The organism is Burkholderia sp. AU32262 (genome assembly GCF_020419985.1).
Lineage (GTDB): Bacteria > Pseudomonadota > Gammaproteobacteria > Burkholderiales > Burkholderiaceae > Burkholderia > Burkholderia semiarida.
This window is the reverse complement of sequence record NZ_JAIZRS010000010.1, coordinates 113,564-170,324: the sequence shown is the minus strand read 5'-3', so window position 1 is coordinate 170,324 and position 56,761 is coordinate 113,564. Positions and strand designations below refer to the sequence as shown.

The 56,761-nt window shown below is 64.9% G+C and carries 52 protein-coding genes (2 of these 52 cut by a window edge); 21 read left to right on the top strand and 31 right to left on the bottom strand.

What is annotated here, in order from left to right; genetic code table 11:
- Positions 1-216, top strand: the final stretch of a protein-coding gene (locus LGN10_RS14750) for a ParB/RepB/Spo0J family partition protein (RefSeq protein WP_226224078.1). The gene continues 846 nt to the left of window position 1, outside the view; only the last 216 of its 1,062 coding nucleotides appear in the window; the start codon falls outside the window, past its left edge; it ends in the stop codon at positions 214-216.
- A 92-nt stretch (positions 217-308) separates the two neighbouring features.
- Here the strand turns inward: LGN10_RS14750 and LGN10_RS14745 are convergent, their stop codons facing one another.
- Positions 309-1,676 (bottom strand): replication initiation protein, encoded by a 1,368-nt coding sequence (locus LGN10_RS14745; RefSeq protein WP_059581471.1) that lies wholly within the window; start codon positions 1,674-1,676, stop codon positions 309-311.
- Between the two features lie 1,822 nt (positions 1,677-3,498).
- Here LGN10_RS14745 and LGN10_RS14740 point away from each other — a divergent pair.
- Entirely contained in the window at positions 3,499-4,680 is a 1,182-nt protein-coding gene (locus LGN10_RS14740) for a DNA-binding protein (protein WP_226224099.1), read from the top strand.
- A gap of 136 nt (positions 4,681-4,816) precedes the next feature.
- On the opposite strand, the gene LGN10_RS14735 is transcribed toward LGN10_RS14740, so the two are convergent.
- From LGN10_RS14735 to LGN10_RS14725, 3 genes are all read right to left on the bottom strand, one after another.
- A complete protein-coding gene (locus LGN10_RS14735) occupies positions 4,817-5,836 on the bottom strand; it encodes a tyrosine-type recombinase/integrase (RefSeq protein WP_060317664.1) in 1,020 nt (339 codons plus the stop codon).
- 102 nt (positions 5,837-5,938) lie between these two features.
- On the bottom strand, positions 5,939-6,316 hold the full coding sequence (locus LGN10_RS14730; RefSeq protein WP_059581462.1) for a DUF2471 family protein: 378 nt from the start codon (positions 6,314-6,316) through the stop codon (positions 5,939-5,941).
- A 141-nt stretch (positions 6,317-6,457) separates the two neighbouring features.
- Complete coding sequence (locus tag LGN10_RS14725) at positions 6,458-7,069, bottom strand: helix-turn-helix domain-containing protein (RefSeq protein ID WP_124860083.1); 612 nt, start codon at positions 7,067-7,069, stop codon at positions 6,458-6,460.
- Positions 7,070-7,227: 158 nt separating this feature from the next.
- On the opposite strand from LGN10_RS14725, the gene LGN10_RS14720 reads away from it, so the two are divergent.
- The 4 genes from LGN10_RS14720 to LGN10_RS14705 all read left to right on the top strand — a co-directional run bounded on the left by LGN10_RS14720 (position 7,228) and on the right by LGN10_RS14705 (position 11,166).
- Positions 7,228-8,427 (top strand): glycine C-acetyltransferase, encoded by a 1,200-nt coding sequence (locus LGN10_RS14720; protein ID WP_104013287.1) that lies wholly within the window; start codon positions 7,228-7,230, stop codon positions 8,425-8,427.
- 13 nt (positions 8,428-8,440) lie between these two features.
- On the top strand, positions 8,441-9,469 hold the full coding sequence (gene tdh / locus LGN10_RS14715; RefSeq protein WP_006480187.1) for an L-threonine 3-dehydrogenase: 1,029 nt from the start codon (positions 8,441-8,443) through the stop codon (positions 9,467-9,469).
- Between the two features lie 547 nt (positions 9,470-10,016).
- Positions 10,017-10,622, top strand: coding sequence for a TetR/AcrR family transcriptional regulator (locus tag LGN10_RS14710; protein WP_226224097.1), 606 nt, complete (start codon positions 10,017-10,019; stop codon positions 10,620-10,622).
- 64 nt (positions 10,623-10,686) lie between these two features.
- Entirely contained in the window at positions 10,687-11,166 is a 480-nt protein-coding gene (locus LGN10_RS14705) for a DUF1348 family protein (protein WP_059581450.1), read from the top strand.
- 465 nt (positions 11,167-11,631) lie between these two features.
- On the opposite strand, the gene LGN10_RS14700 is transcribed toward LGN10_RS14705, so the two are convergent.
- Entirely contained in the window at positions 11,632-12,717 is a 1,086-nt protein-coding gene (locus LGN10_RS14700) for a tartrate dehydrogenase (RefSeq protein WP_059581446.1), read from the bottom strand.
- Positions 12,718-12,832: 115 nt separating this feature from the next.
- On the opposite strand from LGN10_RS14700, the gene LGN10_RS14695 reads away from it, so the two are divergent.
- On the top strand, positions 12,833-13,756 hold the full coding sequence (locus LGN10_RS14695) for a LysR substrate-binding domain-containing protein (RefSeq protein WP_226224077.1): 924 nt from the start codon (positions 12,833-12,835) through the stop codon (positions 13,754-13,756).
- 66 nt (positions 13,757-13,822) lie between these two features.
- Here the strand turns inward: LGN10_RS14695 and argC are convergent, their stop codons facing one another.
- On the bottom strand, positions 13,823-14,764 hold the full coding sequence (argC, locus tag LGN10_RS14690; protein WP_059644577.1) for an N-acetyl-gamma-glutamyl-phosphate reductase: 942 nt from the start codon (positions 14,762-14,764) through the stop codon (positions 13,823-13,825).
- Positions 14,765-14,885: 121 nt separating this feature from the next.
- Here argC and LGN10_RS14685 point away from each other — a divergent pair, with 121 nt between their 5' ends.
- Complete coding sequence (locus tag LGN10_RS14685; RefSeq protein ID WP_059581438.1) at positions 14,886-15,770, top strand: LysR family transcriptional regulator; 885 nt, start codon at positions 14,886-14,888, stop codon at positions 15,768-15,770.
- 48 nt (positions 15,771-15,818) lie between these two features.
- Here LGN10_RS14685 and LGN10_RS14680 read toward each other — a convergent pair whose 3' ends face one another.
- The 4 genes from LGN10_RS14680 to LGN10_RS14665 form a co-directional block, all read right to left on the bottom strand.
- On the bottom strand, positions 15,819-16,283 hold the full coding sequence (locus tag LGN10_RS14680) for a hypothetical protein (protein WP_226224075.1): 465 nt from the start codon (positions 16,281-16,283) through the stop codon (positions 15,819-15,821).
- Positions 16,284-16,343: 60 nt separating this feature from the next.
- On the bottom strand, positions 16,344-17,561 hold the full coding sequence (locus LGN10_RS14675) for a patatin-like phospholipase family protein (RefSeq protein WP_226224074.1): 1,218 nt from the start codon (positions 17,559-17,561) through the stop codon (positions 16,344-16,346).
- A 120-nt stretch (positions 17,562-17,681) separates the two neighbouring features.
- On the bottom strand, positions 17,682-18,467 hold the full coding sequence (locus LGN10_RS14670; protein WP_099318111.1) for a 3-hydroxybutyrate dehydrogenase: 786 nt from the start codon (positions 18,465-18,467) through the stop codon (positions 17,682-17,684).
- Between the two features lie 52 nt (positions 18,468-18,519).
- On the bottom strand, positions 18,520-19,260 hold the full coding sequence (locus LGN10_RS14665) for an acetoacetate decarboxylase (RefSeq protein WP_059581426.1): 741 nt from the start codon (positions 19,258-19,260) through the stop codon (positions 18,520-18,522).
- Positions 19,261-19,695: 435 nt separating this feature from the next.
- On the opposite strand from LGN10_RS14665, the gene LGN10_RS14660 reads away from it, so the two are divergent.
- Positions 19,696-20,277, top strand: a complete 582-nt coding sequence (locus LGN10_RS14660) for a phosphatase PAP2 family protein (RefSeq protein ID WP_060968157.1) — start codon at positions 19,696-19,698, stop codon at positions 20,275-20,277.
- Between the two features lie 25 nt (positions 20,278-20,302).
- Here LGN10_RS14660 and LGN10_RS14655 read toward each other — a convergent pair whose 3' ends face one another.
- The 3 genes from LGN10_RS14655 to LGN10_RS14645 all read right to left on the bottom strand — a co-directional run bounded on the left by LGN10_RS14655 (position 20,303) and on the right by LGN10_RS14645 (position 22,255).
- Complete coding sequence (locus tag LGN10_RS14655) at positions 20,303-20,536, bottom strand: hypothetical protein (RefSeq protein WP_060317637.1); 234 nt, start codon at positions 20,534-20,536, stop codon at positions 20,303-20,305.
- A gap of 148 nt (positions 20,537-20,684) precedes the next feature.
- Positions 20,685-21,506: a siderophore-interacting protein gene (locus LGN10_RS14650; protein ID WP_099318115.1), complete on the bottom strand. Its 822-nt coding sequence runs from the start codon at positions 21,504-21,506 to the stop codon at positions 20,685-20,687.
- 38 nt (positions 21,507-21,544) lie between these two features.
- The gene (locus tag LGN10_RS14645; protein WP_059581415.1) at positions 21,545-22,255 is read right to left on the bottom strand and encodes a PadR family transcriptional regulator; all 711 of its coding nucleotides are present in this window, start codon (positions 22,253-22,255) and stop codon (positions 21,545-21,547) included.
- Between the two features lie 654 nt (positions 22,256-22,909).
- On the opposite strand from LGN10_RS14645, the gene LGN10_RS14640 reads away from it, so the two are divergent.
- The 4 genes from LGN10_RS14640 (at position 22,910) to LGN10_RS14625 (ending at position 27,055) form a co-directional block, all read left to right on the top strand.
- Positions 22,910-23,944, top strand: coding sequence for a LysR family transcriptional regulator (locus tag LGN10_RS14640; RefSeq protein WP_226224073.1), 1,035 nt, complete (start codon positions 22,910-22,912; stop codon positions 23,942-23,944).
- A gap of 160 nt (positions 23,945-24,104) precedes the next feature.
- Positions 24,105-24,485 carry a response regulator transcription factor gene (locus LGN10_RS14635; RefSeq protein ID WP_059581410.1) on the top strand — a complete coding sequence of 127 codons (381 nt, stop codon included), beginning with the start codon at positions 24,105-24,107 and terminating at the stop codon, positions 24,483-24,485.
- 30 nt (positions 24,486-24,515) lie between these two features.
- Entirely contained in the window at positions 24,516-26,414 is a 1,899-nt protein-coding gene (locus tag LGN10_RS14630) for a PAS domain-containing sensor histidine kinase (RefSeq protein WP_060317628.1), read from the top strand.
- Positions 26,411-27,055 (top strand): response regulator transcription factor, encoded by a 645-nt coding sequence (locus LGN10_RS14625; protein ID WP_059581405.1) that lies wholly within the window; start codon positions 26,411-26,413, stop codon positions 27,053-27,055. Before LGN10_RS14630 ends, LGN10_RS14625 begins: the two co-directional genes overlap by 4 nt.
- 120 nt (positions 27,056-27,175) lie before the next feature.
- Here the strand turns inward: LGN10_RS14625 and LGN10_RS14620 are convergent, their stop codons facing one another.
- The 10 genes from LGN10_RS14620 to LGN10_RS14575 all read right to left on the bottom strand — a co-directional run bounded on the left by LGN10_RS14620 (position 27,176) and on the right by LGN10_RS14575 (position 38,689).
- Positions 27,176-28,504, bottom strand: coding sequence for an MFS transporter (locus LGN10_RS14620; RefSeq protein WP_089465886.1), 1,329 nt, complete (start codon positions 28,502-28,504; stop codon positions 27,176-27,178).
- Between the two features lie 499 nt (positions 28,505-29,003).
- The gene (locus LGN10_RS14615) at positions 29,004-30,368 is read right to left on the bottom strand and encodes an FAD-dependent oxidoreductase (protein WP_226224072.1); all 1,365 of its coding nucleotides are present in this window, start codon (positions 30,366-30,368) and stop codon (positions 29,004-29,006) included.
- 79 nt (positions 30,369-30,447) lie between these two features.
- Positions 30,448-31,881 carry a catalase gene (locus tag LGN10_RS14610; RefSeq protein ID WP_226224071.1) on the bottom strand — a complete coding sequence of 478 codons (1,434 nt, stop codon included), beginning with the start codon at positions 31,879-31,881 and terminating at the stop codon, positions 30,448-30,450.
- Between the two features lie 106 nt (positions 31,882-31,987).
- Positions 31,988-32,749 (bottom strand): SDR family oxidoreductase, encoded by a 762-nt coding sequence (locus LGN10_RS14605; RefSeq protein ID WP_124659506.1) that lies wholly within the window; start codon positions 32,747-32,749, stop codon positions 31,988-31,990.
- A 56-nt stretch (positions 32,750-32,805) separates the two neighbouring features.
- Complete coding sequence (locus LGN10_RS14600; RefSeq protein WP_060317615.1) at positions 32,806-33,606, bottom strand: SDR family NAD(P)-dependent oxidoreductase; 801 nt, start codon at positions 33,604-33,606, stop codon at positions 32,806-32,808.
- Positions 33,607-33,901: 295 nt separating this feature from the next.
- On the bottom strand, positions 33,902-34,663 hold the full coding sequence (locus tag LGN10_RS14595; protein ID WP_059581390.1) for a glycine betaine ABC transporter substrate-binding protein: 762 nt from the start codon (positions 34,661-34,663) through the stop codon (positions 33,902-33,904).
- Positions 34,664-34,691: 28 nt separating this feature from the next.
- Positions 34,692-35,615 (bottom strand): DMT family transporter, encoded by a 924-nt coding sequence (locus LGN10_RS14590; RefSeq protein WP_226224070.1) that lies wholly within the window; start codon positions 35,613-35,615, stop codon positions 34,692-34,694.
- Between the two features lie 90 nt (positions 35,616-35,705).
- The gene (nfsB, locus tag LGN10_RS14585; protein ID WP_226224069.1) at positions 35,706-36,359 is read right to left on the bottom strand and encodes an oxygen-insensitive NAD(P)H nitroreductase; all 654 of its coding nucleotides are present in this window, start codon (positions 36,357-36,359) and stop codon (positions 35,706-35,708) included.
- Between the two features lie 36 nt (positions 36,360-36,395).
- Positions 36,396-37,619: a major royal jelly family protein gene (locus LGN10_RS14580; protein ID WP_226224068.1), complete on the bottom strand. Its 1,224-nt coding sequence runs from the start codon at positions 37,617-37,619 to the stop codon at positions 36,396-36,398.
- A 62-nt stretch (positions 37,620-37,681) separates the two neighbouring features.
- Entirely contained in the window at positions 37,682-38,689 is a 1,008-nt protein-coding gene (locus LGN10_RS14575; RefSeq protein WP_226224067.1) for a zinc-binding alcohol dehydrogenase family protein, read from the bottom strand.
- Between the two features lie 140 nt (positions 38,690-38,829).
- Between LGN10_RS14575 and LGN10_RS14570 the strand changes: the two genes are divergently transcribed.
- From LGN10_RS14570 to LGN10_RS14555, 4 genes are all read left to right on the top strand, one after another.
- Positions 38,830-39,762, top strand: a complete 933-nt coding sequence (locus tag LGN10_RS14570) for a LysR family transcriptional regulator (RefSeq protein WP_059581376.1) — start codon at positions 38,830-38,832, stop codon at positions 39,760-39,762.
- Positions 39,763-40,231: 469 nt separating this feature from the next.
- Positions 40,232-40,600, top strand: a complete 369-nt coding sequence (locus LGN10_RS14565; protein ID WP_059581373.1) for a BON domain-containing protein — start codon at positions 40,232-40,234, stop codon at positions 40,598-40,600.
- Between the two features lie 505 nt (positions 40,601-41,105).
- A complete protein-coding gene (locus LGN10_RS14560) occupies positions 41,106-41,642 on the top strand; it encodes a carboxymuconolactone decarboxylase family protein (protein WP_059581370.1) in 537 nt (178 codons plus the stop codon).
- 225 nt (positions 41,643-41,867) lie between these two features.
- Positions 41,868-42,155 (top strand): putative quinol monooxygenase, encoded by a 288-nt coding sequence (locus tag LGN10_RS14555; protein ID WP_060317923.1) that lies wholly within the window; start codon positions 41,868-41,870, stop codon positions 42,153-42,155.
- 212 nt (positions 42,156-42,367) lie between these two features.
- Here LGN10_RS14555 and LGN10_RS14550 read toward each other — a convergent pair whose 3' ends face one another.
- The 3 genes from LGN10_RS14550 to LGN10_RS14540 all read right to left on the bottom strand — a co-directional run bounded on the left by LGN10_RS14550 (position 42,368) and on the right by LGN10_RS14540 (position 45,298).
- Positions 42,368-43,603 carry an MFS transporter gene (locus LGN10_RS14550; protein WP_226224065.1) on the bottom strand — a complete coding sequence of 412 codons (1,236 nt, stop codon included), beginning with the start codon at positions 43,601-43,603 and terminating at the stop codon, positions 42,368-42,370.
- Positions 43,604-43,748: 145 nt separating this feature from the next.
- On the bottom strand, positions 43,749-44,609 hold the full coding sequence (locus LGN10_RS14545; RefSeq protein WP_226224064.1) for an N-acyl homoserine lactonase family protein: 861 nt from the start codon (positions 44,607-44,609) through the stop codon (positions 43,749-43,751).
- A 140-nt stretch (positions 44,610-44,749) separates the two neighbouring features.
- A complete protein-coding gene (locus LGN10_RS14540) occupies positions 44,750-45,298 on the bottom strand; it encodes a TetR/AcrR family transcriptional regulator (protein ID WP_124659247.1) in 549 nt (182 codons plus the stop codon).
- 729 nt (positions 45,299-46,027) lie between these two features.
- On the opposite strand from LGN10_RS14540, the gene LGN10_RS14535 reads away from it, so the two are divergent.
- Positions 46,028-47,029 carry an FHA domain-containing protein gene (locus tag LGN10_RS14535; protein ID WP_226224062.1) on the top strand — a complete coding sequence of 334 codons (1,002 nt, stop codon included), beginning with the start codon at positions 46,028-46,030 and terminating at the stop codon, positions 47,027-47,029.
- Positions 47,026-51,072 (top strand): TOMM system kinase/cyclase fusion protein, encoded by a 4,047-nt coding sequence (locus LGN10_RS14530; protein ID WP_226224060.1) that lies wholly within the window; start codon positions 47,026-47,028, stop codon positions 51,070-51,072. The genes LGN10_RS14535 and LGN10_RS14530 overlap by 4 nt, the downstream gene beginning before the upstream one ends.
- Positions 51,073-51,258: 186 nt before the next feature.
- On the opposite strand, the gene LGN10_RS14525 is transcribed toward LGN10_RS14530, so the two are convergent.
- Positions 51,259-52,206: an aldo/keto reductase gene (locus LGN10_RS14525; protein WP_226224059.1), complete on the bottom strand. Its 948-nt coding sequence runs from the start codon at positions 52,204-52,206 to the stop codon at positions 51,259-51,261.
- Between the two features lie 348 nt (positions 52,207-52,554).
- Positions 52,555-53,175, bottom strand: coding sequence for a LysE/ArgO family amino acid transporter (locus tag LGN10_RS14520; RefSeq protein ID WP_059581314.1), 621 nt, complete (start codon positions 53,173-53,175; stop codon positions 52,555-52,557).
- A 111-nt stretch (positions 53,176-53,286) separates the two neighbouring features.
- Between LGN10_RS14520 and LGN10_RS14515 the strand changes: the two genes are divergently transcribed.
- On the top strand, positions 53,287-54,180 hold the full coding sequence (locus LGN10_RS14515) for a LysR family transcriptional regulator ArgP (protein WP_059581311.1): 894 nt from the start codon (positions 53,287-53,289) through the stop codon (positions 54,178-54,180).
- A 9-nt stretch (positions 54,181-54,189) separates the two neighbouring features.
- On the opposite strand, the gene fnr is transcribed toward LGN10_RS14515, so the two are convergent.
- The 3 genes from fnr to LGN10_RS14500 all read right to left on the bottom strand — a co-directional run bounded on the left by fnr (position 54,190) and on the right by LGN10_RS14500 (position 56,389).
- Positions 54,190-54,936, bottom strand: coding sequence for a fumarate/nitrate reduction transcriptional regulator Fnr (fnr, locus tag LGN10_RS14510; RefSeq protein ID WP_059581308.1), 747 nt, complete (start codon positions 54,934-54,936; stop codon positions 54,190-54,192).
- Positions 54,937-55,039: 103 nt separating this feature from the next.
- A complete protein-coding gene (locus LGN10_RS14505) occupies positions 55,040-55,507 on the bottom strand; it encodes a universal stress protein (RefSeq protein ID WP_059581304.1) in 468 nt (155 codons plus the stop codon).
- Between the two features lie 474 nt (positions 55,508-55,981).
- Positions 55,982-56,389 (bottom strand): DUF3005 domain-containing protein, encoded by a 408-nt coding sequence (locus LGN10_RS14500; RefSeq protein ID WP_059581302.1) that lies wholly within the window; start codon positions 56,387-56,389, stop codon positions 55,982-55,984.
- A 277-nt stretch (positions 56,390-56,666) separates the two neighbouring features.
- On the opposite strand from LGN10_RS14500, the gene LGN10_RS14495 reads away from it, so the two are divergent.
- A protein-coding gene (locus LGN10_RS14495; protein ID WP_006480138.1) for a hypothetical protein crosses the window boundary here: on the top strand, positions 56,667-56,761 show its 5' portion. 139 nt of this gene lie beyond the right edge of the window; the window shows 95 of its 234 coding nt (coding positions 1-95); its start codon is at positions 56,667-56,669; the stop codon falls past the right edge of the window.

Below are 56,761 nucleotides of genomic sequence, written 5' to 3'. Positions count from 1 at the left end.
GACATCGTCAAGGGCCGCGTCGCGGCACAGGAGACGCCGAAGGTCGCGGGCCGTCAGCGCTACGCGCAGCGTCTCGAGATCAAGCTCGGCGGCAAGTCTGTCGGCGATCTGAAATCGTATGGCGAAGACCGCATCGAACTGCGCCTGCGCGGCCTCCCGAAGGACAAGCGCGACGCAATCCTCGAGCAACTCGAGCGGATGCTGTTGTCGGAGTAATGGAAGCGGCCGGCAGAGCCTGACACGGGCGCCGGCCCCGCCCGACCAACGGATGGGACCGGCGGCGGCCCGTCAGCGGGCCTGAGCGGGCCTCAAGCGGCCCGCGACTGGTTCAGCGTGAACGACAGCAGGTCGCCGTCCGTCGGCTCGCCCCAGGTCTTCTGGGCCAGCCAGTCGAAAAAGGCCGTCTCGGCCAGCTTGGAATCGAGGCCGCGCTTGCGCCAGTCGTCGCGCAGATGCGAGCCCATCGTCGGCAATGCCTCGGATTCGAACGACTCACGCGCCACTTCGCGCTCCGCGTCGCCCTGCTCCTCGTACAGCACCTTCGCTTCCTTGCGGCGGAACGCCGCGAACTCGCTCAGCAGGCGAGCCTTCAGATCGTCCGGCTGCGCAGCCGCAGCCTTCGCGGACGGCGTGCCGGCAGGCAGCGCGTCGACCGACTCGACCGGCGGCGCATAACCCTTCTTCAGCGCGTCCTTGAACAGCGCCGGCGCGCTGCGCACCGGCGGCAGCGTCGTGCTGCGCATCCGCTGCTCGGTCATCTGCAATGCGGCGCGAATCCGGTTTTCCTCGCTGTCCGCATAGAGTGTTTGTGCTTCCTTCAGCGGGATCCCGAGTTTCACCATCCGGTCGACCAGCGTGCTGTCGAACACGTTCGGGTGTTCGTCGAGCGCGAGCATCGGCTGCTTGCGTTCGGTCACGCGAAACTGGATCTCGGCCACCCGACGCCCTTCGCGGTGCTCGATCAGTTCGACGAAGATGTTGGTGACCGCATTGACTTCCGCGATCGCGGGACGCAGGTAGTCGCGCTTGAAGTACTTGTACTCGCGCTTCGCTTCGTCGCCGGCTTCCGTGTCGGGCGTGCCCGACAGAATCGGCCGCCACCATTCCCACGGCTCGCGCATCGTCAAATGGCTCGGGTTCGTCAGGTAGCGCACGCAGATCTCGTACAGCGCGAGCCCCGCGCTGCTGCGTAGCTGGCTCTGGAACTGCAGGCTCAGGCGCGCATACTGGACCGGGTCGAGCAGCTTCTTCTTGATCTTCGGCGCGAACGAGAATTCGACCCATACGCGGCGGGTGGTCGGATCCTCGAGAATTTCCGCATCGGCAATCAGCGTGGAGATCCCCCACTTGCGGCCCGGCTTCTGGCTCGACGTCCCTGTGCTCCATTCGACCTGCACCGACACCATGCGACGCAGGTGTTCCTTCACCAACGCGGTGTCGTTCGAATCGAAAGCGGAGTTGGCAACGATGTCCGACAGCAGCGCGCGATACGTATCGCCCGAATCGTCGGCCTGCTGCGCGACGGCCAGCAGGACATTGAACAGCTTGCGAGTGAGGAGCGTGATCTTGCCGCTCTTCGGCTGAATGGCGATCGCCTCGACGGCCTTTCGCAATTCGGCTGAACTGGCACTCACCACATCCACATCGGTTTTCTTGGCGCGCTTCGTCGTGGCCATACGTCGGGTCGGAGGAGAAGTTTCCCGGAAGGATAGCGCCTGCGGTGATGTGCGTCCAGAACGACATGCTCACCATAGCCGGTGAAGCGCGCCGGCAAAACGGCACTCACCCGAACCCCTCCCGAAAACGCTCACCGGTCGGCCAGGGCGGCGTTCCGGACTCTTCCAGACGTGCCGCGGCATGCGCCGATTCACAGAATTTCCCCTGTGCGCGACACGTGCGGAATTGACTCCCGTATCGGCTCACCTTTCGATTTGTCGTAATTTTGCGACTGCGCAGCCGAGAGTTCGACACAGGCTTGCGACTGCACCTCACCGCCCGTCCGCGACTGAAGCACACCGGCCTGTATGCATGTACAGGCACGGCTCGCGAGGAAGTCGATTCGGCTCCGACATAGGGGAAAGCACCGCGGAAACCGGCACGCGCGGCCCGAACAACGCGTGATTGGCTGGCCCGGGCGCGCATTGTACAGCGTGCAAATCGTATCGGGTCCCGAAAATACTCACCTCGAGCACAGCAGGTCGATTCGTCCGGATACCGATAAATGCCCGACGGACGCGGGACCGAGCGCCAACGACTCCCGAAAACGCTCACCTTACCAATCAAATGCGGCACGGCGGCGGGCACGGAAATGGCTCCCGAAAAACCTCACCGTAACCGGCCCGGTATCAAAAACTTCAATTTCTTCCGATACTTATGCACAGAAGGCATTTGGCTGTGCATCGTCGCGATCTCCCGGAAAGCCTCACCTTTCAGCTGGAATCCTTCATACGACGACCGTAGGCCCGCCCCCGAAAAATCTCACCTGTGCCAAAAAGTGGCACAGCAAAAACGAGATTTCTTCCAGTCCTGGCGGGCTTTTCGGCGAATTCGACCGGTCCCTGGTCCTGAAAAGCCTCACCTTTGCCCATTTTTCGAGCAGATATCTCTCCCGGAAAATCTCACCTTTCAGCCAAGCCACAGCCTGTGATCCATGCCCCGAAAAAGCTCACCTTGCGCGCAAAGGGGCAGGAAGACCCGGATTTCCCTCCCGAAAAACCTCACCTTTGGGGCATCACAGGCACCGGAGAGCACTTTTGCTGTGCAAAATGGCGTCCGCTTCCCGGAAATCCTCACAGCAAATTCCCGCGAGGTCCCGTGAAATCTCACCTTTCATCCAATCTGCCCAAAAAATGGGCAGAATCGGGGCGCGAAACAGGTCCCGCAAATTCTCACCTATGTCTGCACAGGCAGAAAACTGTGCGGTCAGGCGCAGTGCGGGTTCCATGGCTGTATGGCCCCGAAAACCCTCACCTTTGGGAAAACTCGTGTTTTACTGTGATCCCGAATCCGCTCACGACCCTTCCTGCAACGGCTCACGCAGCTCCCCGAACCCCATCACGTCAGCTCCCGCAGAAGATCACCTTGGCTCCCGTAAAACTTCACCTTATCGGCCGGAAAGCCTTGTGCCACAAGGCTGTGCCGTGGCGTTAACGTTTTTAACTAAGGGTTCAAGGGTGTTTACTTCTAATACTCTCAAGACATCGGTTGACGAGTTTTCCACAGATACCCCGACCCCTGAACACCCACGGGCCATCGGATCCGATGTCATGTGAAACAAATACCAAAATTCGGGGTTCGCTGAAAAACGCTTGCCGAACAAAGACTTGGATGATTTTCTTCGCTTTGTTTCACGGAATCCGAGGCCACCTTCGGTCAAACGCGTTCGCAGCGCTGATTTCGGTGCAAAACGACGTAAATTCACAACGGACCGTCGAAATAAGTATCAAGAAATACGTGTTTCGTTATGATTGCAACACTTCATTGCCTGCGAGTGTTGTCATGACCCTGGACGAAATGCGTCAAGTCATTCGGGAAGAACTGGAATCGCTGCGCGCAAGCGGTGCACGGCGTCAGGAATTGTCGCTGCATGCGTGCAAGCGCCTGTTTTTCGATCTCGGCATCCGGCCGTCGGCCGCCAACGTGCGCGATCTCACCCAGACCGGCAGCGCCAGCGACATCCCGAAAGACATCGATCACTTTTGGGAGCGCATCCGTTCCGCCTCCAAGATCAGGCTCGACGGCGCGGCGATCCCGAAGGCCGTCGAGGAAAAGGCCGGCGCATTGCTGGGCGCACTTTATGAAGAGGCGTTGAAAGCGGCGCGCGACAGCCTCGACGGCGACCGCGAGCAGGTTCGCGCCGATGTGGCCGCGGCCGAACAGCGGTTGCGTGACGCAACCGTCCGCCAGGAAACGCTTGAAGAAGCGCTCGCGCGCGGTGAAGCGAGAAACGAGCAATTGCAGACGCGGGTGACCGAGCTCGAGGTCCAGCTTGCGTCGCAGACCACGCACGGTTCGGCAAGCGAAGCAACGTTGCTCACCACAGTCGCCCGACTGGAAAAGGAACTGGCCGCGGCTGCCGGCCGCCTCGATGCCGAACAGGCCCAGAATGCCGCGTTGCGCGACCGCATCGATGCGTTGCAAGCCGAATTGCAGCAGCGCACCGAGCACTATGCGCAGCAAATCAAGGATGCGGTGGCCGAAGCCGAACGCCGCGTCAAGCCGATGCTGGTCGAACTGGACGCGTTGCGCAGCATGGCGTCGACCTACCAGAGCGGGTTGCGCGACGTTCAGCGCAAGGAGTTCGATTTCCTGCAGCAATTGAGCTCGGCCAAGGCGCGCGCCGACCGGCTCGAAGAACAGTTGCGTACCCAGAGCGACGAACTGGACCGCGCGATGCGCGACGCGAACGCGTTGCGCGCGAACCGCGGGATGAATCCGGAAATCGCCGCGCTGCTCCGGCGCCTGGCCGATGCCGGACAACTCGATGCGAACGCGTATGCCGCGATCGGCACCTCGCTGGATCACGAGATTCCGGCGCCGGCCCGGTGCCCGCATTGCGACGGCGAGCCGGAACTGTCACACGGTGACGACGGCTTTGAAGTCGCGTGCCCCGAATGCGAGCACGCTTCGGGCCCATGGCCGTCCCGTTTCGAAGCCGCCGCGCGTTTCGCGCAGACTTGACCCGGAAGCCGGCGACACCGCACAGGTGAGAATATCCGGGAGACTTGAGGTGAGGTTTTTCGGGAGCTGTGAAATGGTGAGGCTGCGCCACGCAAGGCTGCTCACGGATCGTTTTGCGTGAGCAGCCGTTTCCCGATCAGTGAGTTTCGTCGCGGTCGGACGCGTCACCGTTGTCGTCGGCCAGCCCGTCGCGCCAGTTTTTCCATGCGCGATGCAGGCGATTCGACGAGATCGGCCGCATGAAGCCCAGCCATTTGCCGACCCGCTCGGGCGGGACGTCGTGCTCGAACAGTTCGGCCGCGTACGTATTGCGCAATGTTTGCGGGCTTGCGCGCGCGGTGCGTGACGACGTGAGCCCGGCCGATTCGACGATCGCGTCGATCGCGCGCAGCATCGTTGCCTTGTGCATCGGCCGCCCGGCATGCGACGCGGGGAACACGAGTTCTCCCGGAATCTCCTGGCGTTTGCGTTCGGTGAGCCAGGCTTCGAGCAATGCGATCGCGAACGAGGCGAGATGGGTTTCGCGCGCGTAATCGGGATGCGTTGACTCGATCCGCAGCGACGTGCCGCTCGTATTGATGCAACTAATCGTAAGCGCGCGCGCTTCCCCGGTTTTGATGCCGGCGCCGAGAAACGCGGCAACGAGCGCGCGGTCGCGACGCTCCTTCCAGTACGCGGCGCCCGATACGCCGATCGGCGAGAACAGATACGCGAGCAACGTCGCGCGTTCCGCCGGCGTGAGGAAGCCGGTCGGTTCGTTGTCGCGGGCCTTGCGCCAGTTCGCTTCGCCATCCTGAGCAATGAACCGGGCGGGATTGGTCGATGCGTATTCGGTGCGGCGGATATGGTCGAGCACACGCTCGATCAGCCTTAAATAGCGCATCCGCTGTGTCTTCTTGATCGGCAACTCGCCGACGAAGTTCGCGATGGTCGGCGTATCGACCGTGGCCAGATTCTTTTGATGCGCACGCATCCACGCGAGAAACGCGCCCCATTGCGCGCGATAGACATCGGCCGACGAGCGGCGATAGTCCTGCATCGCGAGCCACGCGTCGAACGCGGCTTCGGGAGAGACGACCCAGTCGGATGCGTCGCGGTCGAACAGATCCTTTTCTTCCACACGCGCGGCGGTGTCGGGAGAGGCGGGAAGGGACATGGTGTTAATTCCGTTAGTTGCGTATATCGTAGCCCTTTTCGCAACGTATCGGGCAGCACGCGGGTGAACCGGCCGCCATGCATCGCGGCCGGGGCTCGGCCATCAGTCGCCCCACGCCTTGGACGGGCGGTGAGCGCGCACGGGCCGCGCGGTGTCGTGCGTGGTTGCTGCGGCTTCGTACGCGAGAACGGCGAATGAAAAGACCGCGGGCAGCGCGTTCGAGCGCCCGAAGTCGATCGGATCGTCGGTTTCGGGAAACGTCATGTCGGACGGTCGTTCGAACAGTTGCCGCATGCCGGCGTCGTGCCGGCTCGCAAAGCCGAGATCGGCGAGCGCTTCGGCTTCGATCGCGTGCAGCAGGCGCCATGTCAGCGGTACGCGCTGACGGATGTAGCGCGCGGCGATATGGCGAACGATCAGTTCGAGGTCGTGCGCGGCAGCCTTGAAGCTGAGCGCGGCCAAATCTTGTTCTTCTGTCATTGCAGGCTCCTGTCGACCGGGGCGGGCGCCTCGGTGCGCCGGCTCCGGCCCATGCATGGCGGAATGTCCGTATACTGTACAAACATACAGTGTTTTCCGCAACTGGCCTGCGATCTGCCTTTTGGCCGACTATACGCGCCGTCAGCGATGGATCACGATCAACAAGGCCCGCGCTTCGGTCTTGCCGGGGTTGCGGATCGCATGCGGCTCGTCGGCCGGGTAGCGCGCGGTGTCGCCCGTCTTCAGGCGTCGGCTGGCCGCGGCGGCCTCGATTTCCATCGCGCCCTGCAGCACGGTGAGGTGCTCGCGCGTGCCGGGTTCGTGCGCGTTCGATACCAGTGCGCCGCCGCTTGGCAGCGTCAGCTCGTACCACTCGAACTTGCCGGCGAGGTCGATCGGGCCCCATACGCGCAACTGGTACCGGCCGTCGTGGCCGGCGAGCGTCGGAATGTCGTGCGGGCCGTCCACGCGGATCGTCTCGGGCGCCTTCGGCTGCGAGAACAGTTCATCGAGCGTGATGCCGAGCGCGTTCGTCAGCCGCCACGCGACCGCGATCGTCGGGTTGGCCTTGTCGCGTTCGATCTCGGAGAGCATCGATTTCGATACGCCGGCTGCGCGCGAGAGGTCGTCGAGCGTCAGCTTGCGCTCGTTGCGCAGCCGCTGGATCTGCTCGCCCACGCGCGGCGGGGTCGCGGCAGGCGGTTGCGGGGCGGCGCCGGCAGGCGTGCGCCGTGAACCGGGGGAACTTGCCATTTGGATTCCGTTCGCTTAGAGTTGTTCGATATTTCGAATTCTAGTTCGGAATATCGGATAAATGCGGTCAACCGAACGACCGACTATAACAGTAGCAGGCCGTTGCGCCGCCACGAGCGGTGCGCTGCGGAATGCGAAACCCTGTCAGGAGCTTTGCGATGCGTGATGCCTTTCTCGCCCAGGTGCGCGGGACGCTCGACCAGATCCGCGCGGACGGTTTTTACAAGACCGAGCGCGAGATCGCGAGTCCCCAGGCGGCAGCCGTGCGGCTCGCCGGCGGTGCCGGCGTGCTCAATTTCTGCGCGAACAACTATCTGGGCCTGGCGAACGATCCGCGCCTGGTCGACGCGGCGAAGGCCGGCCTCGACCAGGACGGTTTCGGCATGGCATCGGTGCGCTTCATCTGCGGCACGCAAACCGTCCACAAGCAACTGGAAAGCGCGCTGGCCGCGTTTCTCGGCACCGAGGACAGCATCCTCTATTCGAGCTGCTTCGACGCGAATGGCGGGCTGTTCGAGACGCTGCTCGACGAGAACGACGCGGTGATCAGCGACGAGCTGAACCACGCGAGCATCATCGACGGTATCCGCCTCTGCAAGGCGAAGCGTTTTCGCTACAAGAACAACGATCTTTCCGACCTCGAGGCGAAGCTGAAGGAAGCCGACGCCGCGGGCGCCCGCCATAAGCTGATCGCGACCGACGGCGTGTTCTCGATGGACGGCATCATCGCCGACCTGAAGGGCATCTGCGATCTCGCCGATCGATACGGCGCGCTCGTGATGGTCGACGATTCGCATGCGGTGGGCTTCATCGGCACGCATGGCCGCGGCACGCCCGAGCACTGCGGCGTCGAAGGCCGCGTCGACATCATCACGGGCACGCTCGGCAAGGCGCTCGGCGGGGCGTCGGGCGGCTATGTCGCCGCGCGTCGCGAGGTGATCGAGCTGCTGCGCCAGCGCTCGCGTCCGTATCTGTTCTCGAACACGCTCACGCCGAGCATCGCCGCGGCGTCGCTGAAGGTGCTGGAACTGCTCGGCAGCGACGAAGGCGCGAAGCTGCGCGAGCGCGTGCGCGAGAACGGCGCGCGGTTCCGCAAGCAGATGACCGAAGCCGGCTTCACGCTCGTGCCCGGCACGCATCCGATCATCCCGGTGATGCTCGGCGACGCGCAGCTCGCGACGAACATGGCCGACAGGCTGCTCGGCGAAGGCGTCTACGTGATCGGCTTCTCGTTCCCCGTCGTGCCGCGCGGCCGTGCGCGCATCCGCACGCAGATGAGCGCCGCGCATACGCCCGAGCAGATCGACCGGACGGTCGCCGCGTTCGTGCGCGTCGGCAAGTCGCTCGGCATCATCTGACGGAGGCGCGACCATGAAAGCACTGGCAAAGCTCGAACGCGGCCCCGGCCTCACGCTCACGCGCGTGAAGCGTCCCGAAGTCGGCCACAACGACGTGCTGATCAAGATCCGCCGCACGGCGATCTGCGGCACCGACATCCATATCTGGAAGTGGGACGACTGGGCGCAGAAGACGATTCCGGTGCCGATGCACGTCGGCCACGAATACGTCGGCGAGATCGTCGAGATGGGGCAGGAAGTGCGCGGCTTCGCGATCGGCGATCGCGTGTCCGGCGAAGGCCACATCACGTGCGGTTTCTGCCGCAACTGTCGCGCCGGGCGCCGGCATCTATGCCGCAACACGGTGGGCGTCGGCGTGAACCGCGAAGGCGCATTCGCCGAATACCTGGCGATTCCGGCGTTCAACGCGTTCAAGATTCCGCCGGAGATCTCCGACGATCTCGCGTCGATCTTTGATCCGTTCGGCAACGCGACGCACACGGCGCTGTCGTTCAACCTGGTCGGCGAAGACGTGCTGATCACCGGCGCGGGGCCGATCGGCATCATGGCCGTCGCGATCGCGAAGCACGTCGGCGCGCGCAACGTCGTCATCACCGACATCAACGACTATCGGCTGGAACTCGCGCGCAAGATGGGCGCGACGCGCGCGGTCAACGTCGCGCGCGAGTCGCTGCGCGACGTGATGGCCGACCTGCACATGACCGAAGGCTTCGACGTCGGTCTCGAGATGTCCGGTGTGCCGAGCGCGTTCACGAGCCTGCTCGAGGCGATGAACCACGGCGGCAAGGTCGCGCTGCTCGGCATCCCGCCCGCGCAGACGGCGATCGACTGGAACCAGGTGATCTTCAAGGGGCTCGAGATCAAGGGCATCTACGGCCGCGAGATGTTCGAGACCTGGTACAAGATGGTCGCGATGCTGCAGAGCGGCCTCGACCTGTCGCCGATCATCACGCATCGCTTCGCGGCCGACGATTACGAGCAAGGCTTCGCCGCGATGCTGTCCGGCGAAAGCGGCAAGGTGATTCTCGACTGGACGGTCTGAGTCGGGTGTCGAGAGACGGGGCGGCGCGGCACGTTTGCCGGCTGCCCCGTTTTCGTTTGCACACACGCACCGTCGCGCCGCGGACGCACGATTGAACGCTTGAGGTGAGATTTTTCGGGAGCCGTGTTCGTGCGCCGAATCATCACACGATCGCGCATAGGTGATGCGCAATAGCAGGCTCGCGTCACCTGTTGGCAACTGCTTCGCTTCTCCCCGCCATAGCATTCGGCGCCCGTTTCTCCTCTTCCACGCGCTTCCCCGCTTCGCCTGGCGTGCGAGGGTTCGCTCGCGACCGTATGCGAGATCGTACCGACCCGGCACGTCCACCGTGAGCCGCACGCTGCGTTGCGACTCACTGATACGAGGCGTTATCGACATCGATCGGTGCGCCGACCCCTACCTGATTCGTTCACCTTCCCATCCGCACGGCTCGAACGGAAGGCTCACCCCGACGAGCCAGCGCTTCGGGCACGATTCAGCCCTCCCGCCGACAGGGCTTTTTCATCCGGATATTGACAAGGTAGAACGATCGTTCTACCGTAAACCCATGAATCCACTTCTCGACTCCTCCGGCGAACCGGGCGTTCGCGATCGGCTGCTGGACGCGGCCGAAGCGCTGATCTATTTGGGCGGCATCCACGCAACCGGTGTCGATGCGATCGTCAAGCGATCCGGCGCGGCGCGAAAAAGCTTTTATTCGCATTTCGAATCGAAAGAGGCGCTGGTGGTCGCCGCGCTCGAACGTCGCGACGAGCGCTGGATGCGCTGGTTCGTCGACGCCACGCTGGCGCGGGGCAAGACGCCGCGCGCGCAACTGCTCGGCATGTTCGACGTGCTGCGCGACTGGTTCGGGCAGCCCGACTTTCACGGCTGCGCGTTCCTGAATGCGTCGGGCGAGATACCCGACGCCGAGGATCCCGTGCGCGTCGTCGCCCGTATGCACAAGGCACGCCTGCTGGCGTTCGTGCGCGAGCGCTTCGACGCCTATGCCGACGAAACCGGCATCGAGCGCCGCGGGCTCGCACGCATCGCGCGTCAGTGGCTCGTGTTGATCGACGGCGCGATTGGCGTGGCGCTCGTCAGTGGCGATGCAAACGCCGCGCGCGATGCGCGCGCGACGGCTGAACTGCTGCTCGATACCGTATCGCGGTAGCCGACGCAGCGAATCCGAACCGGCCGCGTGCGTTCGCGGCCGTCACCCTGAACAGGAGCAACCCATGTCCGCTTCCCCCGAAGTTCGTCCGCCCGTTCCGCCCTTCACGCTCGAAACGGCGCGCCAGAAAGTGCGCGCCGCCGAGGACGCATGGAACACGCGCGACCCGCAACGCGTGTCGCTGGCCTATACGCCGCAAAGCCGCTGGCGCAATCGCGCGGAATTCGTGACGGGCCGCGACGAGATCGTCGGGCTGCTGCAGCGCAAGTGGGCGCGCGAACTCGACTATCGGCTGATCAAGGAGCTGTGGGCGTTCGACGGCAATCGCATCGCGGTGCGCTTTGCGTACGAGTGGCATGACGATGCGGGCAACTGGTTCCGTTCGTACGGCAACGAGAACTGGGAGTTCGATGAAAACGGCCTGATGGCGCATCGTCACGCGAGCATCAACGATCTGCCGATTCGCGAGGCGGACCGTCTTTATCACTGGCCGCTCGGCCGTCGCCCCGACGATCATCCGGGGTTGTCCGACCTCGGGCTGTGATGCGAGCACGCGTTCAACGGACCGGCGAACGCATCACCGGGGTTCAATGGTGAGGAAATTCGGGAGCCGTCCGCTGAAGGTGAGATTTTTCGGGACGAGGTGAAATGTCGCGTCGAGCTGTGTGCTTCGAACAGGTCGACGCGGCGTTGCGCCCGGTGAGGCGGCGTATGTGGCGACGTGCAGCGGTGTGCTTCACCGCGTGAGGCATCTCACCGATCGCGTCGATGCGATCGTGTGTTGATGATCGGTGTGTGCGAGTGCGGCGTGCAACTCACCGGTCGGATCGACTTCGATTTTCAACGACAAACTGTGCAAGCAGTGCGCGTTGCGATGCGTCGTTGCTCACCGCTCGATTTGACTGCCGACGCATCGACGGAGTCCGCACAAGTGCGCAACCGTATCGCGTGTCGCTCACCGCAGCCGGATTCACGCGACGCCGCCCGGCGCGAGCGCCGGGCATGACCGTCAACCCGCAACCCGCGCGGCGATTGCCTCGCCCACTTCCTGCGTGCCCGCCTTGCCGCCGAGATCGCGCGTATGCGGCCCCGTGCGCAGCACGTCCTCGATCGCGGCGACGATCGCATCGTGCGCGTCGCGTTCGCGGCCCGTGCCGTTGCCGAGGAAGTCGAGCATCATCGCCGCCGACCAGATCATCGCGACCGGATTCGCGATGTATTGCCCCGCGATGTCGGGCGCCGAGCCGTGCACCGGCTCGAACAGCGACGGGAACGTGCGGTCCGGGTTCAGGTTCGCCGACGGCGCGATGCCGATCGTGCCCGTACAGGCCGGCCCGAGATCCGACAGGATGTCGCCGAACAGGTTCGACGCGACGACGACGTCGAAGCGGTCCGGCTGCAGCACGAAGCGCGCGCACAGGATGTCGATGTGCTGCTTGTCGACCGCGATCTCCGGATAGCGTTCGGCCATCTCGGCCGCGCGCGCATCCCACCACGGCATGCTGATCGCGATGCCGTTGCTTTTCGTCGCGACGGTGACGCGCTTCGCGCGCCGCTGCGCGAGCTCGAACGCGAATTTCAGCACGCGCTCGGTGCCGTGCCGCGTGAAGATCGACTGCTGCATCACGACTTCGCGCTCGGTGCCTTCGAACATCGTGCCACCGACCGACGAATATTCGCCCTCGGTGTTCTCGCGCACGATCATGAAATCGATGTCGCCCGCGCGGCGGCCGGCGAGCGGCGACGGCACGCCGTCGAACAGGCGGGCGGGCCGCAGGTTGATGTACTGGTCGAATTCGCGGCGGAACTTCAGCAGCGAGCCCCACAGCGAAATGTGATCGGGCACGGTCGCGGGCCAGCCGACGGCGCCGAACAGGATCGCGTCGACGCCCGACAGTTGGGCCTTCCAGTCGTCCGGCATCATCGTGCCGTGCTGTGCGTAGTAGTCGCAGCTCGCCCAGTCGATCTCGACGAAGTCGAAGCGGATGCCGAAGCGCGCGGTCACGGCGTCGAGCACGCGCCGGCCCTCGGGCATCACTTCGCGGCCGATGCCGTCGCCGGGGATCACGGCGATCCTGTAAGTCCTGTCGGTCATGCAAATCTCCTTGGCTGTTCGGCCGGCTACCGGGAAGGCAGCGGCCCGTCACGTCATTCTATTTGTTTCAATCTGGATTAAAATCACGCAAAAGTTAATCGACTTTCCACGAATCGTGAATAAATCGCCGAACCTCGACGACCTGCGCGTGTTCAGCCTGGTTGTCCGACTGATGAGCTTCAGCGCGGCCGCCGAGCAGCTCGCGGTGTCGCCCGCGTATGTCAGCAAGCGCATCGCGATGCTCGAGGCGCAGCTCGGCACGCGTCTGCTGCACCGCTCGACGCGTCGCATGACGGTGACCGAGGCCGGCGAGCGCGTGTTCGCGCGTGCGGAAAAAATTCTCGACGACGTCGATCATCTCGTCGAGGACGTGTCGACCACGCGCACGGTGCCGCGCGGCACGCTGCGCATGTCGAGCAGCTTCGGCTTCGGCCGGCACGTCGTCGCGCCGGCGCTGCTCGACTTCAGCGCGCGCTATCCGCAACTGAACGTGCGGCTCGATCTGTTCGACCGGCTCGTCGATGTGGCCGGCGAAGGCTACGACCTCGACGTGCGCATCGGCGACGACATCGCCGATCATCTGATCGCGCGCCGACTCGCCGCGAATTACCGCGTGCTGTGCGCGTCGCCCGACTATCTCGCGCGCCGCGGGATGCCGCGCTCGCTCGCGGATCTCGCGTCGCACGACTGTCTCGCGATCAAGGAGCGCGACCATCCGTTCGGCGTATGGCGGCTGAACGTGCGCGGCGAGACGGCCACGGTGAAGGTCGGCGGTGCGCTGTCGACGAACCATGGCGAGGTGGCCGTGCAGTGGGCGCTGGCCGGGCGCGGCATCGTGCTGCGCTCGATCTGGGAAGCCGGGCCGCTGATCGAACGCGGCGCGTTGTGCCGCGTGCTGCCGGACGCGATCCAGCCCGCGAACATCTGGGCCGTGTATCCGGAACGCGTCGCGGCATCGGCGAAGGTGCGCGTGTGCGTGGATTTTCTGGTGGAGACGCTCGCCGGCCTGAATGCGGCCGCGGGTGACGATGCGGCCTGAAACCGGCTAAAGGTGAGCTTTTGCAGGAGACGTGCGCAGGCACCGTCGACGATGCCCGCGGGAGCGTCACGCCGCGTGTCGCGCACCGAGCATCAAGTCGAGATTCTGCACGGCGGCACCGGATGCCCCTTTGCCGAGATTGTCGAACACGGCGGACAGCAGCACCTGGCCACGATCTTCGTTGACGAACACGCCGAGCCGCAGGTCGTTGGTGCCGTTCAGCGCTTGCGGGTCGAGATGCGTTGCCGCGCGTGCGTCCGCGAGCGGCATCACGTCGACGTGATGCGCATCCGCGTAGTGATGCGCGAGACACGCATGCAGGCGCTCGCCCGTCACGCCGGCCGGAAGCAGGCGCAGCTCGATCGGGATGGTGAGCACGATGCCTTGCCGATAGGCACCGTAGGCCGGCACGAAGAACGGGCGGTGCGCGAGCCCCGCATGCTGACGGATCTCGGGCACGTGCTTGTGCTCGAGCGCGAGGCCGTAGACCTGCAGCGGCAACGCGTTGGCGGCGGCGTCGCCCGATTCGAATGCGTCGACGGCGGCCCTCCCGCCGCCCGAGTAACCGGACACCGCGTGGATGCTCACCGGGTAGTCGCGCGGCAGCAGGCCTGCCTGCAACAGCGGGCGAAGCAGGCCGATCGCGCCGGTCGGGTAACAGCCGGGATTGGTCACGCGCTTCGCATGAGCGATGTGCCGTGCATGTCCGTCGGCCATCTCGGGAAAGCCGTAGACCCAGTCGGGCTGCGTGCGATGGGCCGAACTCGCATCGATCACGCGTACCGCCGGGTTGCGAATGAAGCCGACCGCTTCGCGCGCGGCCGCGTCGGGCAGGCACAGGATCGCGATATCGCACGCGTTGAGCGCGTCGGCGCGCCGCGCCGCGTCCTTGCGTTCGGCGGCGGGAAGCGTGAGCAGTTGCACGTCGGTGCGGTCGCGCAGCCGCGCGTGGATCTGCAACCCGGTCGTGCCCTGGTCGCCGTCGATGAAGACAATGGGGAGGCTCATGATGGTCGTGTGCGTCGCGTTCGATCGTCGGGGGAAGCCGTATCGTCCACCGAACGCCTAGAATAGGAAAAGTTGAATTTACTGACCGTCCGATTCAGCTTTCCTGAACGAGAGGTGTGTGATGCGCGAGATCAGTCTGGACCGTCTGCGTACGCTGGTCGCGATCGCGGACCACGGATCGTTCGTGGCGGCGGCGCAATGGCTTCATCTCGCGCCGCCGACCGTCAGCCTGCATGTCGCCGAGCTGGAAAGCCGCGTCGGCGCGCCGCTGCTGTCGCGCACGCGCGGCAACGTGCGCCCGTCGGCGATCGGCGAAGTGCTGGTGGAGCGGGCGCGGCGTCTGCTGGCGGAAGTCGAAGCCACGCTGGACGACGTGCAGCGACAGGTGCAGGGGTTGACGGGGCGTGTCCGCCTCGGCGCATCGACCGGTGCGATCGCGCATCTGTTGCCGCAGGCGGTGGCCGGATTGCGCGCGCGGCATCCGGATATCGACGTGCAGATCGCGGTGCTCACGTCGCAGGACACGCTGGCGCGCATTGCACAAGGCACGCTCGATGTCGGGCTGGTCGCGCTGCCGCAGGCGCCGGTCGCGGGGCTGTCGATCCGCCCATGGCGTCGAGACCCGGTGATGGCTTTCCTGCCTGCGGACTGGCCGCTTCCGGCTCGGGTGACGCCGGCGTATCTGGCCGCGCGGCCGCTGATTCTCAACGATGCGACGACGCGCCTGTCGCGGCTCACGGCCGAATGGTTCGCGCTCGCCGGCCACCGGCCCGAGCCGCGGATCGAACTCAACTACAACGATGCGATCAAGAGCCTGGTCGCCGCAGGGTACGGCGCGACGCTGCTGCCGCACGAGGCCGGGGCCCCGCTGCCGGATGCGCGCATCGTCATGCGGCCGCTACGGCCGGCGTTGTGGCGCGAGTTGGGCATTGCGCATCGGGCGGGCTCGGTCGAACGGGCGACGCAGCACGTGCTCGATGCGCTGTGGGCGCTCGGTGCGCGATAGCGGGCCGTCGTGCGGCTGGCCCGTGCCGGCCGCGCGGCCCGCACGCGTTCAGAGCCGGTTGTCTTTCGCCAGCGTGAGCACGCGCGCCCAGCGCCGCGCATCGCGCTTGTCCATCATCGGCAGCTTCCATTCGCCGTGCACGGCGTCGCGCACGCGCACGATGAGATGCCAGCGGCCGTCGATCGGCGCGGCCTCGCAACCGTCGAGTTGCGACAGCGTATAGCGGCCGTCCGCGCCGTCACGCGACAGCCACAGCAGCCCTTGCGTCGCGGACACGCGCAACTCGCCCCACGCGCGATGCACGACGTGCGTCCAGCCTTCTTCCTTCGTGTTCGGTGCGATGTCGCGGCGGCGCTTGAGCCACCACGCGATCAGCGCGATCAGGAGCGCGGCGGCCAGCACGGCGGCCGCGATCGCGACCGGCTGGCCGAACTGCGCGGCGATGACGTGAAACAGGTGAACGGCGCCCCAGCCCAGGGCGATGAGCGCGAATAGCGCAATGAAAATCGGCATGTCGAATCGGAAAGGAGGACGGGCCGGCGCACGCGGCGCACCGGCCCGTCGTACACGGCATTACCGGCGGCGGTGAATGTCGTGCGTGACGAAGCCCGCGTCGTTGACGGGCAGCGCGAGGCCGTCCTTCACCTCGAGCGTCTTGCGGATGTCGTCGAGACCCGCGGACCAGTGGTCGCGCATCGTCGACAGACCGAACTGATAGTCCTTGTAGTGATGCTCGTACGCCTTCTGCTGATAGATCAGGTGCTGGATGTTGTACTTCTTCCCGCTCGACATCGCTTCGGCCTCGACGCACCACGGGTCGTTCTTGCGCTGCGCTTCCGGCACCTGTTCGAGCACGTGGCGCAGCACGTTGCGGTAGCGCTGTTCGCGCTGCAGCGTGTCGGTGACGAAACGCGTGCGGCTCGAATACTGCACGTCCTTCGTGCGCTCGGCGACGTCGGCCATCGTGCGCGGCAGCGGCCCGCGCGCGCTCCACAGATCGACCTGGAACGCGAGCGTGTCGCGGCGCGGATGCGCGCGGAGCACTTCCATCAGCGGCGTGTTCGACACGACACCGCCGTCCCAGTAATACTCGCCGTCGATCTCGACGGGCGGGAACGCGGGCGGCAACGCACCGGACGCCATGAAATGTTCGGGCGCGAGACGGATGCGCGAGTTGTCGAAGTACACGAAGTTGCCGGTGCCGACGTTGACCGCGCCGACCGACACGCGCGTCTCGCCCGAATTGATCCGGTCGAAATCGCACAGTTTCAGCAGCGTCGTGCGCAGCGCCGACGTGTCGTACCAGCTGATTTTTTCAGGATGGTCGGACACGCCCGGCAGCGGCGGCGGAAAGCGCGGCACGAAGAAGCCCTGCTGGCCCTGCATCATCGCGCTGGCGGCCTGCGACGCGGTGAAGAACGTGCGGATCTGATCGATGCTGTTGAACAGCGCGAATTCGAACGCGGCCGGAATCGTCGGAAAGAACGCCGGCTGGCAGATCGTTTCCCAGAATTCACGCAGGCGCTCGACGCGGTGCTCGGGCGCATTGCCGGCGATCAGCGCGGTGTTGAGCGCGCCGATCGAGATGCCCGCGATCCAGTCGAGCGGGATGCCTGCTTCATGCAGCCCTTCGAATACGCCGGCCTGATACGCGCCGAGCGCACCGCCGCCCTGCAGGACGAGCGCGATCGTTTCGTACGGCAGCGACCGCGCAGCGGCCGGCGCGCCGGCTTCGTGCTGCAGATCCGCCGCATCGACGGCCTGCTTTTCTGTACGCGCGTGCGGTTTCATCAATTGCTCCGAGAAAGCCCGCCGTGGACGGCGGTGATGGATGGCGTGACGTCGATCGACGGCACGCCATCTCGAGAAGGAGGGGCGCGCAAGTCGCCTCCCGTCGGGGAGGCGCCGGCGTTACTGCATGAACCAGCCGTGGCTGACGATGAACGACTGGCCCGTGAGCGCGGCGCTCGGGAACGCCGACAGGAACAGCACCGTCTGCGCGACGTCCTGCACCGTCGTGAACACACCATCGACCGTGTTGCCGAGCATCACCTTCTTGATCACGTCCTCTTCGCTGATGCCGAGCTCCTTCGCCTGCTCCGGAATCTGCTTGTCGACCAGCGGCGTGCGCACGAAGCCCGGACACACGACGTGCGAGCGCACGTTGTGCTTCGCGCCTTCCTTCGCCAGCACGCGGGCCAGGCCGAGCAGGCCATGCTTGGCCGTCACGTACGCGGACTTCAGCGGCGACGCCTCGTGCGAGTGCACCGAACCCATGTAGATCACGACGCCGCCGCGATCGTCCTTGTACATGTGCTTGAGCGCGGCCTTCGTCGTCAGGAACGCGCCGTCCACGTGGATCGCCTGCATCTTCTTCCAGTCGGCGAACGAGTAGTTCTCGATCGGGTTGACGATCTGGATGCCCGCGTTCGACACGAGGATGTCGACCGAGCCGAACGTCGCGGCGACCTTGTCGATACCGGCGTTCACGGCTTCCTCGTTGGTGACGTCCATCGCGACGCCGATCGCCTTGCCGCCTGCCTTGACGATCTCGTCGGCGACCGCGTTCGCGCCGTCCTGGTTCAGGTCGGCGATCGCGACGGCCGCGCCCGCCTTGGCGAGCTCGAGCGCGATTTCCTTGCCGATGCCGCTCGCGGCGCCCGTGACGACTGCGGTCTTGCCATTCAGGTTGCTCATGTTCGAATTCCCGTGGTGAAAGGATTGACAGGGAGAAGGGACTGCGGACGCGTTACTGGCCCAGGTAATCGTAGACGACTTCGCCGAGGCCCAGCGTCAAATCCGCGACGATGTGGCGGGCCTCGACGATCTCGAGCACGGGCAGATCGGCCACCGGCGCGAGCGCGTGCGGCGCCAGCTCGAGCGATGCGGGACCCGTCCATGCGCCCTTCATCTTGATGTCCTGCATGTAATAGCGCACCAGTTCGCACACGCGCGCGGTGCCGTCGACGTGCGGAATGATCTTCAGCAGGAAATTGGGGCCGGCGAGCCGCTTTGCCTGCTCGTCGATGTCGAGTTCCTTGTGCTTGTAGCCCATCGTGCCGGTCGCGACGCGCACCTTGCCGTAATCGAGTGTGCCGAGGAGGTGATCGGTGTTCACGTGCAGCGTGGGCGACGCGAGCTTCTTCGGGAAGCCCCACAGCTCGCGGCCGCCGGCGATCGGCGGGTGATCGTCGAGATACATCGCCAACGTATAGCCGCCCCGCTGGCCGTTGTACTCGACCGGAATCACCTGGCCGCTCTCGGTGTAATCGCCGAAACCGGTGGAATCGGCCATGCGGATGAATTCGTACTGCACGAGCGGCTCGGTGACCTGCAGCGGCTCGGGGACGATTTCACGGAGGCGGTCCGGATCGGTGCGGTACGTGATGATCAGGAACTCACGATCGACGAAACGGTACGGGCCCATCGGGAACGCAGGGCTGGTCAACGGCATCGCAAACGCTTTCGATCGGACATCGCTGGGTTTCATGCGGACTCCTTGTTGTTGATCGCTTCGTGGATGAGTGGTCGTAATCGTATGCCTGTGCGTTGCCGTTGTGCGATGCCGCATCTGGAATTAATTGTTGCCGATTTCGAATAATTTGCGGCGTCAATATTGAGATGAACGATGCAAACGGCCGGGACGGCACGCTGGTTGGGGCGATGGTCGCACGCGCCGATGACGCCATGACGTGAAAAGGTGAGCCTTTACGGGAATCGCGGTGAGCTTTTACGGGAGACGGTGGCGCCAGAATATGACAATTGTGTGAACTTGTGTTGCAGTGCAGGCTCTAAGTGCGTTCGCCGCGCGGGCCTTGTCCGGGCGGCGGCCGCATCAGGTACCGCTCGAGCGGCCACGCCCTGGCATCGTTCGTATCCGACCGGGCAACCGGCCGATCTTTTTACGCCCCACGCAACCCGATTCATGCAGAACGTCAATCTCGCCCTCTTTTCCGCCATCAACGCCGGGAGTGCACCGCACCCGGGCATTGCCCGCCTCGCGATCTTCGCCGCCGACTGGCTCGTTTATGCGCTGCCCGCGATGCTGCTGCTGACCTGGATCTTCGGCGCGCGCCCCGCGCGGCGTCAGGCGATCGAGGCCGGGGTCGGCGTTTGCGTGGCGCTTGCGCTCGCGCAGGTACTCGGGCATGTCTGGTTCTCGCCGCGCCCGTTCATGGCGGGCGTCGGCACGCAGCTGATTCCGCACGCGCCGGACAGCTCGTTCCCGAGCGATCACATGACGTTCGCGTGGAGCATGGCGGTTGGCCTGCTGCTCGGCGGTACGACGCGGGTGACCGGCTTCGTGATGGCCGCGATGGCCGTGGCGATCGCATGGGGGCGCGTCTATGCGGGCGTGCACTGGCCGTTCGACATGGCGGGCGGCGTGCTGGTCGGCACGGCCGGCGCACTGGCCGCGCACCTGTACGGGCAACGTGTGACCGCGCTGCTCGAACGGCTCGGCGATTCGGTGCATGCCGTCGTGATGGGGCGCCGGCAGGCACCGTAAGCGGAAGGAAACGACCGGGCTGCCGTCAGCCGGGCGAGCCGGACGTGCGGGCCGATTCGGCCGACGCGGACGGGCCGCCGCCGCCGTCGCGCAGTTCGGGCGTATCGGCCGGATGCCGGGCGGCATCGCGGTCGAGGGCGCTTTCCTTCAGGATCGCGCACATCGCGACGAACAACGCGAGGACTACCGCGGCGAGGCCGCAATAACCGGCGATCTTCAGGTGGCGAAGGAAAGGCGAAGCGTGGCTTTCTTTTGTCATGACCGGGCGCTCCTGGGCGGGCTGCGGCGGCTGTCGCCCGACAGCGGCGCGCAGACACAGATATATACCAGCCGCGATGCCGGTGCCAAGCCCGCCGCTGCGCCGGCGCAACGATTGTTTCGGCCGCCGGCGAACCCGGTGTTTCCGGTCAGTCTTCCAGCGTTTCGTGCACGGCCGCCGCGCCGCGCTTCCAGTAGGCCGCCGCGCGGATGCGCGACTTGTCGATGCCGCGCTCGCCGGTCAGGTGCTGGCGCACCGCGCGCATCGACAACGCTTCGCCGGCCGCCCACACGTAGCCGTCGCCGGACGACGGCAGCGGCAGGCCACGGACGGCATTGAGCAGCACGTCGCCGTTCGCCGCGGCGGTTTCGGCGCGGAAGCGCCAGATTTCGTGCACGTCGGCGCGCGTGTCGAACGAGATCTGCGCGGTGCGATCGGCCACTTCCAGCACGACCGCCGCGCGCGCCCCGGCCGGGAATTCCTCGAGACGCCGCGCGACGGCGGGCAACGCCGTATCGTCGCCGATCAGCAGATGCCAGTCGAAATCGGTCGGGACCACGAACGAACCGCGCGGGCCGCCGATGCCGAGCCATTGGCCGACGCGTGCCTGCGCGGCCCACTGCGATGCCGGGCCCGGATGGTTCAGCACGAATTCCAGATCGAGCTCGCAGGCGGCGCGGTCGAAGCGGCGCGGCGTGAAGTCGCGCGCGACCGGCTTCGGTTCGCCTTCCGGAAACTCGGGGCCGTTCGCGCCGAGCGTCGGCAGCGCGGGCCGCTCCGCGCCGGGCGGCGGGAAAAATACCTTCACGTGATCGTCGAACGACGCGGATTCGAAGTCCGCGAGATCGGGGCCGCCGAGCGTGACACGCAGCAGGTGCGGCGTCACGGCATGCACGCGCAGCACCTGCAGCAGGCGGAACTTGAGGGTGTGGCGCACGCGGGTGACGGTGCGTTCGGACGTGTTCTGCATCAATCCGTTCTCCTTGGGTGGTGACGGGGCGGCGCGGCTCACGCGCCGGCGCCGCCTTCGATTTCGGCCGTCGCGCGGCGCAGGATGGCGGCGATGCGGCGCTGTTCGTCGGTATCGGCGGCGCTCTTGTGCAGCAGCGCGCGCTTGAGCGCGAGACGCGCCTCGACGAATTCCGGCAGCCAGCCGGCTTGCGATTCCTCCTGCGCTTCGTTGCCCGCCGATTCCCCGGCGAACGCGCGGCGCATGAATTCCATCTTGCGGGCAAGGTGCGTGAGACGCGCGAACAGCGTATCGACGCGTTCACGCTGGGTATCGAGGTGCGCGCGGCCCGCGTCGGTCAGCGCATAGCGCTTGCGGTTGCCTTCCGCCTGCGACGCGACGAAGCCGACTTCTTCGAGGTACGTGAGCGCTGGATACACCATGCCGGGGCTTGGGCTGTAGAAGCCGTTCGAACGCGTGTCGAGCGCCTTGATCAGCTCGTAGCCGTGGCTCGGTTGCTCGGCGAGCAGCGCGAGCAGCAGCAGTTGGAGATCGTCGGAGCTGAACTGGCGGCCGCGCGGCATGCCGTCGTCGCCGAAATCGCCGAAGCCGCGCCCGCCGCGGCCGCCGAACGGACCGCTGCCGAATGCATCGGGGCCGCCGCGACGGTGGCGGCCGATCGCGTACCAGAGACCGGCGAACCCGTCGGGGCGGGCATACGTACCATGACTGTCGCAGCGGGCATGGCCGCGGAAGGGGTTGTGCCGCATGATCGTGTCCTATGTGTCGCAAAACATATCTAAAGATATATATCGAAAGATAGGGCGTCAAGGGGATTATTGGGGGCGGGATGGTGGCGTTGGGCGGGAGTGGAGGGCTTGTGGTTGACGTTTGCAGAAAAGGTCGCCTTGCCCGCAGTTGACAGGATCTTCTGCCGAAAACATGTCCAGAGTCTCGAGACGGAGATTGTTGCCGTAGCTTTGAGAACCCGGATCCGGGGATGGATTTTTCTCGGAGATGCTGTCCGGACCATCATCGAGGAGGGCGGCATGAGATTGGCGTTTTCAAAGTGCCGCCAATGAATGTTCGATGGCCGCAAGTAATTCTGATCGCGTACTAATGCGGGCAGGTGCATGCCTGGTAACGGCGCTATTTCAGATCAGCACATTGCTCAACGGAGCGTAATGGTACTGCGCCGGTCTGTCGTCCAGAGAGTCCGGGTCGGTGTCACGCTATGTACCGGCGGGTAGGCGGGCGATTCCGTCCAATACGGCGAGCCGGACGATTCGATCGCGCTGCGCCCGCGGTGCGACTATTAACACCATCGTATAAGGTCCAAACTCCCACGAGGTGATATTGCCGCGGCCGACTGTTCTCTAGACTTCCGGTTAATCCTTCTACCGCAACGATTTCCGGAGAACAGCATGGACCGTACTCTGCATGCGATGTCAGTGTTTAGTCACGTCGCCCGACTGGGCAGTTTCACAGCAGCGGCTGAGATGCTCGGTATCAGTGCAGCGTCGGCCAGCACGCTGGTCCGTCGATTGGAGGAGCATCTCGGCGTCACGCTGCTTCAGCGGTCCACCCGTTGTGTTCGCCTCACCACGGAGGGGGAGCAGTATCAGGAGCACTGCCAGCGCATTCTCGGCGAGATCGAGCATATGCAGCAGCAACTCAGCGGGGCGGGGAAGATCGCGCGTGGGCGGCTCGCGGTGGACCTCGACCAGGAGGTCGCGCATTCGGTTTTGCCGCTCGTGCCGGCTTTCCACGCCAGTTACCCCGAGGTGGGCTTGCGCGTGGACGTCGGCGGGGATGCGGACGGCCTGATCGCCAACGGCGTGGACTGCGCCGTCGTCGTCGGACAACTCGCGGATTCGTCGCTGCGTAGCCGGCGCGTCGGGAATTTTCACGTGGTGACCGTCGCCAGTCCGGACTATCTGCGTGTTCGGGGCACGCCGGCCGACCCGGATAGCCTTCATTGCCACGATGTCATCCATTACACCCCGAGGCGCTTCGGCCCAGCCCGGGAATTCCGCTACACGGTGGACGGAGCAGAGACACGGCTCAAGCTGGCGGAGCGCATTTCCGTCAATGACGTTCGTTCGGCGGTTCGTTATGCGGTGGAGGGTGTCGGTATTGCCCAGGTCAGCGCGCGTATGGTGACGGAAGAGCTCGCAAAAGGGCGGCTCGTCACCGTGCTCGACGAGTATGGTCCGCCGCCGCTACCGATTTCTGTCCTCTATCCGGACCGCCGGCAGGTGCCGATGTCGATACGGGCGTTCATCGACTGGATTCAAGCCCAGCTTCGCGATCTGGAGACTGCCAGCTTCGACGGCACGCCCGCGATCAACGGCGGGCGCGACGCAGCGCCATACTGGATTGCGGGCAGTGGCCGACACGACTCGCGGTTCATGCCCAAGGGGCTGCAGCAACTGGCAGCGACTGCCGCAACTGCATGACACACGCGGGCAACGCACGACGGTGTTGGCCGAGACGGCACTCATACCGACGTATAGTTTGCGCGCCGATTGCCGGCGGCATAGGATGCGGTCGAGCCGCCGACCTGAAATGCTCGCGTTCTCGATATTTTTACTGAATTGAAGGTCAAGGACCGCTCGTATGCCGAACCAAGGTATTGTTTCCATCGTCGATGATGACCGGTCCATCCGCAGGGCCACGCGAAGCCTCGTTCGTTCGCTCGGCTGGGAGGTCAGGGTCTACGAGTCCGGCGAGGAGTTCCTTGACGCCGACTTGATAATGGACGTCGCGTGTATCATTTCGGACGTCCAGATGAAGGGCATCACAGGGCTGGAGATGTACGAAGCGCTTCTCGAGCGCGGACCGGCTCCCCCCGTGATCTTCATCACGGCTTTTCCATCCGAAACCACCCGCGAGCAAGCGATGAAGCTTGGCGCGATCTGCGTATTCAGCAAACCGGTGGATCCGGCGCAGATCAAGCAGCGCCTGGAGGAGATCGGCTCGGAAAGCAATCGGACCTGATCCGGAAATCCGTCTTTACCGAGTGACTCTATGAATAACGACCGCCAGGCGGGTGACGGCCACGGCGCATACGCGGATCCGGTCATCGCTCCGGCCGAACTCGCGGCGGCGCGTGCGTCCGAGCTCGGGCCCAATCTCCAGGCGCAACTCCGGAACAGTCAGCCCGCGGTATACGCGGTCGCGATTGCGTTGGGCCTCGCGGTATTCCTTGTCGACGCGTTTGCGCCCGTCGACGTCGCCGTCGCGGTTCTGTATGTCGTCGTGGTGCTGCTGGTCGCGTCGGTCGCCTCCCAAACGGTCACCGTCGGCGTGGCCTGGGCCTGCGTATCCCTGACGGTCCTCGGATTTCTTCTGGCTCAGAGCGACCAGATAGCCGTCAGTTCTCTCGCGCGCTGTATCGTGAGCGTCATCGCGATCGTGACGGTCTCGGCATTGGCGTTGCGCAATCAGAGCAGCAGGGCGACGCTGCAGAACCAGGTCGACTTGCTCAATCTGACCCACGACGCGATCGTGGTGTACGGGCTCGACGGGCGTATCCGCTTCTGGAGCAAAGGCGCGGAGCGCCTATACGGATGGAGCGCGCAAGAAGCGTTCGGGAAAGCGTTCCATGAGCTGACGCGCACCGGCGCCGCGCTGCCGATTGCCGACCTGATCGAGAAGACGGTGGCGCACGGCAACTGGCAGGGAGAGCTCACGCGCATTCGCAAGAACGGCGAGCGCGTCGTGATTTCCAGCCGATGGATCGTGTCGCGAGACAAGTCGGGCCTGCCCGTCGCCATTCTTTCCACCGATAGCGACGTCACTCAGGCGAAATCGCTGGAAGCCGAATTGCGCCGCCAGAAGGAAGAGCTCGTGGCCACCGTCGACGCGATTCCCGCGATGGTCTGGAGCACGGACGAAGACGGGCGCTTGCTGTACCTCAATCGCCGCTGGACGGATTACGGTGTGCGGACCAGTGACGGCACGGATGTATGGCGCGATATCGTTCATGCCGACGACATCGAGACGTTGCGCGCCGCGTGGCGCCAGGCGATTTCCACGGGAAGCCCGTTCGAGGTGACGGCGCGCGTCCAGCTCGGCAGCGGCGAGTATCGTTGCATGATCGTCGGTGCCGCACCTTTGCGCGGCGGAGACGGCCGGATCCTGCGCTGGTACGGCGTCAACACGGACATCGAGGCGCGCCGGCAAGCCGAGCAGGCGCTCGAGCGATCGCGCGCGGAGCTCGCGCATGTCACGCGGGTAACGATGCTCGGCGAGCTGGCGGCTTCGATCGCGCATGAAGTCACCCAACCGCTGGCTGCGATAGTCACGTCAGGTGAGGCAGGGCTGCGCTGGCTGGACCACGACGTGCCGGATCTGGTCGAGGTGCGGGATTCCGTCGAGCAGATGACCGACGACGCGAGACGGGCGACGGATATCATCCGGCAGATCCGTGCGATGGCCAAGCGCAGAGACAGGGACGACGCGCTCGTCGACGTGACGTCCATCGTCGAACAATCGATCGATCTCGTGCGCCGCGAGCTTCAGATTCACGGCGTCGAGGTCGCGCAAAGCTGCGAGCCGTCGCTCTGGGTCCGCGGAGATCGTGTCCAGTTGCAGCAGGTCATCATCAACCTCCTGATGAACGCCGTTCAGGCGATGAGCGACGTCGCGGACCGCAAGCGGACCCTCGTCGTGTCGACCGGGCTGGTCGATGGCGCGAACGTGCAGGTACGCGTGGAGGATTCCGGCCCCGGCATTCGCAGCGAAGACGTCAATTCGTTGTTTACGCCGTTCTTCACCACCAAGAAGGAGGGCATGGGCATGGGGCTCTCGATTTGCCGTTCGATCGTTGAGGGGCATGGCGGCCGCATCTGGGCCGAGTCGCAAGAAAACAAGGGGGCATCGATGCAGTTCGTTCTACCGCTTGAAGGAATCACGCAGTCATGAGCCACGGTCCCGATCTCATCGCAACAAACTCCGTCGTGTACGTTGTCGACGACGACGATTCCATGCGCAAGGCGCTCGGCCGGCTGTTTCGCTCGGTTGGCTTGAGTGTCGAGCTCTTTGGCTCCGCGCAGGAGTTTCTGGATTTCGACAAGCCCGATGTGCCGAGCTGTCTGATTCTCGACGTCCGGCTCAAAGGACAGAGCGGACTGGCGTTGCAGGAGCAGATCGTCGCGGGCGACGTGCAGCTGCCGATCATCTTCATTACGGCTCATGGCGATGTCGAGATGTCGGTGAAGGCGATGAAGAACGGGGCGCTGGATTTCCTGTCCAAGCCCTTTCGCGACCAGGACATGCTCGATGTCGTCCAGAATGCATTGCTGAAGGATGAGAAGCGGCGGAAGTCGGAGAGCCGTGTCGCCGACGTGCGCCGCCGCTACCAGACGCTGACGCCGCGCGAGCGCGAGGTGATGAAATACGTCGTGAGCGGCCTCCTGAACAAGCAGATTGCCGCAGAGCTCGGATTGAGCGAAATCACCGTGAAGATCCATCGCGGCCACGCAATGCGGAAGATGGGCGCGCGAACCCTGCCCGAGTTCGTGCTGGGCGCGCAATCGCTGGGGCTGGATCCCACCGCGGAGTAGCAGTACCGATCTCGACGCGCGTGGGCGCCGCGCCGCGTCAGCGCAACGGAACACGCCGGTGGGGCGATCCGGCCGCATCGCCCTGTCGATCCGGAGCGAACCGGAATCGCGGCCCGGGGGCTATCTGTTGACGATGTGTTTCGGCAACGACAGCGTCAGGCAGAAGCCCAGCAACAGGCACGCGATCATGCACGAGACGGGAAGCGCGAAGCTCCCGGACGACTGTTTGAGAACGCCGACCACATAGGGGCCGAAAAAGCCGCCGATGTTGCCGATCGCGCTGATCCATGCGATGCCGCTGGCGGCGTTGCCGGGGCCGAGAACCGCCGTGGGCATTCCCCAAAACACCGGCGGAAGAGAAAGCAATCCCGCATTCGCGATGCACAGTGCCATCACGGTAAGCCACAAATTGCCGTGCCAGACGAGGGCGAGTGTCAGCCCCAACGCTGCCAGCAAGAATAGGGCGGCGGTGTGGACGCGCCGCTCTCGGCGGCGATCCGCGCTTTGTCCGGCCGTGATCATCACGATCATCGCGAACGCGTTGGGCAGCGCCGCAATCAATCCGATGAAGAGATCCCTGCCCACGCCGAGCGACTTGATCATCGTGGGCGCCCACAGCGTGTAGCCGTAAATGCCGACGACGTCGAGGAAATAGATCAGCCCGAATACCCAAAAGATCCAGCTGCCGAACATCGCGTTGTTGTTCGCCGAAGCGGCGAGAGCACGATCTTCGGCAAGCGTTCGGGTGAGGTAGGCTCGGTCGGCCTCCGTCTCGTGGCGGCTTTGGGTGACATCGTCCTCGAGATACTTCCAGCAGAGAAGCGCGGCGACGAACGCCGGCAGCGCCTCGACCATCAACATCCATTTCCAGCCGGAAAGCCCGCCGATTCCGTCGAAGTACTCCATGATGAAGCCGCTCAGCGGCGAGCCGATCAGACCGGACAGCGGCAGCGCCGCGTAGAAGGTGGACAGCACCCGCGCGCGGTGGTATCGCGGGAACGACTGGGAGATGTAATAAACGATGCCGGGCACGAGCCCGGCCTCCGCCACCCCGAGCAGATAGCGCATGACATAGAACTGCTTGGGCGTCGCGATGAAGGTGGTCAATGCCGAAACGATCGCCCACGACAGGATGATTCGCGTGAGCCATCGCTTGGCGCCCACCCGCTGCAGGATCATGTTGCTCGGAACTTCGAACACCACGTAGCCCAGCGCGAAAGTACCCGCGCCGAATCCGAACACCGCATCGGTGAAACCCAGGTCGACCCCCATCTGGAGTTTCGCGAAGCTGACGTTGATGCGGTCGACGTATGCGGCAACATACGCAAACATGAAAATGGGCAGGATTCGCAGCGCGAGATGCCGCGAAATACGATTTTCTCGCGCTTCGTCGTTCGGGTCGTTGCTATCGACCGGATGACCGGATGCGCGCGTCGCGTTCAGATCCAAGAGGTTCCCCCGTTGCTCGGCGAGCAAGGCCGCGCAAATGTGTCGACATCGACGCCAGTGATCGTCGATATCGGATGCCAGCAGCAATTCATGTATCCACTCCACGACGCACGGCCGTGCCCGCACTTCGTTCGCGTCGGTAACGAGGCGCAGGCAATGCTGGATGAGGTGGAAGAACGGCGACTTTGCCCATCGTTCACTCGAGGCGTCCGGACCGGGACGCCGGTGTTGACGAAGGCATATTTTTCTCAGGGCCCGCGATCGCGGAACTGCCCGTGCGGCACATGACGGGCTGGCGTTGCGCGATTCGAACTCGTCCGGAGATTTTACCGGATAGTGTCGATCGCAGGAGAGCGGCTGTCAGCATTTTTATCGTGGCGGCGACGACTGAATTGGAAGCGCGAAAGCCGCCGCGACGCAAAGCGCGTCGTGGCGGCACGAGCATCGGGCTGGCCCCGCGTTCGGTGGGGCAAGCCAGGCAAATGGCAAAAGCACTCGCTTATTTGATGGTGGCGAAGAGCAGATTGAGGCCTTCGGCGAGAAGCGGATGGGCGATGATGGCGTCGCGCACGGACGTGTACGGCAGGTTGCCGATCATTGCCATTTGCACGACCGACATCACTTCGCCCGCCCCCGAGCCGACCATCGTGAACCCCAGGATCTGTCCGGTTTCGGGCGCCACGAGTGCCTTCATGAAGCCTCGCGTCGTTCCGTTGGTGCGGGCTCTCGGCACGGCCGCCATCGGCAATTTCGCGACGATGACGGGCGTGTTGCGCGCCTTGGCGTCCGCTTCGTTCAGGCCGATGCGCCCCAGTTCCGGATCGGTGAACAACGCGTACGGAATGATGCGCGCTGCCGTGCTGCCTGCCCGCCCTTCGATACCGGCCTTCAGTACGCGATAGTCGTCGAACGACGCGTGCGTGAACATCGGCGTGCCGGCGACCTCGCCGATCGCCCACGTTCGTTCCGCGGTGGTCGCGAGCGCGTCGTCGACCTTGATGAAGCCCCGCTCGTCGCGATCGACGCCTGCCAGATCCAGGCCGATGTCGTCGGTGACCGGCCGCCGGCCTGCCGCGACGAGTAGATGACTGCCGTCGATCGATGTGCCGTCGTCGAGCTTGACCGTGACGCCCGTACCCGACCGCCCGGTTACGCCGGCAATCCGGGCAGACAGATGCAGCGAGATGCCGTCGTCCTCGAGCGCGCGCTGGATTTCGACGCTGACGTCCTCGTCCTCGCGAATGGCGACCCGCGGTGCGTCGTGAATGAGTGCGACCTCGCTGCCGAGGCGCCGAAACGCCTGGGCCATCTCCAGGCCGATGTAGCCGCCGCCGATCACGATGAGCTTTTTCGGCAGCACGTCGAGGTTCAGCGCTTCAACGTGTGTGAGCGGGCTCGAGTCACGCAGGCCGGGCACGTCCGGAACCGCCGCCACGGTGCCGGTGTTGATATAGACGTTCTCGCCTTCGAACAGCTGTTCGGAACCGTCGCCGGCCCGAACGAGGATGCGTCGCGGCGCGACGAACCGACCGGAACCGATCACGAGATCGAGCCCCGACTGTTCGAAAGCGCGGCGGTTGATATCCACCATGCCGTCGACGACTGCGCGGACGTTCGCATGCACGCGCGCCATGTCTGCAAGATGGTGCGCGTCGGCGGACGCCGCTCGCCACGCATGCATGTTGCGCGCGTTCTGAATCAACGTCTTGCTGGGGATGCACGCGACGTTGATGCATGAACCGCCGATCATGCCGCGTTCGATGATGGCGACGCGCTTGCCGCTTCGGGCGAGGTCCATCGCCAGGGATTTTCCGCCCTTGCCGCCGCCGAGGAACAGATATTCGTATTGCTTCGCGCTTTCCATAACGTTACTCCTTGATTAATCCGACAGACGAATCCGCGAGATCGACGCGCGACGTCCGCTCGGCGCGCGCACGCCGGCCTTACTCGGCCCAGATCGCAGTGCGGACACCGGCGGCATACGCCGGATCGATGCGCTCGAGATGGGCGAGCACTCTGTCGACCACGTCCTGCGGGACGCCGCTGATCGCCCGCCCGATGTTGGCGAACAGTCTCTCCTTCTGGTCGGCGCTGAACAGACGGAACAGCGCGCGGGGCTGGCTGTAATAGTCGTCATCGTCACGATGGTCGTAACGGTCGACCGTGCCTGCCTGCACCGGCGGTTCGGCCGCTGCTGGATTCGCGGAGAAGTCGCCGTGACGGCTGGGTTCGTAGTTCACGGTGCTGCCGAGGTTGCCGTCGACACGCATCGCGCCATCGCGATGGAACGAGTGAAACGGGCAGCGCGGTGCGTTGACGGGAATCTGGTGATGATTGATGCCGAGCCGGTAGCGCTGCGCGTCGCCGTACGAAAACAGCCGCCCCTGAAGCAAGCGGTCCGGCGAAAACCCGATTCCGGGTACGACGTTCGCCGGCGTGAACGCGGCCTGCTCGACGTCCGCGAAATAGTTCTCGGGGTTCCGGTTCAGCTCGATCGTCCCGACGTCGATCAGCGGGTAATCGTTGTGCGGCCAGACTTTGGTGATGTCGAACGGGTTGTACGGCACCTTCGATGCGTCCGCTTCCGGCATCACCTGGATGCGGAAATGCCATCTCGGGAAGTTACCGTGTTCGATCGCCTCGTAGAGATCGCGCTGCGCGGACTCGCGATCCTGACCGACCACGCGAGCGGCTTCCGCATCCGTATAGTTTTCGATGCCTTGTGCGGACTTGAAATGGAACTTCACGTAGAAGCGTTCGTTCGCCGCGTTGACGAACGAGAACGTGTGCGAGCCGAAGCCGTGCATTTGCCGGTAGTTCTTCGGGATGCCGCGATCGCTCATCAGGATCGTGACCTGATGCAGCGACTCGGGATGGCGCGACCAGAAATCCCACACCGCGACGTTGTTGCGCATGTTTGTCCGCGGATCGCGCTTTTGCGTGTGGATGAAATCCGGAAACTTGAGCGGGTCTCGCACGAAGAACACGGGCGTGTTGTTGCCGACGATGTCCCAGTTCCCTTCCTCCGTGTAGAACTTGATCGAGAAACCGCGCACGTCGCGCTCCGCGTCGGCGGCGCCGCGCTCGCCCGCGACCGTCGAGAATCGCATGAAAACCGGCGTTTCCTTGCCAACCTGGTCGAAGACCTTGGCTTTCGTGTAGCGCGAGATGTCGTGCGTGACCTTCAGCGTTCCGAAGGCGCCCGATCCCTTTGCGTGTACGCGACGCTCGGGAATTACCTCGCGGTCGAAATGGGCCAGCTTTTCAACGAGCCACATGTCCTGCAGTACGACCGGGCCACGCGCGCCGGCGGTCATCGAGTTCTGGTTGTCGGATACGGGGGCGCCGGCGGCGGTCGTCAGGCTCTTGTCGGACATTGTTGTCAGCCTCAAGTCGTTTGTCGTTCGGTGAGTGATCGAATTGCGGGGGGGGGCGGAAGGCGGCGTCGCAGGGCCGCCTTCCGGAGTCCATCTTCGCGGCGGCTCAGGCTACCGGAATGGGGTTCTCGACGAGCGCCTGATTGAACTGATCGACGAACGCATACTCGTCGGGACCGACGTTGTTACGCAGCGGCTGCGCCATCTCGACCACGACTTCCGTCGTCGCGGTTTCGAGACGCTGGATCGTCTCGGCGATGAAGGCGTCCAGCGGCATTGCTCGCGGATCACCGCTCTTGTGGATCAGATCCGTGTCGACCCACGGCGGGGCGATTTCCAGCACGCGGACACTCGTATTGCGCAACGCAAAGCGTTGCGACATCGTGTACGAATGAATGGCCGCCTTCGTCGCGGAGTAGAGCGCCGTGGCGGCAAGCGGGACGAATGCCAGTACGGAGCTGTTGTTGATGATGAACGACTCGGGTTGCGCCTTCAGATGTTCGACGAGCGCGGCGCTGACACGCACCGGCCCGAGCAGGTTCGTGTTCACGAGCCGGACGGCTTGCGCGTCGTCCAGCGCACCGCCGGCGTCATCGAACGGCATGATGCCCGCGTTGTTGATCACGACGTTCAGCGTCGGATAGTCCGCGATCAGCTGTCGCGCGACACGCTCGATCTGCGTGGGCTCGCCGACGTCCAGCTCCACGGTGTCGATACCCGGATTGGCCCGAGCGATCTCGTCCAGCAACGCCTTGCGACGCCCCGCGACAATGACCTTGTTGCCACGCTTGTGAAGGTTTTCTGCGAAAGCGCGGCCGATACCCGACGTGCCGCCGGTGATGAAGACAGTGTTTCCGGTGAGTTTCATGATCGGAGTTCCTTTGAATGGACGACTGGAGCGGTTGCGAAAAAAGTTTGCTGCGTTTATTGCGCGACGGCGTAACGCGCCGCGGGGGTATTGCTCGAGAGATGGGGAATCATGACGCGGCGGGCGGCGTCGTATGCGGCCCATTCTTCTCCTGCGTGCAGGGATGGAATCGTGACGAGTTCCTGACGGTCGAAGCCGGTCAGCGCTGCGTCGACCATGTCGGAAGCCGACATGACGATCTCCTTCGGGAGGTTGTCCAGCGGGAGCCCGCCAATCTCCCAGAATTCCGTTGCCGTCGCGCCCGGGAGAACGGCCTGAACCTGCACGCCCTTGTCTGCCAGTTCGTGATGAAGGGACTGCGTGAACGCGAGCGTGAATGCCTTGCTTCCGCCATACACGCCGTTCAGCAGCTCGGGCCCGATCGCAACGATGGACGAGATGTTGATGATCGCGCCGTGGCCGCGAGCGACGAAGCCGGGTGCCGCTGCATAGGTGAGGCGCGTCAGCGCCGTGACGTTGAGATCGATCATGCGCGTCATTGCGTCGACGTCGCTTTCGAGCAGCGGCTTATGCGTGCCGACACCGGCATTGTTCACGAGCAGCGTGATGCTCGCGTCCGTGCGCAGCTTCGCTTCGATGGCCGCCAGCGCGCGCGAATCGCCGAGGTCCGCGGCGATCGCTTCGACACTGCGTTGCGTGTCGTCGGTCATGCGCTTCGCAAATGCGTCGAGCCGATCCTTGTTGCGTGCAACGAGAATCAGATCGAACCCGCGGCGTGCGAGTCGTTCGGCATAGACCGCACCGATACCCGACGATGCGCCCGTGATCAGTGCGGTGCCTTTGTGTGCTTGCGTCATGATGTTGTTCCGTCGATGGTTACGAAGTGAATGACATCTGCCGGGAAACGCCGAGCCGGTTGCGTCATCTCGGCCGGCTCGTTTCAGTCTTCTGTTTCTCGGCGATTGCGATGTAGTGCGATGCAGTTTATTGGCGAGGCGACGTGTCGATCAACGCGCTCCGCCCATAAAGTCATTTCACTTACTCCGAATATTCGTTCGCGCGAAGTGCATAACGGCCGTCGACGTTCGCGGCGGTTTCGGTCGATACGCGTCGTCTACGCGTTCGTCACCGACGGTGCTCGCCCGTGGCGCCTCAGGTCGTTCGCGGCGAGCCGGTGCGTGAGAGGACATGGTCCAGACGGCTCGTTTCCCGATTGCCGAGACTGAGAGTGCGCAGTTCGGACAATGCGGCCAACGGGATCGCGTCAAGCGACGCATTTCTGACGATCAACGTGGCGTCGTCCGTGCCGCCGAGCAGACCCTTCGGGTCCTTGAGTTCGCGAATGGTGTATTGCTCGTGAAGGTACTGTGGAGTCCAAAGCGGAACCACCACCCACCGGCGTGCGGCGACGGCCTCCTCGAAGGCGCGTACACAATCGTCGAGCGTGCCGTTTTCGAAGTGATACCCTGCGTCCGCCAGGCCGTACTGCGCGACGATTTCGCGGGAAAATCTGCTGATGCCCGCGCCGGGATTGATGCCCTGAATCCGCTTCACCATCCGTGACGCCACATCCGGCCGTTTCAGATCGGAGATGGAGCTCACCGCGCTTTCGGGCACATAGTCGGGTACGCCCCACAATGCATATGGCCGGTAAAGGACGGTGATCTTGTGCACGTCCTGCTCGAACGGAGCGAGGTAGAGACTATGACTGCTCGGGAGCCACGCGCTGCTCAGCATGTCGGCTCGCCCTTCCCGCAGAATCCGGAAGGCTTCTTCGTGCGGTGCGAATATTTCGTCGACCGTTACGCCATGCTCGTTCAATATCCGCCGCACGACGCCGGAGGCCGCGCGATGGAACGACAGGTCGATGGTAACGAGCGTGAGTCTGGGTTGAGTCGGGTCGAGATCGACCATGGCATTCTCCTGGTTCAGACGATCAAGGTCAGCGTGATGCGATAGAGAGCGCGATGCCGGCCACGATGAGAACGACGCTTGCCGCAAGCCCCATCGTGAGATGCTCGTGAAGAAAGAGGACCGACGTCATGAGGCCGACGACGGGAACGCCTAACATCGCCGTCGCCATGCTCGTGCTCGACATGCGCGTGTTGGCGGCATTCACCGCGCAAAAGCAAAATGCCGTTGCAATCGGACCGATGTAGATCAGCGCCGACGTCAGGCTGAGGCTGCCGTCGCCCGTGTAGGGGCCCTCGAGCACTCTGGCGAGCACGGCGAGCGGCACGGCGGCAACGAGCATTTGCCAGGGCGCGAGCACGTAGGCGCTCGACGCGCTGCGGAAGTGCCGGAGATGAAGAATGCAGACCGCCCAGCACAGCGACGCGCCGAGCAGCATGACGTGCGCGACAACGGCCTGACGGTCGTGCCAGTCGACATCGAGCGGATTGAAAAGCAGCAGGACCCCCGCCACGCCAAGTGCCGTGCCGAGTGCTTTACGCACGGACAGGTGCTCGCGAAATGCCAGCACCGACACGGGCGTCACCCAGATCGGCGTCGTATAGGCGAGCACGGCGGAACGGCCGGCGCTCACGTGGTGCCGCGCGACGGCGCTCATCGCGGTGAACGCCAACATCTGAAGCAAGCCGACGCTGGCGAGAAACGGCAGGTCGGCGCGCTTCGGCAAGCGCAGCGTCCCGGTCGCAGCTTGCACGACGAACAGGCACAGCGCCCCGGATGCGAACCGTGCTGCCGACAGCCACAGCGGTGTGACGTGCGCCAGGCCCAGCTTCATCGCCGGCCAGTTCGCACCCCACAACAAAATCGCCGCGCCCAATAACAGCGCACCGCCATATCTGGACGAGGACACGGTCGCGGTGCGGCCGTGCGTGTCCATCCGAATCAACTCGGACATGATGACGCTCCTCGAAGTCGTGCAGCCGAGCGTGCGCGAAACGGTAGCTCGGAACGCTTGCCGCGCGGGCGGCAAGCCTGCTTCGGGTGATCAGATGAATGTGAATATCCGTTCGCGCGGCAGCCGCGATTTGGGCAGATCCGCGTTGAAGTCGTCGCCGCTGCGAAAACCCAGGGACACGATGACGACGCTCGTCAGGCCTCGTTCGCGCAGGCCGAGGCTTGCATCGAGCGTGCGGCTGTCGAACCCTTCCATCGGCGTTGCATCGACGCCGAGGACGGCCGCGCCGAGCAGCAGGCCGCCCAGCGCCAGATAGACCTGCTTTTCCATCCATTGCGGCGTATCGCGCAGCTCGTATTTGTGCATGTCGACGTACGAGCGGCGGCTCTTGTTCTGCGCGGTGCGCATTTCGGCGGTCTTGAATCGACCATCCACCGATTCGCGCTCCAGAATGGCCTGAAGGTGTTCTTCGTCCATGTCGGTCCGCATGCACATCGCGATGACGTGCGATGCATTGACGACCTTCGCCTCGTTGTACGCGTAGGCGCCCGTTGTGGCGGCCGCGATGCGCGCGCGGCCTTCCGGTGTCGCGGCCACCACGAAATGCCACGGTTGGGAATTCACCGAGGACGGCGACTGGTGAAGCAGCGACAGCAATGTTTCGACCTGCGCGGCGGGAAGCGACTTGCCGCCCTCGAAGGCTTTGACGGTATGGCGGGCATGAATGGCGTCGGCGAGATTCATGTGCGGGACTCCGGTTGTCGGCGATGGCGAAAGGGATTAACGGGTCGGTGCGGGACCTGCGCCGATGCGTACGCGGAACAATGCGTACGGCTTCTGGCGCTCGTCCTTGCCGCCGTGGAATACCGGTTGGCGGTGAAGCTGGTTCGCGGTGAAGTAGAGGTAACCGTCCGGGCCGACCGACAGCGTGTCGGGCCACAGCACGCGCGGATCGTGCAGGATCGTCTGCCATTCGCCGCCCGGCTCGAGCTTGCGAATCGAGTTGTGCTCGTAATCGCCGGCATAGACATTGCCGTTCGCGTCGCTGGCAAGACCGTCGGACGCCCCTTTCTCCCCGAGATCCTTCACCGCGGCCGCCAGTTGCGCGTCGCTGATCGACGGATCGCGCAGCATCGCGGTCGGAATCGAGTAGAGATGGCGGCTCGACAGCGGGCAGTAGTAGAGGGTCTGGCCGTCCGCGGAGAGCGCGATGCCGTCGGACGCCACGGAAAAGGGCTTGGTGGTCCCGTTCGGGTCGCGGACTTTCAACGACTGGCCTTCGACGACCGGGACGAAGCGAGGATCCGCCGACGTCGACACGTCGCCGGTCAGGCGGCGCATCGCCTTTCCGCTGTCGAGGTCGATCACGATCAGGCCGCCGATGCCCGACAGCGAGGAGTCGGTCACGTAAGCGACTCCGGCCTTTCCGATGCGAAAATCGAAGCGCATGTCGTTCACATAGGTCTGGGCGCGCATCACGTTCGCGGGGAACACGATCGTCTTGACGACGCGGTTGGTCGCGAGATCGATGGCGACGAGCTTCGCGCCGCCCGCGACCGGCTCCGAAAAATTCGGTGCGGCGGTATCCAGAACCCAGAGCTTGCCGTGACCATCGGCAACGACGCTTTGGACACTCAGGAAGTGCGTGGACGGGTGCGCCGCATCGGCATGGTTGATCTCGGCGTTTGGATAGGCGACGACGCGGCCGTCACGCAACTCGCCAACGGTGAAAGGCACGGCGTCGCCCCAGCGCGGGAAATTGACGAAAATCCGGCCGTTCTCGGCAACCGTCACGCCGGTGGGCATCGGGCCGGAAAAGGTGGCCACCGTGTCCATCGCGCCGATGGTGCGGTCGGTCGCCTGAACCGCCGGCGCCGTTGCCGGCGCGGACGGTTGCGCCAACACCTGGTTGACCAGCAGCGTGAAACTCAAGCCGGCTGCCAGTGCGGTTGCGGTCCGGCGGAGGGAAGTGAATCTCGTGATGCGTCGATGCGGGAAATGCATGTTTGTTCTCCGGTCTTGTCCAGCATGTTCGGAATGGCGATACAGGGCGTCGTCGGCGTGCGTCAGAAGCCTTCCAGCACGATCTTTCCTCGCGCGCGACCGCTCTCGATGAGGGCATGGGCGCGCCGGAGATTTTCGGCATTGACGGTTCCGAAGTGATCGGCCATGGTCGTGCGCAACGTACCGTCGTCGATCAGGGTGGAGACGCGATCGAGGATTTCGTGCTGCCTGACCATGTCCGCGGTTTCGAACAGCGATCGCGTGAACATGAGTTCCCAATGAAGCGAAATCGACTTGCGTTTGAGCGGCATCGCGTCCAGCGTGTCGGGGTCGTCGATCACGGCAAGTCGGCCCTGCGGCGCCAGCGCCTCGACGAGCTGCGCGTAATGGACGTCCGTCTGAGTGAGGCTGGCGACGTAGCGCACTTGCGGGGCGCCGATGCGGCGCAGCCCCTCGAGTAGCGGCTGCGTATGGTCGATGACGTCGTGCGCACCGAGCGCTTGCGCCCATGCGCGCGTTTCGGCGCGAGACGCCGTCCCGATTACACGCAACCCCGTCAGTTGACGCGCCAGTTGCGTCAGCATGGAGCCGACGCCGCCGGCCGCACCGACGATCAGCAATGCATCGCCGGCACCGGCGCCCTCGGCGATCCCGAGGCGATCGAAGAGCAGTTCCCACGCCGTCAGCGACGTAAGCGGCAACGCTGCCGCTTGAGCATCGGAGAGCGTCGCGGGCTTGCGGCCTGCAATACGCTCGTCGACGAGAACATATTGCGCATACGCGCCGGGCCGGGCGATCGAGCCCGCGAAGAAAACCTTGTCTCCCGGAGCGAACATGGAAACGTTGCTTCCGATTGCCTCGACGGTTCCGACGGCGTCCCATCCCAGGATCCGCGGCTGCTCGGTGGGCGACCCCATACGAACCTTCGTGTCGACGGGATTGACGGCGATCGCGTCGACCTTGACCAGCAAGTCGCGCGGCTCGGCTTCGGGCTTGGACACCTCGGCATCGAGAAGGGACTCGGGATGGTCCGCGGGCAGGCCATGCTGTGTATAGACAACCGCTTTCATGGATGAACTCCGAATGATGGTTGAGTGGCGCTGGGCTGCTCGCTGCAGACCGGGCGCCAGCGTGTGAGTGAAATACTGCTCGACCTCGACTGCGGGAAAAACGCGTTACATTAGGGAGGACTTTCACTCCAGGAATGAAAATGGTGCGGCTCGAGGACCTTCAACTATTCGTGAGAGCCGCGGCGCTCGGCAGCTTCTCGAATGCGGCGAGGGAAGCCGATCTGCTGCCAGGGCAAGTGAGCGCCGCGATTCAAAGGCTCGAGCGCGAGCTGGATACCCGTCTCTTTGCACGCTCCACCCGAAGCCTGAAACTCACCGCGGAAGGCGAGCAGTACCTGCCCTATGCGGAGGAAGTGCTTTCCATGGTTCACGAGGGGCGTGAGCGGTTGCACGGAGGAAAGCACGCGTTGCAAGGTACGTTGCGAATCGCCGCACCGTCGGATATCGGACGCAATGCATTGCTTTCCTGGCTCGGCGTGTTCCGCGATGCGCATCCGAAGCTGGTGCTGAAGCTTTCGTTGTCCGACTACGTGACCGACGTATTTCGCGATCCGGTGGACGTGGCTATCCGCTATGGCGCGCCGGAGGCCGCAAGCTACGTCGCGCTTCCGCTCGCCGAAAGCAATCGAAGAGTGCTCGTCGCCGCTCCGGAATACGTGAAACGGCACGGCGCGCCTGCGTCGCTCGACGAGCTCGTTTTGCACGACTGTTTGCCCTACGTGCTCGGTGGGCGTGTCTACGATCGCTGGCTGTTCCCCGCAAGCGGCGTGAGGCGGCAGGTCACGGTGAAGGGTGTGCTGCTGTGCGACGATGCCGAAATCGCGCGGCGCTGGGCTGTCGAGGGCAGGGGCATTGCCTACAAATCCTGGCTCGATGTCCATGACGACGTCAGAGCGGGGCGCCTGACAGTATTGCTGCCCGATCAGCGAGGCGAGGCGGCTCCGCTGAGCCTCGTGTGTCCGCATCGTCGCCAGTTCTCGCCGGCGGTCAGATACCTTCATGCGCACCTCCGCGAACGAATTTCGCCGATGATCGCCGCGATGCGCGACTACGTTGGCGACGCGATGGAGTAGCACGGCCTTTTTAGCCGCGCGAGCCGTGACGTGCGGAGGTGAATGGAGAACGACGCGCAACGGAGTATTCATCAGCTTCTCGGCTCCAATTCGGGACGCTGTCTGGTCCCCAGGTTTCGTTAACGTCCAGTCGCGATAGTCCACGGCAACCGGGTTCCCGCTGGCAGATCGCCCACGTTCGAGCGTCGTTCAGGCGCCTTTCGGGTCATCGGGCAACACATGCAGCCAGTTTGGCGTTTCGGAGTTGCCCGGAAAATCGTCTCGCCGTGTATTCGAGCTAGTCGAAAATAGTCAATGCACCTATGCGCAGGTATAGGTGGCTTGCGAGCATCGGTGCGGGAAGGCGAAGAACGCGCGTTGAAAGCTGTTTTCAGGGAGAGGCCATTGAGGTCGGCCAATTGTCTTCCTACCATTCACTCGGGTTTTATCCCTTGATAACTTTACGTTCACGTTGGTTAAGGAGAGTGTGATGAAGAAAACGATCGCGTCGATGCTGTATGTCAGCTATTTGGCCTTCGGTATTTCAGCCCATGCGGCGGAGCAGAATACCGCTCCGCCGCCGGAGCAGGTCGTCAGCCAGAAAGAAGTGACGAAGAGTGAAAAGAAGGCGCAACACGCGGCCGATCGCGCGCTGTCGCGGAAAATCGTATGGGCGCTGTCGAAAACGAAAGGATTGAATGCAATCAACGTGCGGGTGCTCGCTCGCCGGGGAGCCGTGACCCTGACCGGATACGTGCCCGACAGCGAGCAAGTCCAGCTTGCCGGCGATAGCGCCGCGCGGGTCGCGGGCGTGACGTCCGTCGCCAACAATGTGGTGCCGGGCGAACCGGGCCGTTGATTGCCGTCACCGGAGGCCGACGTGCGCATACCGATGCGTTCGCGCGTCGCCCGGTGTTCGCGGCGGCTCGAAGGCCGAGTTCCGATTTTGAATGTTGCATGGCGCTGTGCACGGAAAAGGGGTGCTTTCGTCGCGCCGAAATAACGTCCTTTTTGCCGGGTAATCGGTGGGTCGATATCGCGCCGACACGTTCATGACGTGCCTGAAAATGAATGATCTGAAGGCGAAACGGGCCGGCCCCGATGTTGACGAGCAAAGTCAGTTTTTCGGTAAATCGCATTCAAATTCAAGCAGCGAATTTTTATGATGACAACTGCTGCGATTAAATCGGGTCGTGGGTTTTCGATGTCGATAATTGTCGTGCGCGTTGCGTGACGCGACCTATTCGGCATTTGGCGCGGTTATCTGGCAGTAAAACCAGGGGCGCGGGCTCCGACTCGTCATCGTCGCTATCCTGCCGGCCGTTTTCGGTCGGCACTTCGTTATCCAACTCGTTGAGAGATATATGACACGCTTGACTACCCTGAAGCCGTCGGAAGCTACCGGCGAAACCGCAGCTGTGTTCGGTCAGATCAAGGCCGCACTTGGGAAGGTCCCGAACGCCTACGCGACCATCGGCACGCACAGCCCGGCCGGTCTTTCGGCCATGTTGAACGTCGATGCGGCGATCGCGGCAAGTTCTCTGGATCAGGCCGACATTGAAACGGTGCGCCTTGCGGTAAGCGCGCTGTCCGGTTGCGACTATTGCCTGGCCGCTCATACGATGCTCGGCAGGATGTCGGGTCTCACGCCGGAGGTGATGAAGAATATCCGCGCCGGTCGCGCGTCGGGGGAGGCCCGGCGTGATGCGCTGCTCTCGTTCGTGCGATCGATCGCGACGACGCGCGATACCGTGCCCCAGGGCGTGCTGGAGGCGGTGCTGGACGCGGGGTATACCGAGCGGCAGGTCATCGAGATCATCCTGGTCATGACATCGATCACCTTCACCAACCTGGTGAACCGCGTGAACGACACTACGCTGGACTTTCCGGCAGTCGACTGAACGTGTCGGGCGTCGGCTCGACTGACGGCCAATGCCCGGTGTCGTTCCGGAACGCCACACAGCGCCCGTCGGGCGCCGTGTGCATTGACGCTCGCGAAGCAGTTGGAAGACTGAATGAGCGACGGGGCGCCATGCGGACGAACCGATCCGTCCGATCGTGTCGTCGTACTGGCGTGTCAAACGAAAGCAGATGCTCGAAAGATCCCTTTACGATGGAGAATGAAAATGTCAAAGCAGTTTGTCGTTGCCACGATTACCGCGGATCCGCAACACGCGAAGGCGGTGGAAGCGGCGTTGTTGGCGGCCGTACCGGCCGTCCGGACCGAGGATGGGTGCGAGCAGTATGAGCTGCATCGCGACCGCGAGGCGGCTCATCGCTTTACGATGATCGAGCGATGGCGGGACGAACGTGCGCTGAAGGTCCACGGCGAAGCACCGGCGTTCCAGAACCTGGCGCGCGAACTCGCGGGCAAGGCGACGCTCGATGTCGTGCTGCTCGAGAAACTGATCTAGGCGAACCGAAATCATTCTGGAACAAGCCGGCGGCCGGATCGATTTCCGGCCGCCGTTATTTTTCGTTCGTTCGATCGAGGCCGGACGTCGCGTGCGCGACGTCGATCATCGAACGAGCAGCGCGAGTACGGGCGCGACGAGTGCGGTCAGGACGCCGTTCATTCCGATGGCCTGCTCGCGTATCCGCGGGCCGGTGCCTTGTCTCGATCGCGTCATGATTGAAGCGATTCCCGACACCCGGCCGCGCAGGCCTTCGCGTTGACCGACGCACGGGATACGAGCAGGCTGCCGGTCGCCAGCGCGAGAAACGCCAGTGAACTGCCGATCGACCCTGTCAAACCGAACGCGGGATACACCCACCCCGCGACGGCGGAGCCGACGCCGATGCCGCAAAACACGAAGGATGCGGTCAAGGCCAACGCAATGCCTCGCCATTGCGGTACGAGTTCGACGATGCGCCGTTGCTGTGAAGGCCACAGCAGGTCGGTCGCGAACGCCCACGCCGTCAGTGCGACAAAAAGCAGGTGCAGGCTCGGGGGCGTGAACCAGAGAAACACCAGGTCCGCTGCAAGCAGGGCGAGGCCGGCGAGCAGCATCGTTTCCGCGCTATGGCGCCGCGCGGCGCGCGTCACGAACAGGTTGCCCGCGACGCCGGCTACGCCGAGCACCACGAGCGAAGTCGACACCATGTCGGCGCCTGCGTGGAATACGTCGCGAATGATGGGTGCGATAAAAGCGTACGTCGAATAGACGCCGGCCGCGATGAAGAACACGACCAGAAATGCACTGAGCGTAGCGGTGCGCGTCAGAAGAGAGACCATCGTCGCGAATTCGATGTTCTCGCCCCGGCTCGTGTCGGGTACGGCCCCCACGATGAGCGCGGCGGTCACGGCGCCGGCGAGCCCGACGGCGACGAAGAGCGAGCGTGCGCCCCATGCGTGCGCGATCCATGCGGACAGCGGCATGCCGACCAGGCCGGCGACGCTCAAGCCGAGCAGCACGGTGGCAATCGCGCTGCCCTGCTGGTCGCGCTCGACGAGGCTCGAACCCAAGGCGCCGAGCACGGGGCCGATGAAACCCGCGCCGAGCCCCATCAGCACGCGCGACAGCAGCAGCACGGGATAATTCGGCGCGGCCGCCAGCAGGAGGGCAGCCGTACTGAACAGCGCCAAGCCGAGCAGGACCTGGCGACGGCGTCGCAGATGTCCAAAACCGACTTGCAGCAGCGGAGCGGCGAAAGCGAACGTCACACCGAACACGGTAACGAGGTAAACGCTTTGCGAATCGGCGAGCCCCCATTGACGCGATATCGAGTCGAGGCTGCCGACGACGGAGAGCGCGCCCGTCGCCTGTACGAAGTACGCGAGGCTGAGGGTGTGGAGTGCGCGCGCCGTCCGCGCGGAAAAGGGCGTAGTCATGAGAGAGTCCTTTCGAGGCTTGAGAAGCACGCGGCGCGGCAGACGAGACGGGCGCGCACCGATCAACCGACTACCTGCCGAGCGCGTGCAGAACCAGCGTGGCCGCGGCGTGGAATGCGCCCGCGGCGACAATCAACAGTCCGAACGTTCGACGCAGAAGGCCGGGCATCTGGGTTCAACCCTGCTTCAATGGCGTGTAATTCGACGCCTTCGTGACATCGGCCCGCGGGTTCGAGATGGCGTTTTCCATCAGGCCGACCACCTTCCCGCCGCTCACCAGCGCGGGCACGTCGTGGCTTGGCAGCAGGAAGCGGCTCGTTGCAAGCGCGCGCTTGATCGCGCGCTTCTCGTCCAGCGTCGACATCGCGCGGTTCGCGGTAATGGTGGGTTCGTGCGCGGCCTGGTCGAGGATCGGGTCGATCAACTGATCCTTCAGGTTGTAGGCGATGTCGCCGCAGATGTTGGCAATGCCTTCGTCGGTTTCGACGAGCACCGACAGCGAACCCGGCGTATGGCCACCGGAGAGACGGACCGCGACGCCCGGAATGACCTCTTCCTCGAACGTGCCGTCCACGTCGAACAGCCGGATTGCGCCGCGCGTATGCAGGCGGTCGATCAGATGCTTCGTATCGGCCGCGGTGTACATCAGCGGGCCCATGATCCCGGATGCCGCGAATTCCAGCTCGCGACGCGAGATACCGACGGTTGTCGTCATGGGAAATCGGTCGGTCATCCCGACGTGATCGATATGTGCGTGCGTATGGACGATGTGACGGATGTCGCTCATCTTCAGGCCGTGTTGAGCGAGGTGATACTCGATCGTCATCTCTGGCGTGACTTCGTAGGGCAGACCGAATTCAGCGTACTGCTCGACGCTGCGCGAACCCGTATCGACGAGCACGGGATGCGCGCCACCCGTGATCAGAAACCCGAGCACCGGTATCGTCACCTGCTTGCCGGGTTCGCGAAACAGGACGAGGCCGCTCGAATCGAGCGACATGTTGCCGAAGTTGATCGGGTGAATCTTCAAGCTCATGGCTGCTCTCCGCTGTAGATCGGTACTTTATTGAACCGATCGGTTCAGTATGATCACGCGAGCGAGGCGGGGCCAATTAAAAAAACCAATCGGTTCAAAACGATTGGTCTATCGCGAAGGGGGCCGACCGCGGACGAGCGTCAAAGGAGGCGTAGCGCTTGCATGAATGCGCCGACGGCGTCGCCTTCGGCCTCGGCGGGCAAATTGCGCTCGATGCAATAGCCGGCAAAGAACACCGTCACGATCGTGGCGATGGTCGCGGCAGGCAGGTGATGAGGCTCGGCCTCGATATTTTCGATGATCTGCGGGATCAGCCGATGGTGATACGCGCCGACGACTTCGCGCACGCGGTCGGACAACGACGGGAATTCACGCAGCGAGTTGACGGAGAAACAACCTACGCAGCCGTCGTCTTGCGGATCGCCCAGCCGCAGGAAGCGCTCGATGTTGCTGTAACTTTTCGGCTCCGCGGTAAGGATCTGCAGCGCCCCGCGATGTTCGTAGTAGTAGAGGAGGGTATGCAGGAACAAGTCTTCCTTGTCCCCGAACTCCGCATAGAGCCCCGACTTGTTGACGCCCGACGCCCGTTCCAGCTGCTGGAGCGACGTTCCGGCGAAGCCGTACTTCCAAAAGAGCGGGAGCACCTTTTGCAACACGCCTTCGCGACTGAATTTTTTGGGTCTGCCCATGCCCGTCCCACCATGAGAGGATTTGCAAACATTTTAAACCGAACGGTTTTTTTGGGCGGCCGGGCGAATCGATACGGCGACCGGCGGGGTGCGGGGCTGTATCCGGTGTCGCGGCCGTTCGATCGACTACCCCATGTGCATCGTCGCGCCGACATACCCGCGTTAGCCGGCTATCCCGAAAGGCATGAGCGGCGCGGCTTGATTTACGGACGGGTTAAACGGCATCGATTATAAAAACACCAGGGAAAATTATTTAAACAATCGAAACGGTGTGATTTTATTTTCACTCGGGCAAACAAAATTTCCGCGTTGGCAAAGGTCATTAATCCCGCTCTGTCATTCAATGTCACCATACCGGTCAGATGTATGTCTGGCGGCGGTTTGCGAGACGATGAATAATTTCGACCCCTTATTGGCAACCCGGAAATTTATCGGAAACGTAAAGGATTGCAATATGAAGTCGTTATCCGTGTATTCCGGTTGCGGGGCATGATTTTATTTGGCAGGATTTCATCGGGCGCCTGATTTTAAAACAACAAAGCGATCGACAGTTCAATTTGCTGAAATAACGTGCGATGCCGGGGCGACCCCTTGCAAGACAGCTGATCAGAAAAAAACAGGTAACGAGGCGGCGAACGTGCGACCGTTCGCGATCATTGAATCAATCGCTTGTCCGGCAACGTCGATGCGGCACTCGAACGATCCGGGCGAATCCGACACGGGGCGGCCATGGCGATACTCAAGAACGACGCTTCCGGAGAAGCATGCCTGCTCCGCGCGTATCACGTGTTCGGCCGCGACGACGCGCGCTGCGACACGGTCATCCGGGACGGCTCGGTGTCCCGCGTCCATGCCCATGTCCGCTGGGTCGGCGGGCTCTGGGAACTCCACGATCACAGCAGCAACGGCACGTCGGTATCGGGCGTATCGTTGCGCGACGGCGAGCATGCGGTGCTGCGGCAAGGCGACGTGATCCGCTTCGGCCGGGCCGGCATCGCGCCCTGGCGCGTCGAATCGCTCGACGATCCGGCCGATACGCTGTGGCCGATCCGTGGCGCCGTGGAACCAATCGTGCTCGCGCCGCGCCAGATCCTGCCGGCCCCTGCCGCGCAGCCGGTCACGATCGTCCGATCGCCGGCCGGCGAATGGCTGTGCGACGACACGCTGCCGCCGCGCGCGCTCCATGACGGCGACGAAGTGTCGACCGGCGACTTCGCATGGCGCCTCGCCCTCGCGCGCCAAGGCTCGACGGTGACGCTCGCCGCCCACGCCGATCCGGCCGCGCCGGCGCAACTGCTCGAATTCTTCGTCAGCCGGAACGAGGAGCACGTGCGCATGCTGCTGCATGTCCGCGGCGGCGTGGTCGACCTCGGCGAGCGCGCCCATCACTACAGCCTCGTCACGCTCGCCCGCGCGCGCTCGGCCGACAGGCAGGCCGGCCACGACGCCGCCACGCAGGGATGGATCGAGCTCGACCGGCTCGCGCGCATGCTCGGCATCGACACATCCCACGTCAACGTGCAGATTCATCGCGCCCGGAGCCAGTTCGCGGCGCTGCCCGGGCTGGGCGCCAGCCAGCTCGTCGAGCGTCGGCGCGGCAGCGTCCGCTTCGGCGATGTTCCGTTCCGGATCGTGCGCGGCGAGCATCTCGAATGCGAGTGGGTGCCGACCGGCGGACCGCGTCCCGGCGCGCCGCGCTCGGTGCCGGGCCCGGTCGTCCATTGTCCGTGAACGCCGGAGGCCCGGCCGTGCTGCCGATCGTGTCCCGCGCGCCCGCCGGGCCGGATGCATCTGAACCGCCGAGGCATGCGGCGCCTTTCGCGACGCTCGCCGGCAGATGGCATTACCGGCTCGGCGCGCTGCTCGGCGAAGGCGGCAACGGCGTGGTGTTTCGGGCGACCTGCGACGAGACGGGGCTCGCGGTCGCGATCAAGCTGATGCGCGACGACGCCGCGCTGATCGCGCCGGAGCGCATGCGCCGGCGTGCGCGCTTCCGGCGCGAGACGAGCCTGTGCGAGGCGCTGCGGCACCCGAACATCGTGGCGCTGCTGGACCAGGGGCAGGCGCCCGACGGGCGGCTGTTCGCGGTATTCGAACTGGTCGAGGGCCGGACGCTGCGCGACCGGCTCGCCGCGGACGGGCCGCTGTCGGCCATCGACACCGGGCGGCTGATGACGGAAGTGCTCGACGCGCTCGCGGCCGCCCATCGGCGCGGCATCGTGCATCGCGATCTGAAGCCGCAGAACGTCGTGATCGCGATGGCCGACGACGGGCCGCACGCGAAGCTGCTCGATTTCGGCATCGGCGCGTTGCTGCCCGGTACCGAAGACATCACGCGTCGGACCGCGACGCTCGCGACCGAGGTGCTCGGCTCGCCGCCCTACTGTGCGCCCGAGCAATTGCGCAACGAGCCGCCGACGCCCGCCAGCGACCTGTATGCGTGGGGCCTGATCGTGCTCGAATGCCTGACCGGCGAGGTCGTCATGCAGGGCGCGAGCGTGGCCGAGATCCTCCATCAGCAGCTGAGCCCCGTGGATGTCGCGCTTCCACCGCCGATCGCGGCGCTGCCGCTCGGCGCGGTTCTGCGGCATGCGCTGAACAAGAATCCTCGGCAGCGCGCCGCGTCGGCCGACGCGCTCGCGGCGCAGTTTCGTGCGCTCAACTTCGCCGCGCTCGTCGGCCGGTTCGACACCGGTTGCACCGGCCGCCGCGCGCGTGCGCGCTCGCTTGGGTCGCGCGGCGAGACGATCGCGGAGGGGGGCGAGTACCGGCAGATCACCACGCTGTGCTGCTGCGTGACGATCGCCGGAGAGGGCCGCCAACGTCGTGCCGGAACCGAGCAGGGGATGGCGCTCGACGGCTACGAGGCGCAGTGGCTGACGAAGTGCGCCGATATCGCGATCGGTTACGGCGCGCACGCGGGTGGACGGCTCGGCGACACGCTGCTGTTCCATTTCGGCCTGCAAGGGGACATCGACTGGCCCGCGCGTCGCGCGGCGCGGGCGGCGCTCGACATCGTGCGCGTCGCCGAGCGTGCGCGGCTGCCGGTGCCGTCGGCCGCCGGCGGCAGTGCCGGCGGCGCGGAAGAAGGCTGGCGAGTCGAAGTGGCCGCCGCGATTCACGTCGGGCAGATGCTCGCGCATGCGTCGCACATGTCGGGCGCGTCGACGCCGGCCGCGGCGTCGCGGCTGCTGCGGCTGGCCAGGCCCGGACAGATCCTGATCAGCGACGATGCGCGGCTCGTGCTCGAACGGCATGCCGATTCGCGTCCGACCGCGTTGCGGCTGCCGCGCGCGGGCCTCGTGTCGCAGCCGGTTCATGAATTGCTCGGCGAGCGGCACGCCGATACGCCGTTCGATTCGCTCGACGCGGGCAGGCGGACGCCCATGGTCGGCCGCGCGCGCGAATTCGACGTGCTGTTGCGCGCGTGGCAGGACACGCACGAGCGGCATCGTCGCGCGATGCGTGGCGAGCAGCCGCGCGGCGTGCCGCGGCTCGTCGTCGGCGATGTGGGCTTCGGCAAGTCGCGGCTCGTGCACGAACTGTGCGAGGCCGTGCGGACGCGCGGCCATGCCTTTGCGCATTGCGGGTGCCTGCCCGAACGCGAGAATCATGCGTTGTTTCCGGTCCTGCGATTCATCGCCTCGCACTGGCACGTCGACGCCGATCGCGCGCCCGGCGCCGCGCTCGCGGCGATCGACGCGATGATCGCACCGCTCGATTGCGACCATGCGGCGGCGCGTGTCGCGCTCGCGGCCTGGCTCGGGCTGCCCTGCGATGCAAACGGGCTCCTGTGGTCGAGCGCGCGCGAACAGCACGCGCTGTTCGACGTCCTCGAGCAACTGATCGTGTCGCTCGGCAACGGCGCGCCGGTGCTGCTCGTGATCGAGGACGTTCAGTGGCTCGATCGCTCGACCGAGGATTTTCTCGCGTATCTGCAGCACTCGCCGCGCGCGGCGGCACTGTGCATCGTGCTCACGTCGCGCCCCGACAAGCTCGCGCGCTGGCGCGGCGCGACCGACCGCCTGGTGCTGCGCCGCCTGCCGCGCGACGACGCGCAGCGCCTGATGTCGGCGCATCTGGGCCCGGGCGCGTTCGATCCGGCGTGGCTCGACCGGCTCGCCGATCGCACCGCGGGCATCCCGCTGTTCATCGAGGCCGTCGCCCGCGAACTGACGGTGAGCGGCGCGGACGGTCCGATTGCCGAGCCAGCGGCAACGGACCCGTACCCGCTGCCGCTCAGTCTCGGCGGCATGCTCGGCCTGGCCTTCGACCGGATCGACGACGCGCGCGACACCGCGCAGCTGGCCGCGAGCATCGGGCTCGAAGTGGATGCGCAATTGCTCGCCGACGCGTCGCCGCACGATCGCGCCACGCTCGACGCACATCTGCGGCTGCTGCTCGAAGAGCGGATCGTGTACGCGCAGCATCGGCGCGACCGCGTGTTCTATGCGTTCCGCCATGCGCTGATTCGCGACGCCGCGTACGAATCGATGCCGCCTGCCGTACGGCGCGGCAATCATGCGCGCGTCGGCCGTGCGCTGCTCGCGCAGGCCGATCGCGTTGCCGGTGCGCATGCGTTCGGCGTCGCCGCGCACTTCGCGCGCGCAGGCGCGTACGCGGACGCGATCGCGCACGGCATCGATGCGGCGCATCGCGCGCTCGAGCGTTCGCGATACGACGACGCGATCCGCTACGGGCAGGCCGTGTCCGACTGGCTCGCTACTGCCGATCACGCGCGGCGCGAACACGACAGTGCGCGCATCCGCGCCACGTTGACGCACGCGACGATGGCGCGATTCGGCTGGGCCGACCCGCGGGTACGCGAGCATGCGGAGCAGTTGCTGCGGCAGACGCAGACGCTCGACGATCCCGAACTCGAGATCAGCGCGCTGTGGACGCTGTCGACGTACTACCACGTCGCCGGCGACCGTCCGACCGTGCGCCGGATCGGCAAGCGGCTCGACACGCTGGCGACCGAGCGCGGCGATGCGGCCGCGCAGGTCGCGGCGGACGCGATGCGCGGTATGAGCCTGTGGATCGACGGCGACTATGCGCGCGCCCGTGCCGCGTTCGACGCGGTGCTGGCTGGCTACGACGTGCGACGCGACGCGGGGCACCGGCGCGTCCTGGCGCTCGATACGCGCGCGTGGGCGATGGCATCGCTCGCCAGCGTGCGCTGGTGCATGGACGACGATCCGCAGCCGTCGTTCGCGATGGCGCGCGAAGCCGTCTATTGCGCGACCTGTCTCGATCACCTGCCGACGCTCGGCGTCACGATGCTATACCTCGCGCGCACGCATCAGCTCGCCGGAGACCGCGACGCGGCGCGAGCGGTGTCGGAAGCGATTCTCCGCCTCGCGGGCAAGCACCGGCTGCGGGCAGTCGGGCATTACGCCGCGATCATTCATGCGTGGGCGCAACGCGATCGCGCGGGCGTCGTCGCGCACCTCGATGCGCAGCGGCAGTCGGGCGGCCTGCTCGGCATGACCTACTACGCGTCGTTGCTTGCCGAGCTGGATGCCGAACGCGGCGACTACGGCACGGCGCTCGCGCAGGTCGGGCAGTGTCTCGCCTGGTGCGAATCGAGCGGAGAACGGTATTACGAAGCCCAGCTGTTGCTCAAGCAGGCCGAGTTCTTGCGCCGGGCCGATCGGCGCTGCGGCGGCGTGGCCGCGCTCGATGCGTGCCGGCGCGCAGCCGAAATTGCAACGACGGCGGGCATGGGCCGGATCGCGAGGCTCGCCGAGGCGACGTTGCAGTCGTTGCCGTAAGCCGTTCAAACCGACATTCATCATCGACGGTTTTTATGTGCGGTTTGAACGCGGCGCGAAGCAGCCCGGTCGCGCCGCGAGGCCATCGGACGCCCGCGATCGTATCCATCCACTTTGCGCGGATCGCAGGCGGGCCGCGGAACCGCCTGCCCGTGCGATTCCTTCGGCCTGCCGCCGCCGACGACTTCACGGCGCGCTGGCTTCGTCGATCTGGCGGATGTCGTCCTGATCGAGCTTGACGCGGATCGCTTCGCCGAGCAGTTCGAGCTGCTCGAGCGACGTCGCGCTCGCGATCGGCGCGGTGATCGTCGGCCGCGCGATCTGCCATGCGAGCGCGATCGCGGCCGGCTGCGTGCCGTGCTTCGCCGACACGGCGTCGAGCGCCGCGAGGATGCGCAGGCCGCGTTCGTTCAGATAGCCGGCGACGCGATCGCCGCGCACGCTCTTCTTCAGGTCGGCCGCGCTGCGATACTTGCCCGACAGGAACCCGCTCGCCAGTGCGTAGTAGTTGACGACGCCGAGCTTCAGGTCGCGCACGACCGGTTCGAGATCGCGTTCGTAGTCGGCGCGGTTGAGCAGGTTGTATTCCGGCTGGATGACCTGATACGCGGGCAGCCCGTCGCGCGCGCTGATGGCGGCGGCTTCGCGCAGCCGTGCGCCGCTGTAGTTCGACGCGCCGATGATGCGCACCTTGCCCGCTTCGATCAGCGTCTGATACGCGCCGAGCGTTTCTTCGAGCGGGGCCGTGTCGGCGAGATCGCGGTGCGAGAAATACAGGTCGATGTAGTCGGTCTGCAGGCGGCGCAGCGAATCGTCGGCGGCCTTCAGGATGTTGTCTTTCGACAGCCCGGCACGCGCGCCCAGCATGCCGACCTTGGTCGCGATCACGACCTGCTCGCGCTTGCCGGAGCGCTTCAGCCACTTGCCGATGATCGTTTCCGATTCGCCGCCGTGGTTGCCGGGAACCCACGCCGAATAGACGTCGGCCGTGTCGATGAAGTTGATGCCGGTGTCGGCGAGCGCGTCGAGCAGCGCGAACGATGCGTTTTCATCGACGGTCCAGCCGAAGACGTTGCCGCCGAACGCGAGCGGCGAAACCTGGATGCTGGATGTGCCGAGGGTGCGATGTGCCATGTTCCTCTCCGATAACTGCGGGTAACGGGATTGAACTGCGGGATGGGTCGAGGCGATCGCGGCGGGACGGCAGGGTGCGCGGTGCGGTTCCGCCATGGTCGCGGGACACCGGACATTCTCGCCGATCGCTTCGATTCGTGCAGGCGGCGCGCCGCCGCGATGGTGGACGGTTTGCGGCAGATGGCGGATATCGTGTCCGCTGCGTGAGCGCTCCGTGCGGCTGCGTTCGATCGGGAGCGAATTTTTTTGCGACGGGTGCGCGACGGAAGGGGGCGGACTGCCCCGGTATTACGGCGGAGCGGGGGAAAGACGGGCGGCAGACCGCCGCCCGTGCGCGGGACGGTTCGGTCAGCGCAACTGCACGGCCGCGAGAAACAGCACCATGCCGCCGATCGCGCCATCCAGCACGCGCCACGCGACCGCCTTGCGGAACCACGGCGCCAGCAATCGCGCACCGTAGCCGAGCCCGAGGAACCACACGACGCTGACCGTCATTGCGCCGATCGCGAACGCGAGCCGCGCGCCTTCCGGCTCGCGCGCGCCGGCCGTGCCGATCAGCAGGAACGTGTCCAGATACACGTGCGGGTTGAGCCACGTGAACGCGAGCGTCATCAGCACGATCGCGAGCGCGCCCTGCGGCGGCGGCGCGACCGCGTCGCCCCGCACGTCGAGCGTGTCGTGGCCCGGCTTGAACGCCCGGCGCAGCGCGTTGATGCCGAACCACGCGAGATACGCGAGGCCGACGTACAGCACCGCATGGACGAAGGTCGGATACCGCTCGACGAGCGCCGATGCGCCGCCGACACCCGCGCCGATCAGGATCATGTCGGACACCGCGCACAGCAGCACGATCTTGCCGACGTGCGAGCGCATGATGCCCTGGCGCAGCACGAACGCGTTCTGCGCGCCGATGGTGACGATGAGCGACGCGCACAGTGCGGCGCCGTGGGAAAAAGCGAGCCAGTTCATGATTGGGGGAAAGCCGTGGAAGCAGTAGACGAACGAATCGGGTAGCGCTAGTCTGCGATCAGCACGGAAATAAGAGAAGCTAAATCACCTAATGCGGATTAAGGAAATCTAATGCTCGACTACGCGTTGCTCGATGCCCTCGCGGCCGTGATCCGGCACGGCTCGTTCGAGCGGGCGGCCAAGGAGCTGAACGTCACGCCGTCGGCCGTGTCGCAGCGCGTGAAGCTGCTGGAGGAGCGGGTCGGCAGCGTGCTCGTCAAGCGCGGGCAGCCGTGTGTCGCGACCACGTCGGGCGCGCTGCTGTGCCGGCATACCGAACGCGTGCAGTTGCTGGAAGCCGAACTGGGCGGCCGGATGCCCGCGTTGCCGGGCCAGATCGCCAGCGCGTGGCCGACGTTGCGCGTGGCCGTCAACGACGACAGCGTCGCGACGTGGTTCATCGACGCGGTCGGGCCGTTCTGCACGGCGCGCGAGACGCTGCTCGACCTCGTGATCGACGATCAGGATTACACGGCGTCGCGCATTCGCGACGGCAGCGTGCAGGGGGCGGTGACCGCACAGGCCGAGCCGATCCAGGGGTGCCGGTCGGAGCGGCTCGGGCGGATCCGCTATCGCGCGGTGTGCTCGCCGGCGTTTTACGCACGTTATTTCGACGCGGGGATCACGCGCGATGCGCTGCGCCGCGCGCCGTGCGTGATGTTCAATCCGAAGGACGGGTTGCAGGCGCGTTTCATCCGGCGCGTGACGCGCGCGGATCTCGATCCGCCGCAGCACTGGATACCGCACGTCGCGGGCTACCTGCGCGCGTGCGAAACGGGATTGGGATGGGGGATGTGCCCCGACCGGATGGTCGACCGCCAACTGGCGGCGGGCGAGTTGATCGACATGTCGCGCGGGCGAACCATCGACATCGATCTGTACTGGCAGAGCTGGCGTCTGTCGATCGGCTGGCTCGACGATTTCAGCGCGGCGCTGAAGGCGCGTGCCGCGCTGTTTCTCGATTGAGCGGCGGCGTCAGACGTGCTGCAGGCCGTCGAAGTCGACGATCTGCACGTGGCGGCCCTGCATTTCGATCAGGCCGCGCTTCTGGAATTTCGACAGCGTGCGGCTGACCGTTTCGAGCGTCATGCCGAGATAGCTGCCGATGTCCTCGCGCGTCATCCGCAGGTTGAATTCCGACGGCGAGTAGCCGCGCTTCAGGTAGCGCGACGAGACGTCGAGCAGGAAAGCGGCGACGCGCTCCTCGGCGTTCAGCGAACCGAGCAGCATCGTTTGCGACGTTTCGCGTACGATCTGTTCGCTCATCAGCTTGTGCATGCGCAACTGCATCGAGCCGGCTTCCGAGCACAGCGCCTTGAGCGCGCTGTACGGAATCACGCACACCGAGCTGTCTTCCAGCGCGACCGCGGTGCGCGGGTGCGTATCGTCGCAGATGCCGTCGAGGCCGAGCGCTTCGCCGGCGAGGTGCAGGCCCGTGACCTGTTCGCGGCCGTCGTGGCGCGTCGCGACGGTTTTCAGCGAACCCGAGCGCACCGCGTACAGGTTGTCGAATGCGTCGCCTTCGCGAAACAGCGCTTCGCCGCGCTTGACCGGGCGAGCCGCGCAGATGACCGACTCGAGGCGGCTGAGCGCTTCGGGCGCCAGGCCCTGCGGCATGCAGAGGTGCCGCATCGCGCACGACGAGCAGTGTGCGGCCTGGCGGGGAGCCCAGCTACCGGTATGGGCCGTGGCGGCGGGGCGGGTGGCGACGGGCGTCAGCATGATCGTTTACTCCGGCGTTGAATCGACGAAATCATTGTCCCACCGCAAGTTGCCGCTGTCGGGTGACAAAACGTCGCGACCGGCCGCGCGTGCCGAACGCCGCTCACGCAGCCGGCTCATCCGCGTTGGCGGCGGCCGGGATCAGCAGCACGGGCAGCGTCGCGTGGCGCACGCATTGTTCGGCGATGCTGCCGAGCACGAGGCGGCGGAAGCCGCGGCGGCCGTGCGTGCCGAGCACGAGCAGATCGGCGCCGAACGCTTTCGCGCCGTCGAGGATCAGCGACGATACGTCGTTGAGCGACGTCGCTTCGTTCAGCCGCGTTTCGCCTTTCACGCCGGCGGCCTGCATCCGCTTCGCGAAATCCTGCGCGAGCGCGTTGCCCTGTGCGACGAGCTGATCGCGCAGCACGGACGGATCGTAGCCGGGCACGTTGTAGTAGATCGCGGCGTTCTCGACGACGTAGAACGGCTGCAGCTCCGCGCCGTGCGCTTTCGCGAGCGCCAGCGCGGCGTCGAACGCGTGGCGGGACGTGTCGCTGCCGTCGACGGCAACCAGAATACGCTTGTACATAGTGTCTCCGAGTGGCGGGTTGGAACGAAGTCGGCCGGATGGCCGATCGGGCCGGGCAATGCGCGATGCTGCGAGGCAGAGTAAACCAACGGGCACGATCGTGCAGCGAGGTGTCGCGTGCCGCGCTGTCCCTGTTCAGTTCGTGAACGGACATGCGGTGGCCGCCTCATTGGCGAAAACGCATGCGCGCGCATCGGCCCGGCACGGCGATCACGCCGATGCGCCGCACGTATCGCCATTCAATCGCAATCGCGCCGGGGCGCCATGACTTCGGTCAATGCATGTGCGTCGATGCGATGCGCGGCATGCATGAATTGCGAAGGCCGATGCCAATGCGCGGCATCGTTCACTTCGGCATCGTGCGAGCGAGTATCGGCGCGCGGTCCGGTCGCACGCGCCAATGCACCGCCGTCGATCGCCGTCAGCGGCCGACGGCGATTCGCAAACGAACGATCGATTCAAACGCCGCGCCGGCTATTTCGGCACGGCCGTCAGCTCGATGACACGCTCCGGCCGGCGGCCGTGGCCGGGCCAGTACGCGCTGCCGTACATCCTGTGCACGGGACCGAACGGCGCGTCGCCCGCGGGCGGCGTGTCGAAGCCTTTCTCGATCACCACGTAGCCGGCGCGCAACGCGAACGCCGGATGGTTGCCGTCGGGGCGGCTGTCGAAACCGGCGAGACCGTCGCCAGCTTCCGGCATCGCATTGACGAGCGACGCATTGCTGCGCGTGACCTGGTCGGGCGAGATCGGCCCGGCCCCGGCGACGCGCGCGGCTTCGCGGTTCTTGCCGTCGGTATCGACCGTGCTGTCGTGGGTGGCGTCGTTGTCGAGTTCGATACTGCGCGGATGCGCACGGCCTGTTTGAGCGGAGGATTCCATTGCGGCTCTCCTGGCGGCGACACGCTCCGGATCGAAGCAAATCCCGTTCCGGGCACGACGGGAAAAGGCGCGCGGGCGATCGCCGCGGTCGCGCGGCGCGCACTGATTTGTCATGATTTATTTCAGCTAGAAGACGCGTTTTCTACAGAGTATGATTCTTTTCCTGCGAAGCGGCGACAGGGGATGAAGTCTCGCCGCCTCTGCCCGCGCCGGGGCGCCGCAGCACCCTTAAAGACGGGTAGCGAACAACAAACAAGGGACTAGAGGTGGCGGACTCATGCAAGCGACTACTGCCTTCACGCACCGCGGTTATCTGTTGAATTGCGCGCCCGCACGCGCCAGTGACGGTTCGTTCAAGCCCTACGTCGTGAT

Excerpts from the sequence above, each read along its gene's own strand:
- LGN10_RS14745 (WP_059581471.1), bottom strand. The coding sequence starts at position 1,676 with ATGGCCACGACGAAGCGCGCCAAGAAAACCGATGTGGATGTGGTGAGT.
- LGN10_RS14740 (WP_226224099.1), top strand. The coding sequence starts at position 3,499 with ATGACCCTGGACGAAATGCGTCAAGTCATTCGGGAAGAACTGGAATCG.
- LGN10_RS14735 (WP_060317664.1), bottom strand. The coding sequence starts at position 5,836 with ATGTCCCTTCCCGCCTCTCCCGACACCGCCGCGCGTGTGGAAGAAAAG.
- LGN10_RS14730 (WP_059581462.1), bottom strand. The coding sequence starts at position 6,316 with ATGACAGAAGAACAAGATTTGGCCGCGCTCAGCTTCAAGGCTGCCGCG.
- LGN10_RS14725 (WP_124860083.1), bottom strand. The coding sequence starts at position 7,069 with ATGGCAAGTTCCCCCGGTTCACGGCGCACGCCTGCCGGCGCCGCCCCG.
- LGN10_RS14720 (WP_104013287.1), top strand. The coding sequence starts at position 7,228 with ATGCGTGATGCCTTTCTCGCCCAGGTGCGCGGGACGCTCGACCAGATC.
- tdh (WP_006480187.1), top strand. The coding sequence starts at position 8,441 with ATGAAAGCACTGGCAAAGCTCGAACGCGGCCCCGGCCTCACGCTCACG.
- LGN10_RS14710 (WP_226224097.1), top strand. The coding sequence starts at position 10,017 with ATGAATCCACTTCTCGACTCCTCCGGCGAACCGGGCGTTCGCGATCGG.
- LGN10_RS14705 (WP_059581450.1), top strand. The coding sequence starts at position 10,687 with ATGTCCGCTTCCCCCGAAGTTCGTCCGCCCGTTCCGCCCTTCACGCTC.
- LGN10_RS14700 (WP_059581446.1), bottom strand. The coding sequence starts at position 12,717 with ATGACCGACAGGACTTACAGGATCGCCGTGATCCCCGGCGACGGCATC.
- argC (WP_059644577.1), bottom strand. The coding sequence starts at position 14,764 with ATGAGCCTCCCCATTGTCTTCATCGACGGCGACCAGGGCACGACCGGG.
- LGN10_RS14685 (WP_059581438.1), top strand. The coding sequence starts at position 14,886 with ATGCGCGAGATCAGTCTGGACCGTCTGCGTACGCTGGTCGCGATCGCG.
- LGN10_RS14680 (WP_226224075.1), bottom strand. The coding sequence starts at position 16,283 with ATGCCGATTTTCATTGCGCTATTCGCGCTCATCGCCCTGGGCTGGGGC.
- LGN10_RS14675 (WP_226224074.1), bottom strand. The coding sequence starts at position 17,561 with ATGAAACCGCACGCGCGTACAGAAAAGCAGGCCGTCGATGCGGCGGAT.
- LGN10_RS14670 (WP_099318111.1), bottom strand. The coding sequence starts at position 18,467 with ATGAGCAACCTGAATGGCAAGACCGCAGTCGTCACGGGCGCCGCGAGC.
- LGN10_RS14665 (WP_059581426.1), bottom strand. The coding sequence starts at position 19,260 with ATGAAACCCAGCGATGTCCGATCGAAAGCGTTTGCGATGCCGTTGACC.
- LGN10_RS14660 (WP_060968157.1), top strand. The coding sequence starts at position 19,696 with ATGCAGAACGTCAATCTCGCCCTCTTTTCCGCCATCAACGCCGGGAGT.
- LGN10_RS14655 (WP_060317637.1), bottom strand. The coding sequence starts at position 20,536 with ATGACAAAAGAAAGCCACGCTTCGCCTTTCCTTCGCCACCTGAAGATC.
- LGN10_RS14650 (WP_099318115.1), bottom strand. The coding sequence starts at position 21,506 with ATGCAGAACACGTCCGAACGCACCGTCACCCGCGTGCGCCACACCCTC.
- LGN10_RS14645 (WP_059581415.1), bottom strand. The coding sequence starts at position 22,255 with ATGCGGCACAACCCCTTCCGCGGCCATGCCCGCTGCGACAGTCATGGT.
- LGN10_RS14640 (WP_226224073.1), top strand. The coding sequence starts at position 22,910 with ATGGACCGTACTCTGCATGCGATGTCAGTGTTTAGTCACGTCGCCCGA.
- LGN10_RS14635 (WP_059581410.1), top strand. The coding sequence starts at position 24,105 with ATGCCGAACCAAGGTATTGTTTCCATCGTCGATGATGACCGGTCCATC.
- LGN10_RS14630 (WP_060317628.1), top strand. The coding sequence starts at position 24,516 with ATGAATAACGACCGCCAGGCGGGTGACGGCCACGGCGCATACGCGGAT.
- LGN10_RS14625 (WP_059581405.1), top strand. The coding sequence starts at position 26,411 with ATGAGCCACGGTCCCGATCTCATCGCAACAAACTCCGTCGTGTACGTT.
- LGN10_RS14615 (WP_226224072.1), bottom strand. The coding sequence starts at position 30,368 with ATGGAAAGCGCGAAGCAATACGAATATCTGTTCCTCGGCGGCGGCAAG.
- LGN10_RS14610 (WP_226224071.1), bottom strand. The coding sequence starts at position 31,881 with ATGTCCGACAAGAGCCTGACGACCGCCGCCGGCGCCCCCGTATCCGAC.
- LGN10_RS14605 (WP_124659506.1), bottom strand. The coding sequence starts at position 32,749 with ATGAAACTCACCGGAAACACTGTCTTCATCACCGGCGGCACGTCGGGT.
- LGN10_RS14600 (WP_060317615.1), bottom strand. The coding sequence starts at position 33,606 with ATGACGCAAGCACACAAAGGCACCGCACTGATCACGGGCGCATCGTCG.
- LGN10_RS14595 (WP_059581390.1), bottom strand. The coding sequence starts at position 34,663 with ATGGTCGATCTCGACCCGACTCAACCCAGACTCACGCTCGTTACCATC.
- LGN10_RS14590 (WP_226224070.1), bottom strand. The coding sequence starts at position 35,615 with ATGTCCGAGTTGATTCGGATGGACACGCACGGCCGCACCGCGACCGTG.
- nfsB (WP_226224069.1), bottom strand. The coding sequence starts at position 36,359 with ATGAATCTCGCCGACGCCATTCATGCCCGCCATACCGTCAAAGCCTTC.
- LGN10_RS14580 (WP_226224068.1), bottom strand. The coding sequence starts at position 37,619 with ATGCATTTCCCGCATCGACGCATCACGAGATTCACTTCCCTCCGCCGG.
- LGN10_RS14575 (WP_226224067.1), bottom strand. The coding sequence starts at position 38,689 with ATGAAAGCGGTTGTCTATACACAGCATGGCCTGCCCGCGGACCATCCC.
- LGN10_RS14570 (WP_059581376.1), top strand. The coding sequence starts at position 38,830 with ATGGTGCGGCTCGAGGACCTTCAACTATTCGTGAGAGCCGCGGCGCTC.
- LGN10_RS14565 (WP_059581373.1), top strand. The coding sequence starts at position 40,232 with ATGAAGAAAACGATCGCGTCGATGCTGTATGTCAGCTATTTGGCCTTC.
- LGN10_RS14560 (WP_059581370.1), top strand. The coding sequence starts at position 41,106 with ATGACACGCTTGACTACCCTGAAGCCGTCGGAAGCTACCGGCGAAACC.
- LGN10_RS14555 (WP_060317923.1), top strand. The coding sequence starts at position 41,868 with ATGTCAAAGCAGTTTGTCGTTGCCACGATTACCGCGGATCCGCAACAC.
- LGN10_RS14545 (WP_226224064.1), bottom strand. The coding sequence starts at position 44,609 with ATGAGCTTGAAGATTCACCCGATCAACTTCGGCAACATGTCGCTCGAT.
- LGN10_RS14540 (WP_124659247.1), bottom strand. The coding sequence starts at position 45,298 with ATGGGCAGACCCAAAAAATTCAGTCGCGAAGGCGTGTTGCAAAAGGTG.
- LGN10_RS14535 (WP_226224062.1), top strand. The coding sequence starts at position 46,028 with ATGGCGATACTCAAGAACGACGCTTCCGGAGAAGCATGCCTGCTCCGC.
- LGN10_RS14525 (WP_226224059.1), bottom strand. The coding sequence starts at position 52,206 with ATGGCACATCGCACCCTCGGCACATCCAGCATCCAGGTTTCGCCGCTC.
- LGN10_RS14520 (WP_059581314.1), bottom strand. The coding sequence starts at position 53,175 with ATGAACTGGCTCGCTTTTTCCCACGGCGCCGCACTGTGCGCGTCGCTC.
- LGN10_RS14515 (WP_059581311.1), top strand. The coding sequence starts at position 53,287 with ATGCTCGACTACGCGTTGCTCGATGCCCTCGCGGCCGTGATCCGGCAC.
- fnr (WP_059581308.1), bottom strand. The coding sequence starts at position 54,936 with ATGCTGACGCCCGTCGCCACCCGCCCCGCCGCCACGGCCCATACCGGT.
- LGN10_RS14505 (WP_059581304.1), bottom strand. The coding sequence starts at position 55,507 with ATGTACAAGCGTATTCTGGTTGCCGTCGACGGCAGCGACACGTCCCGC.
- LGN10_RS14500 (WP_059581302.1), bottom strand. The coding sequence starts at position 56,389 with ATGGAATCCTCCGCTCAAACAGGCCGTGCGCATCCGCGCAGTATCGAA.